The organism is Aphanizomenon sp. CS-733/32 (assembly GCF_028330045.1).
GTDB lineage: Bacteria > Cyanobacteriota > Cyanobacteriia > Cyanobacteriales > Nostocaceae > Dolichospermum > Dolichospermum gracile.
In genome coordinates this window covers 1-47,995 of sequence record NZ_JAQMSE010000223.1, presented here as the reverse complement: position 1 = coordinate 47,995, position 47,995 = coordinate 1, and the positions used below count along the sequence as shown (strand labels likewise).

General features: G+C 40.2%; 34 protein-coding genes, 1 tRNA gene and 1 other annotated feature. Of the genes, 9 read left to right on the top strand and 26 right to left on the bottom strand.

Going from position 1 to position 47,995, the window contains the following annotated elements:
- Positions 1-74 precede the first annotated feature (74 nt).
- The 23 genes from PN471_RS18895 to PN471_RS18785 form a co-directional block, all read right to left on the bottom strand.
- Entirely contained in the window at positions 75-3,467 is a 3,393-nt protein-coding gene (locus tag PN471_RS18895; RefSeq protein WP_271778147.1) for a phycobilisome rod-core linker polypeptide, read from the bottom strand.
- A 591-nt stretch (positions 3,468-4,058) separates the two neighbouring features.
- Positions 4,059-6,245 (bottom strand): GumC family protein, encoded by a 2,187-nt coding sequence (locus tag PN471_RS18890; protein ID WP_271778146.1) that lies wholly within the window; start codon positions 6,243-6,245, stop codon positions 4,059-4,061.
- Between the two features lie 28 nt (positions 6,246-6,273).
- Positions 6,274-7,407, bottom strand: coding sequence for an aminotransferase class I/II-fold pyridoxal phosphate-dependent enzyme (locus tag PN471_RS18885; RefSeq protein WP_271778145.1), 1,134 nt, complete (start codon positions 7,405-7,407; stop codon positions 6,274-6,276).
- Positions 7,408-7,409: 2 nt separating this feature from the next.
- Entirely contained in the window at positions 7,410-8,435 is a 1,026-nt protein-coding gene (locus PN471_RS18880; protein ID WP_271778144.1) for an ATP-grasp domain-containing protein, read from the bottom strand.
- 11 nt (positions 8,436-8,446) lie between these two features.
- Complete coding sequence (locus tag PN471_RS18875) at positions 8,447-9,688, bottom strand: hypothetical protein (RefSeq protein WP_271778143.1); 1,242 nt, start codon at positions 9,686-9,688, stop codon at positions 8,447-8,449.
- A 108-nt stretch (positions 9,689-9,796) separates the two neighbouring features.
- On the bottom strand, positions 9,797-14,470 hold the full coding sequence (locus PN471_RS18870) for a MupA/Atu3671 family FMN-dependent luciferase-like monooxygenase (protein WP_271778142.1): 4,674 nt from the start codon (positions 14,468-14,470) through the stop codon (positions 9,797-9,799).
- Between the two features lie 216 nt (positions 14,471-14,686).
- Complete coding sequence (locus PN471_RS18865) at positions 14,687-15,814, bottom strand: DUF362 domain-containing protein (RefSeq protein ID WP_271778141.1); 1,128 nt, start codon at positions 15,812-15,814, stop codon at positions 14,687-14,689.
- Positions 15,815-15,998: 184 nt separating this feature from the next.
- Complete coding sequence (locus PN471_RS18860) at positions 15,999-16,655, bottom strand: acetyltransferase (protein WP_193891460.1); 657 nt, start codon at positions 16,653-16,655, stop codon at positions 15,999-16,001.
- A 3-nt stretch (positions 16,656-16,658) separates the two neighbouring features.
- A complete protein-coding gene (locus PN471_RS18855) occupies positions 16,659-17,336 on the bottom strand; it encodes a sugar transferase (RefSeq protein ID WP_271778140.1) in 678 nt (225 codons plus the stop codon).
- Positions 17,337-17,593: 257 nt separating this feature from the next.
- Positions 17,594-18,751, bottom strand: a complete 1,158-nt coding sequence (locus PN471_RS18850) for a glycosyltransferase family 4 protein (RefSeq protein ID WP_271778139.1) — start codon at positions 18,749-18,751, stop codon at positions 17,594-17,596.
- A gap of 54 nt (positions 18,752-18,805) precedes the next feature.
- A complete protein-coding gene (locus PN471_RS18845) occupies positions 18,806-19,816 on the bottom strand; it encodes an NAD-dependent epimerase (RefSeq protein ID WP_271778138.1) in 1,011 nt (336 codons plus the stop codon).
- An 11-nt stretch (positions 19,817-19,827) separates the two neighbouring features.
- On the bottom strand, positions 19,828-21,105 hold the full coding sequence (locus PN471_RS18840) for a nucleotide sugar dehydrogenase (RefSeq protein WP_271778137.1): 1,278 nt from the start codon (positions 21,103-21,105) through the stop codon (positions 19,828-19,830).
- 71 nt (positions 21,106-21,176) lie between these two features.
- On the bottom strand, positions 21,177-23,126 hold the full coding sequence (gene asnB, locus PN471_RS18835; protein ID WP_271778136.1) for an asparagine synthase (glutamine-hydrolyzing): 1,950 nt from the start codon (positions 23,124-23,126) through the stop codon (positions 21,177-21,179).
- Positions 23,127-23,136: 10 nt separating this feature from the next.
- Positions 23,137-24,372, bottom strand: coding sequence for a glycosyltransferase family 4 protein (locus tag PN471_RS18830; protein ID WP_271778135.1), 1,236 nt, complete (start codon positions 24,370-24,372; stop codon positions 23,137-23,139).
- 51 nt (positions 24,373-24,423) lie between these two features.
- Positions 24,424-25,596, bottom strand: a complete 1,173-nt coding sequence (locus tag PN471_RS18825; protein ID WP_271778134.1) for a glycosyltransferase — start codon at positions 25,594-25,596, stop codon at positions 24,424-24,426.
- Between the two features lie 4 nt (positions 25,597-25,600).
- Entirely contained in the window at positions 25,601-27,055 is a 1,455-nt protein-coding gene (locus PN471_RS18820; protein WP_271778133.1) for a hypothetical protein, read from the bottom strand.
- Positions 27,056-27,060: 5 nt separating this feature from the next.
- Positions 27,061-28,284, bottom strand: coding sequence for a glycosyltransferase family 4 protein (locus PN471_RS18815; protein ID WP_271778132.1), 1,224 nt, complete (start codon positions 28,282-28,284; stop codon positions 27,061-27,063).
- A 39-nt stretch (positions 28,285-28,323) separates the two neighbouring features.
- Positions 28,324-29,682: a flippase gene (locus PN471_RS18810; protein ID WP_271778131.1), complete on the bottom strand. Its 1,359-nt coding sequence runs from the start codon at positions 29,680-29,682 to the stop codon at positions 28,324-28,326.
- Positions 29,683-29,733: 51 nt separating this feature from the next.
- Positions 29,734-30,651, bottom strand: a complete 918-nt coding sequence (locus PN471_RS18805) for a glucosamine inositolphosphorylceramide transferase family protein (RefSeq protein ID WP_271778130.1) — start codon at positions 30,649-30,651, stop codon at positions 29,734-29,736.
- A gap of 95 nt (positions 30,652-30,746) precedes the next feature.
- Positions 30,747-32,312: a hypothetical protein gene (locus PN471_RS18800; RefSeq protein WP_271778129.1), complete on the bottom strand. Its 1,566-nt coding sequence runs from the start codon at positions 32,310-32,312 to the stop codon at positions 30,747-30,749.
- 91 nt (positions 32,313-32,403) lie between these two features.
- Positions 32,404-34,446: a polysaccharide biosynthesis protein gene (locus PN471_RS18795; RefSeq protein ID WP_271778128.1), complete on the bottom strand. Its 2,043-nt coding sequence runs from the start codon at positions 34,444-34,446 to the stop codon at positions 32,404-32,406.
- Positions 34,447-35,010: 564 nt separating this feature from the next.
- Positions 35,011-35,529, bottom strand: a complete 519-nt coding sequence (gene ilvN, locus PN471_RS18790) for an acetolactate synthase small subunit (protein WP_193891496.1) — start codon at positions 35,527-35,529, stop codon at positions 35,011-35,013.
- A gap of 169 nt (positions 35,530-35,698) precedes the next feature.
- A complete protein-coding gene (locus tag PN471_RS18785) occupies positions 35,699-35,872 on the bottom strand; it encodes a hypothetical protein (RefSeq protein ID WP_271778127.1) in 174 nt (57 codons plus the stop codon).
- 32 nt (positions 35,873-35,904) lie between these two features.
- On the opposite strand from PN471_RS18785, the gene PN471_RS18780 reads away from it, so the two are divergent.
- Positions 35,905-36,243, top strand: a complete 339-nt coding sequence (locus PN471_RS18780; protein ID WP_271778150.1) for a BON domain-containing protein — start codon at positions 35,905-35,907, stop codon at positions 36,241-36,243.
- 223 nt (positions 36,244-36,466) lie between these two features.
- Here the strand turns inward: PN471_RS18780 and PN471_RS18775 are convergent, their stop codons facing one another.
- Positions 36,467-37,375, bottom strand: a complete 909-nt coding sequence (locus PN471_RS18775) for an alpha/beta fold hydrolase (RefSeq protein WP_271778126.1) — start codon at positions 37,373-37,375, stop codon at positions 36,467-36,469.
- Between the two features lie 384 nt (positions 37,376-37,759).
- Between PN471_RS18775 and infC the strand changes: the two genes are divergently transcribed.
- A complete protein-coding gene (infC, locus tag PN471_RS18770) occupies positions 37,760-38,293 on the top strand; it encodes a translation initiation factor IF-3 (RefSeq protein WP_015083285.1) in 534 nt (177 codons plus the stop codon).
- Between the two features lie 251 nt (positions 38,294-38,544).
- A complete protein-coding gene (locus PN471_RS18765) occupies positions 38,545-41,568 on the top strand; it encodes an MFS transporter (RefSeq protein WP_271778125.1) in 3,024 nt (1,007 codons plus the stop codon).
- Between the two features lie 477 nt (positions 41,569-42,045).
- On the opposite strand, the gene PN471_RS18760 is transcribed toward PN471_RS18765, so the two are convergent.
- Both PN471_RS18760 and hflX read right to left on the bottom strand, forming a co-directional pair.
- On the bottom strand, positions 42,046-42,615 hold the full coding sequence (locus PN471_RS18760; protein ID WP_271778149.1) for a Uma2 family endonuclease: 570 nt from the start codon (positions 42,613-42,615) through the stop codon (positions 42,046-42,048).
- Positions 42,616-42,764: 149 nt separating this feature from the next.
- Positions 42,765-44,501, bottom strand: coding sequence for a GTPase HflX (gene hflX, locus PN471_RS18755; protein ID WP_271778148.1), 1,737 nt, complete (start codon positions 44,499-44,501; stop codon positions 42,765-42,767).
- Positions 44,502-44,708: 207 nt separating this feature from the next.
- On the opposite strand from hflX, the gene rplS reads away from it, so the two are divergent.
- From rplS to rplA, 6 genes are all read left to right on the top strand, one after another.
- Positions 44,709-45,071 (top strand): 50S ribosomal protein L19, encoded by a 363-nt coding sequence (rplS, locus tag PN471_RS18750; protein ID WP_193891502.1) that lies wholly within the window; start codon positions 44,709-44,711, stop codon positions 45,069-45,071.
- 150 nt (positions 45,072-45,221) lie between these two features.
- Positions 45,222-45,294, top strand: a tRNA-Trp gene (locus PN471_RS18745).
- A 182-nt stretch (positions 45,295-45,476) separates the two neighbouring features.
- Positions 45,477-45,698 carry a preprotein translocase subunit SecE gene (secE, locus tag PN471_RS18740; protein ID WP_015078220.1) on the top strand — a complete coding sequence of 74 codons (222 nt, stop codon included), beginning with the start codon at positions 45,477-45,479 and terminating at the stop codon, positions 45,696-45,698.
- Positions 45,698-46,330 carry a transcription termination/antitermination protein NusG gene (gene nusG, locus PN471_RS18735; RefSeq protein WP_271778124.1) on the top strand — a complete coding sequence of 211 codons (633 nt, stop codon included), beginning with the start codon at positions 45,698-45,700 and terminating at the stop codon, positions 46,328-46,330. The genes secE and nusG overlap by 1 nt, the downstream gene beginning before the upstream one ends.
- A 6-nt stretch (positions 46,331-46,336) precedes the next feature.
- On the top strand, positions 46,337-46,762 hold the full coding sequence (gene rplK, locus PN471_RS18730) for a 50S ribosomal protein L11 (protein ID WP_027404878.1): 426 nt from the start codon (positions 46,337-46,339) through the stop codon (positions 46,760-46,762).
- A 125-nt stretch (positions 46,763-46,887) separates the two neighbouring features.
- A complete protein-coding gene (rplA, locus tag PN471_RS18725) occupies positions 46,888-47,604 on the top strand; it encodes a 50S ribosomal protein L1 (RefSeq protein WP_271778123.1) in 717 nt (238 codons plus the stop codon).
- Between the two features lie 109 nt (positions 47,605-47,713).
- Positions 47,714-47,881 (top strand) — a sequence feature (ribosomal protein L10 leader region).
- The last annotated feature ends 114 nt before the right edge of the window (positions 47,882-47,995 follow it).

Sequence of the window (47,995 nt, the reverse complement as noted above, 5' to 3'; positions counted from 1 at the left end):
TTGCCTCTTGCCTCTTGCCTCTTGCCTCTTGCCTCTTGCCTCTTGCCTTCTTCCTGTCACCTGTCACCTGTCACCTATCTATTAGGAAGACCACCTGTTAAAACAGAAGGAGATAAGCTAGACCAGGATTGTTTCACTAGGTCGGCTTCAGCTTGAACACTGCCTAAATAGTTACCTGCTGGTAAAGATGGATAACGTTTGTAGGGAACAACGTCTTCACCAAAGTAACGACCATACTCAGGACTGTTAACAATTGCCTCTACTGCTGCCCGTAAACCGCTATCAGCCAATAGTTTGTTATATTGACGGATTTCGCCTTGGGTAGCGGGTGCGCGTCCCAAGAGGTGACGGAATAGGAATTCAATTACCTTGGTGTTGGGATAGGGGGTATAGAACCGTTTGCGATAGATTTCGGAACTGGCTAGTTCGAGAACAAATTCCCGGACGGTAATTTCGCCGTTACGCAATTTGCTATCTAAGTCAGAACGGCGGAAATAAGTAGGTACTTGACCGCTAAATACGTCCATGACTTGGACATAGATAGCATTGATGACCTGATTGGTTTCTGGGGAATTTGTGCCAGTGGTAGCACGGTAAATCCGGGCTGGTTTGCGACGGCTTGTACCCACACCAACTTCTACAGATTGACCACGACCATCGTTGAAAGAACGACCCAATTCAATAAACAAGGGTTTAGTCTTGTCCATCTTCTTGGCTTGGGCTGCTAAATCGGCGATCGCCTTCGCTAGAATTGGTGTATTCTCAGTTTTAATCCGAGGCTTCACAGTCTCAAAACTAGGAACAACCAAATCATCATTTTGCTTGGTTAATTGGTTGTAAAGCTTCTCTGTATTGGGGAAATTAGCCGCAGGTAAAGTGGGGAAGCGACGGAAAGGAACGGTATCTTCACCAAACACCTGACCATATTCAGCACTTTCAACCATCGCGCTAATAAAAGCACGAATCCCTTGAGTAGCTAAAATTTGGTTGTATTTACGAATTTCCGCTTGGTCAATAGGAGCGCGACCCAAGAAATGCTTAGTACCCAACTCAATTACTTTTGTATTGGGATAAGGTGTATAGAACTCCTTCAGGTACAAGTTAGAGTAACCCAAACCTTGAATAAATTCCTTAACACTGATTTCACCGTTCACCAACTTACTTTCTAGAACCGTGAACTCGTTCTTAGAGATGTAAGCAGCAATATCTCGCTCGAAAATCTGCCGATAAGCGCCGCTAATCACAGTTTCTACCGCAACCTTGTCATTCTTAACTGCTGTCAGTTTAAAGACCTTGGTTTGTTCACGCTGCTTAGTGACACCTTGATTCATGCGGAACTCAATATCTGGTTCAGTCCGCATTTCTGTGACTGTACCCAATTCCACAAAGCGAGGAGTTTCTTGTTTTTCAACATTTGCCACATCCTCGCGGATAGTTCCCACACGCAATTGACGTAAAGACACACCCGCAGGAGTTAGATAGCGCTCGTAAGGAACAGTATCTTCATTAAATGCTTGGCTGTATTCATCACTGTCAAGAATGGCATCAACCACTGCATAGAAGCCCTTCTTCGCCGCAATGTCAAAATACTTGTTGTTCTCTTCCCGACCGTAGGTAGGACGACCTAATAAGCGACGGTGAATATATTCAATCGCTTTACAAACATAGAGAGAAGTCCAGTACATCTTGCGGAATAAATCCGACTTCGCCAACATCCGCACAAACTCGCGGACAGTGATATCGCCGTTTTCCAGCTTAATTTCTGCAACCTTCAGACGTTGACCTTCGTAAACATCACGACCGAAAACTTGCAGGTAACAAGCCTTAATTACCGCTTGGGTAGAGCTTTCGGAGAACCGAACACTGACACCAGTAGCAGCTTTTCTGCCAATAGTTCCAGGTAACTGGTCTAACTTAAATACCTTAGCACCCAAAGTACCAGGAGCAACACCACGCGCACCAGGGTTGCTGAGTTGGTTATTGATACCGGGACCTTGGTGAATCAAGATCCGACGGGTATCCTTACTAAATGGTGCAGGGCTGCTGCTAGGGTTGCGAGTTTCTTTCGGGAAAATCGCCCCAAATTGGATTTCCAAGGGGTCATTACCAGAACCGTAGGGATGTTGGTCAGGTAATGGGTGTTCGTAAGCAGCAAAAGTTGTAATAAACTGAGGAACTTTCCGAAAAGGCGCACTGTATTTAAACAGGTCTTGCTGTTGTCCCCAGTTACGACATTCTTGGGCTTCTTGACCCAGACCGCGAATGTAGGGAACTGTTTCTTCCCCAAAGTAATCGCTGTATTCGGTAGAATCTACCAAAGCATCAACTAAACCTGCCAAACCTTTGAGTGAGACAATGGCAAAGTATTTTTGCACTTCCTCACGGCTACTTGGCCCCCGTCCTAAAATGTGACGGAAAGCCAATTCAATCACCCGGCTGTTAATAAAAGGCTGATAAAACTGTTTTTGGTAAAGGGGAGATTTAGCTAAACGGCGAATAAACTCCCGCATGGAGATCTCGCAATTTTTAACTTTAGATTCTAAGTCAGAAATAGACAAGCTATAAGCCCGGGTAATATCGCGCTCAAATACTTGACGATAAGCAGCTTTGATAATTTCAGTCTTTTCGGTGGAAGACAAACCGGGCTTCATGACGTACCTGGGACGACGTTCTGCGGCAACAGCGTAAATTTGTGGCAGTTGTAGCCCTTGTTGGTCGCCGGCAGGACGTTGACGAACTTTGGTTGAAGGTGTTGGTGCTTTAAATTCTGTCAGCAACACATCCATGTACTGAGTCACAATTTCTGTAGCTGCGGCATCTTTACGGAAAAAGGATAAAGAAGCAGCTTTGATTTCTTGTAAGGCAACGATGGTTGCTTCCCCAGAACAAGCATTTTCAATAATTTCCCGCAAACCTCTGGTATTGACAGAGATGATGTTGGGGTCTCCAGCCACAATCGAGTATGTCGCATAGCGCAAGAACCAGGACAAGTCCCGTAAACTCTTAGCCATGTTGCTAGGACCATAACGAGCGACGTTAATGGGTCTAAAGCCTGGAGGTGTTGGTCCACCAGCAGAAGTATTGAAGATAGAACGGAGGTTTTCAAAGAAACCACCACTACTTTCAACGTAGGTGACTGTTCCTAGTTTCATGCCCTCTTGGAGATTAGCACCTGCGCCGACCATAGCCAATTCCCGTTCTTGGGGCTTTTCCAAAAAAGCCATTGGTGAACCACCAATGAAAATCCGGTTAGCCGCACGAGAAACGATAATCTCGGAATTGTCGGTCAAAATCTTGGCAATTTCTAACCTCTTGGCACCGGAGGCAAAATAGCTGCTAAGTTCACTTAGTTCACCTCTTCCCAGAAAGCGGTCCTGTTGTTCCGCTTGGGAAATGGTAGAGACAGGTAAGGTTTGATATAGTTGCGGACGCGCAACTGAGCTTCCACCGCTTGCCTTAACACTCATGGGTTCTTTAAGACTCCTATCATAACTGTTTATGTGTTAAGCCTGAGTTATTTATTTTAAGGCTTGACATTTGTGCGTATCTATGGGTGTTACGCTTATAAAACCCAGTAAATTAACTGGGTCAATTTTTAGATTAGAACGTTTTGCGTTTACGCTGTTGATTTATTAAGAAGTATGTCGAATCTGTAATCTAAATTTGATATTCAAGAAGATACATACTTCGATTTTCTTGGCTGAACACAGATTCTATCCCAAATTCGGCACCAATTTAATTCTTAAACTTATTTATAAAGCCAGAAATAGACGGTGGGCAAAAATGAGAATGGCTATGTTGATAACAGGTTGGTAAACCCCTACCTTATTTTTACTAACATCAGCATTAAATTGCGTAAAATTAAGATAAATAAGTAAAAATATGACTCAATATACTGAGATTATGCTCCCTAGTCAGGAGTTCAGGAGTCAGAAAGAAGCAAATTCTTTCCCTCTTGCCTCTTGCCTATTGCCTCTTGCCTATTGCCTCTTGCCTATTCCCTCTTGCCTCTTGCCTCTTACCAACTGGTAATTTACGATAACAAGTACCGAAGATCCCTAAATTTTTACAGATTCCTGAGACTGTACATTGATGGTTTGTAAATAGTCTTCTTTTTGAAAGTAGTAATAGCTATGGGGTTCATTTTTGATAATTACACCATTAACTACCTGTCCTAAGACATTTTGACCAGATTTTGCTAATAGTTCTTTAGCAAAAGTCGCATTCACAGAATCAACTACACCAGGACGGACTACCAATAAAACACCATCAGCCATTTGTCCTAAAGTAACAGCATCAGCAGCCACATTTAAAGCTGGTGTATCAACAATGACAAAATCATACTTGTCAGAAAAATTAGCCATTAAAGTTGCCATGCGTTGTGAGTCAAGAAGAGATGCTGGACTGGGAGGAACTATACCAGAAGTCAAAATATCTAAATTAGGCATGACTTTTTTAATTATCGCAGTAGTTTCTTCCTGTTTAAAAATTAAATTACTTAAACCTTGATTATTGATTACGTCCCAAATTTTATGCTGAACTGGACGGTGCAAATCTCCATCTATTAATAAAACTTGCCTGTCCATTTGTGCCATTGCTGTGGCTAAATTAGCTGCCACTGTTGATTTACCTTCTTGGGGTACAGAACTAGTGACAACAATAACTTTTAGCTCTTTATCAGCACTGATAAAATTCAGGTTTGCCCTCAACATCCGATAAGCTTCACTAATAGAAGAACGAGGAAAATCCCGAATTATAATTCTTTGACTATAGGATTCATTCGCTTGATGATTTTTAGAGGTTTTTTTCCACTTAGTAGCGGTAGGAATAACTCCTAACAAGGTTAATTCTAGTAATTCTTTGGCTTCATCAATAGTCTTGATAGATTTATCTTTCATTTCTAGGATATATATAGTCATACAAGCTGCCAATATACTCATTAATGCTGAACTTAGATAGGAAATCATGACAGAAGAAATAGGTTCATCAGGAACTTGAGCATCGGATATTCTAGTTGCATTACCTAAGTTTTGATTTTCGGCTATTCTACTTTCTTGGAGTTTCTGAAGTAATAGAGAATAGGTGGATTGTCCTGCTTGAAGTTTACGTTCTAATTGACGCTGTTGTTCTTCTAATTTAGGTAATGTATTCAATCTTTGCTTATAGATAAATTGTAATTTCAGCAAAGAATTAGCTTGATTGGCTAAACCTAGACGGTTGGATTCTAATTCTACGAGTTTACTGGAAAGTTGTTGCTGTAAAATACTCAATTGTAAATTGCCTTCTGCTTGTAGGTTGTTTCTACCTATGGACTGATCTATTCTCTTGTCAACAACCTTACTTAAGGAAGCAATTTTATCTTGTAAATCTATGATCTGTGGATGATTTTCCTGTAAAACTGTTTGTCTATTTGCTAGTTGTGATTGTAGTTGTTGGATTTCTTTAAGAATATCTTGAACTCCAGGGATTTGGCTAATAGAAGTCATTGTTAAGGCTTGTTTTGGGTTCATTCCCAATTGCCGAATAACTACTTGATACTGTGACTCAACATTAGCCAATTGAGATTGAATATCGTTGATTCTTAATTGTAAATCGCCAATAACTTGTACTGCTTTATTAGCTTCTTCTGCCAAGGAAATGATTTTGTTTTTTTCTTTAAAATCTGCTAATTTAGATTCGGCTTGACGGACTACTAATTCAGCTTTGGGTAATTGTTTTTCTATAAATTGACGGGCTGCGCTTGCTTCGGCTCGCCGTGAAGACAGATTTTGCTCTAAATAAACTTTAATTATTTCATTTACAACTTGGGAGGCAATTTGGGGATTAGTATCGTTGTAGCTAATTTGGATAACATTAGTGCCTTTAACTTCTTTGACAACAAGATTTTTGAGAAATAGCTTAGGTTTTAGGGTAAAACCTTGACTATCCTTGAGATTTAGTCGTTTAATAGTTGTTTCTATAATAGGGTAAGAAGTTATTACTTCTACTTCTGTATTGAGGGGGTTATTTTGTTCCATTAAAGGATCTAATTTGCCTATTTCTGCACCTAATCCTGTGATAGATGAAGTTGTATTGCTTCTTTGAAACCGCAATTTACCTTCTGCTAAATAAATAGGTTTTTTCAAAGATGCAGCCAATTGTGCTATGATGAAAACGGAAATAGTAATCAATAAAGTGGCAAGCCAACGACGGTTGAGAATTGTCCAATATTTTTGCGGTGATATAGAAGATTGTTGTAGTTCCATAATCAATTAAGTTTTTTATGTATGGTTTTCAAGTTGTCGAGTAAATGGCTGTAATGGCATTAATTACTCTTGCTAAATTTTCCTCAGTTAAATTAGAACCAGAAGGCAAACAAAGACCATGTAAAAATAAATTTTCTGCTACTTCACCACCAATACATTCACATTCAGAAAACACAGGTTGAAGATGCAATGGTTTCCACACAGGACGGGCTTCAATTTGTTGTTTAGCAAGTTGGATACGAATGTATTCTCGATCTGCACCAAAAGCTTCTGGGGTGATTGTTAAAGCCGTTAACCAGCGAGTAGAATGGCCAAAATTAGCTTCAGGCATAAATTCTATTCCTGGGATATTTCCCAATGCAGATTGGTAAATTTCAAAGTTGCGCCGTCTAGCTGCCACTCTGTCATTTAAAACTTGTAATTGACCTCGACCAATCCCTGCAAGAACGTTGCTAAGACGATAGTTATATCCTATTTCTGAATGTTGATAATGAGGAGCAGGATCGCGGGATTGAGTTGCTAAAAATTTGGCTTTGGCAATTAATTTATCGTCAGCAGAAACTAACATTCCTCCACCAGAAGTAGTGATAATTTTATTGCCATTAAAAGAGTAAATACCAAAGCGCCCAAAAGTACCAGGAGAAAGACATTTGTAGGTAGAACCTAAAGCTTCGGCGGCATCTTCAATTAACGGAATGTTATATTGATCGCAAAGTTCGAGAATCGGCTCAATATCTGCACTTTGACCATATAAATGAACAACTATAACTGCTTTGGGTAATTTACCAAAATAAGCACGTTTTTGTAAAGCTTCCTGCAACAAGTCTGGGTTCATATTCCAGGATATGCGATCGCTATCAATAAAAACTGGTTTCGCCCCTAAATAAACAATTGGATTAGCGGTGGCTGCAAAGGTCAAGGTGGAGCAAAAAACCTCATCGCCTGATGTGACTCCAACTAATTGCAAAGCCAAATGTAAAGCCGCAGTTCCCGAACTCACAGCAGCAGCATGACTAGCGCCCGTTATTTGACAAAATTCCTGTTCAAAAGCATCAACATGGGGACCTATAGGGGCAATCCAATTGGTAGCAAATGCTTCTTTAACGAATTCTAATTCTTGGTGGCCGATATGGGGAGTGGAAAGGAGAATTGGTTTATTCATAATTATTTATTCTTTGATAGTTTAAAAGTGATCAGGCGATCGCATTTTGCACTCGTTATATTAGTTTGAACCTGCAACCATTTGTCATTAACCATTTCCCCATTAGACCAAGCGATCAATGCGGCGGGAATATTTGCTCCAGCTACATGAGAAAATGGATATCCACCACCAAAACGCGGGTTCATTTCTAATACGTAGTTCCCCTTTTCTCCAACAATTACATCACAATCTAAGTTGCCAATATGACCTAGTTTTTGTGCAATTTTCTCACCAAGTTTTTCAAGTTCTTGACTTTCCACTGTGATAGCCCGGTCTGTTTCTCCGGCTCGTATGGTTAGTTTACGCTTCACAAAGGTGGTAATGTAGGAAGTTTCTAAATTATTAATGATATCAAGTCCATGCTCTTGTCCAATTAGCTTTTCTTGAATTAAGATACATTGATCAAAATCAGTAGAGCTTACCGTCGCTAAAAATGACTTTTGAATAGCTTTTTTGACAAAACGGTAGGCTAATTCTAATTCTTCATCATCTTCAGGATATTCAATCCCAATTGATGCACTTCCCCACCGGGGTTTAATTACTAAAGGAAAATTTATTTCTCCTCGCTGAATCGCCCCGCGTGCTTCCGCCAGAGAAAGATAAGTTTTTGGGGTAGGGATACCGATTGTTTCTAGAAATTGAAAAGTTGCCCACTTGTCAAAACAAATATTAATAATTTCTGGTGAAGAGACAACTGGGATAGTTCCTATTTTCAGAAATTGCTCACGTTGTTTTGCTAAATATGGTAGTTCTAAATCATTGAGAGGAATTAGTAACTTGACTTCTTTCTCCTGACAGATATTCAGCAGCTGATCAAAGTAATCACTATCATTTACAGATGGTAATAAAAAACTTTCATCTGCTTCCTGTAATGCTGGGGCTTCTAGACTAGCATCACCGGCAAATACCAATCCTCGATTTTCTAAAGCTGCTTGAAAGAAGTTTACCAAGTAATTTCTTCTTCCCGCACAGGTCAACATAACGTTCATATTTTTGTCCTTCATATTACATAAGTAGAAAACACATCTTGAGAAGTTTCTTGCCGTCTGACTAAAGTATAATTATTAAGGGTAGAATCATAGCTAATGATCGGAGGATTTGGGCGAATAAAAGGTGGTTTAAATACCACTGTGTATGCACCTAAATTATCAAAGACGGCATAATCACCAATGCCTATTGAACCTGAATAATCTGGATATAAACAATCATGTTCCATGCAAGTATATCCAACTAAATCAACTGAGCCATTTAGTTTTTTGTTGTCAAACTTTTGCTCACTACTATAAATTTTTAATGACAATTTCTTATCAGTTAAAGTTGGTTTAACATTATGAATACTGCCAACCACAAGAGCAATTTGGCGTGATTTTACTGTTTTAACTCCCACTACTTTACCGACAAAACTGAGAACATCTGCAACAAGAGCTACACCTGGTTCAATAATGAGTTCTGGTCCAGAATCATCAGGAAATCTACTGCTTAATTGTGGAGCAATTGCCTCTGCATATTCTTGATAACTGGGAATATAACAGTCAAATTGTCCTTTTAAATCATCATACATTCTGCCAAAAAAACCACCACCAAGATCAATAAATTGAGGTGGCTGATGCTGAAAATAATAATCGCTGAGTTCGATAATTTTCTGCGTGCGTAACTTATAGGATTCTACACTTCTTGTTGAGGTAGAAATGTGACAATGTAATCCCAACACCGAGCAATTATTTAATTCTTGGAAAATTTTAAAAACATCATCTAGTGCGCCTCCTTCCACATCAAATCCAAAGCGAGATATCGTGCCAACACCAACATCAAAATTACATCTTAAACCTACAGCAATTTTTTGTTCTGGTAATCTTCGTGCTAATGTTGCAACTATTTCTACTTCTTCCAAACAGTCCAAGTTAACAATAGAACCAGCGAAAATGGCATTTTCTAAATCCTCTGGAGACTTGAGGGGACCATTAAAAATAATTCTAGATGGGGAGACACCAATACGCAAAGCTAAATCATACTCCATTTGAGAAACAACTTCTGCATAGCCACCTAAAGAATCTACAGTTTGACACAACTTAGGAATGTAGTTAGTTTTATAAGAATAGCCTAAGTTTGTATGGGGATAAATAGAGCGAAAACCATGCAAAAACTCTTGATAATTACGTTTGAATTTATCCAAATTAAGCAGAAAGAAAGAATCACCAAATTCTTTCTCTAAATTGTGAAGTGTTGTCCAAGAAAGTTGCATTTTTAGTGATTTGATTGAGTATTGATGAAGAAAAAGTTCAAAAGCCCGCTGACATAACCGGGAAACTCTTAATCTATCTAGGGTTTCGGTTTATTTAGCAGCCCCTATTTAGCGAGATATTGCCATTAAATCAACTTGGAGATCATGGGATTTATTCGCAAAATTTGGTGCTGAAATCTGTTTGGCGAGATCAGCTATAGTGGGGGATTCAAATAAACTAATTAAGGGTAAATCCACATTAAATGCTGAGAGAACTTCCTTAATTAATCTGACTGCAACCAAGGAATTACCCCCTAGATGAAAGAAATTATCTTGAGTTCCCACTTGAGGTATCTGAAGGACTTTCTGCCAGATTTCCATGAGGGTTTGCTCAATATCATTTTTAGGTATTGTTGTATTTACACTATCTTCAGCCTGAACAACTAACAGGGGAGCAGGTAAAGCCTTGCGGTCAACTTTATGATTAGGAGTGAGGGGAAATTTCTCCAGAACAACAAAGTTAGAAGGAACCATATATTCAGGTAAGAGAGAGAGTAAATATGGTCGCATAGTTGCCGGAGATAGCTGAAGTCCCGGCTGTGGCAGTAGATAGGCGACAAGGCGCTGATCTCCGGGTATATCTTCACGAAGGATAATCACTGCTTCCCGAACTGCTTCATGACGGCTTAAAATTGTCTCAATTTCTCCCAATTCAATCCGGTGTCCCCGCACTTTTACCTGGAAATCCATCCGTCCCAAGAATTCCACATTACCATCTCTTTGGTAGCGAACTAGGTCGCCGGTCCGGTATAAACGGGCAGTGGCATCATTACTCAAGGGATTAGGTACAAACCTTTCCTGGGTTAACTTTGGTCTCTGCAAATAGCCCCGTGTCACCCCTTTACCGCCAATATATAGTTCACCAGGGACACCAACAGGCACAGGTTGCTGATTCTTGTCGAGAATGTATAACTCAGTGTTGGCAATAGGACGACCGAGGGGAACTATACCATCAACTTCAGCTAGAGTATGGGTTGTTGACCAGATGGTGGTTTCGGTCGGACCATACATATTGTGAATCTGTCCGGGAATAATTTGCTGAAGTTGATTTGCTAAGGCTTCAGTCAAGGCTTCACCACCAACCATCATTTGGCGAAGTTGCCCCATAGCCTCGTGATTCGCGGTTTCTGCCATCAATAAACCCGCCATAGAAGGGGTACATTGCAGGTGTGTGACTTGATGACGTTGGATGAGATCAGCTATAGATTCAATCTTGCCCTGTTCCCTGTTCCCTGTTCCCTGTTCCCTTTCTTGATAATTAGCCCGTGTCTTCAATTCATTCAGCAGGGGTAGTTGAGATAGCACCGTATCCGTATCTACCCCATAGTCAATCAGACAGGCAATTTCATTGACACCAATGGCTTTAATCCGATCAACCATCTGCAAACAGGTGTCCACAGTTCCAAACAGACCACTAGTTTCAAAGTACCGTTCAAAGGAGAAATCTAGGACTTCCGCCATATCTGGGTCAGATAGATGGGATACGGCAAACTGCCCTTTGTCGTTGGTGGTTTTCTGTTTAAAAGTGGGGAAAGACCAAGCTGCAAGCTTGATTAAATCGAGGGAACTAGCCAAGTATTGCCGCATGGGCTGACGGACAATTTCTTTGACAATATCATCACTTGCTCCCACAAAAGTATGTATCATCAGGCTGACAATTCCCGCGCCAGAATGTCCGTTTTCTGTATAAGCTTGCCGATAGATGGCAATTTTGGCGGCCAACTCGTCTAAACTTTGCCCCAGTAAGTGCGTCAAAATATTACAGCCTCTCGCACCTGCCATTTGGAAGGTTTCGGGGTTGCCGGCGGCTGTAATCCAGACGGGAAGGGTGGGTTGAATGGGACGAGGTAGGGTTTGCACCTCGATGATTTCGCCTTTACCGTTGGGATAGGGTAGGGTTTCTCCGCGCCAAAGTGCCTGTACCTCCTCGATTTGCTGGAACATGATTTCCTTGCGGTTCTCGAAGGTTTGGGGAGAGAGGATAAAGTCATTGGGTTGCCAACCGGCACCAAAGGATATTCCTACCCGACCGTGGGAAAAGTTATCTACTAAAGACCAATCTTCTGTGAGTCGCACGGTGTTATGGAGGGGGGAAACACAGCTACCTGCACGAATTTGGATGTTTTTGGTGGTTGTGGCGATCGCTGCACTGCTGACTACAGGATTGGGGAATAAGCCACCAAAGGCATGAAAATGACGTTCTGGTGTCCAAACTGCTTTAAAGCCGTTGGCATCGGCAAATTTAGCCCCCTCAAACAACAGCCGATACTTTTCCGCCGCATCTTGCCCTTGTTCATGGCTAGAAAAGTAAAAGATACTAAAATCGGTATGTTGTAATTGATTTACAGCTATGGGCTGTTGGGACTTAGACTGCTGCCGTTTTTGTTTGGGGTTATAGATAACTACTTTAAATCCCCTAGCCAATGTCCAGAACAGTTCCAAGACGGAAATATCAAAGGACAAACTTGTAACTGCTAACCATACTCCCGGTAGTTCATGGTCAATGACAGCATCCATACCGGTAAAGAAGTTAATGACGTTTCGATGTTCTACCATCACACCCTTGGGTTTTCCTGTAGAACCGGAGGTGTAAATTACATAACTCAGACTTTCAGGTTTAACTTCACTCTGGGGATTTGTGGTGGGTTGTTGAGTAATTTCTGCCCACAGCGTATCAATGGGGATAATCTTTAGATCTCCGACTTCTTGGAGAAGTCGGGGATCTGGAGCAAGTTTTGCCTGGGTTAAGATGACGATCGCTTGGGAATCTTCTACCATGAAAGCCAGACGATCTGCCGGGAAATCGGGATCAAGGGGAAGATATGCCCCACCGGCTTTGTGAATGGCCAATAAGCCGATCATCATTTCTAATGATCTTTCGATCTGAAGACCGACGATCACATCGGGACCAACTCCCTGTAGTTGCAGATAGTGGGCTAATTGATTGGCTTGGGTGTTTAATTCTCGGTAAGTTAATTCTCGGTCTTGAAAGACGACAGCTACAGCATCAGGAGTCCGCTCTACTTGTTTTGCAAATAAATCATGAATACATTTATCTGTGGGCAAGGGTTCGCCTGTTTCGTTCCAATCCACCAAAATTCGCTGTTGTTGGGCAATAGAAAGCAGTGGTAATTGATGCAGAGATTGTTGCGGATCTTCAAGACAAGCGGTGATTAAACTCTGAAGTTGTTGAACAATGGCTTTAGAGTCAGTGTTATTGAGTGACCCAGTATGTACTAATTCCGGTAAAGTTCCATCTTCATAGGCCACGAAAGCCATGGACGCTCCCAGGGAGTGCCAATCTAGTTGATCAGGGGACGCAACCAGAGCGATCGCTACCGGCAAAAAATTATCATCACCACCGCCATTCCCATCACCATGCAATTGTGGATAACGTCTCAACAGCGTATGTCTAAAGCTACCCAGACGAGCGGTATCATCTAGGGCTATTTCAAATCGCCGTTGAAAATCATGGAAAGACTCATTCACCTGAGTTTGCACGGGAATCGGAACTCGTTGAGCAAATATTTCGGGCGCAATACTGCGCTGGGCATCGGTTTGTAGTCCTAGATCAAATTCCGTTTCGGTTGTCAGTCGCGCACAGTAAGCGGCAAACATAGACAACAGAGATTTCGCTGTCACCTGGGCTGTTAAGGACAAAATAGAATAGCGGTGCATGGAGATATCTGGTTTTTGACCAGATGTTGCCAATGGTAAATAGGGATGCCGAAAAGCTGCAAGCTGCATCAACCGTTTTGCCCAAGCTGGTTCATGACGACATAAGACAGCATTCCGTTCAGTAATTGCCTTGCGGATCTTGGTGTTAATTATCGGTAGGATATCACTGACGCGGACACCATAATCTGCTTGCAACTGTGCTAGGGAAATATCCTTGCCGGTTAATGTGCTGAACCCACTTAACTGCACAGCCCCATCTATGGTGGCGACACACATCCCTTGGTCATCCAGCTTTAGCACTTGCCCAGGAGTACCATAGTCAGATGCAATTGAACGGGCAGATCCCACAACAATCACCCCGCCTGGTAGCCAAGTTTTGGGTAGACCCAATTCATTACGAGTTGGACCAAAATCTAATGCTTTGACCAGATTACAGATATCCTTGCTACTAACATCGTAGGAGATCACAGAGGCGGCTTCTGGGCGATCGCTAGGGCTAAAATAACTTCGTTGCGATAGGTCTTGAGGATAGGGTTTGGCAACATCAATTACTAGTTCTTCTACCAGTTCTCCGAAGGAATTAACTGCTGCATCAAAGCATCGCAGATTAAGATTAAATACTGTATCATCCGCCAAAATCGGCACGGATGTTTGTTTAAATATCCGCCCAGCATCAATTTCAGCCGAGACTTCATGCCAAGTAACAGCATATTCAGTTTCACCGTTCAGCAAAGCCCAAGTAGTGGCATACAAGCCAGCATATTTGGGTAAGGGCGCATCGTGGTAGTTAATAGTGGCTTTTTTTGCTCCTGCGATCACGTCCTCTGGAATGATCCATTGAATATTATTAATACTGAAAAGATAATCGTACCCAAAACCCAGGAGTGTTTTGTGAAAAATGGTTCGAGAAGCAGTGTGGGTAATCTTATGTTCCTCGGACCACTTTTGTAATGAATTATCTGTGGAATACACTCCCAACACTTGGCAATTTTTCCGCAACAGGATTTCCAAGCAGTTCAATGTCAAAACACCATTGCCCACAACAAAACAGGAAAAGCTGGACATAATTCATTTATCCTCGTGAATTTGCACAAATTTTCTGGGTATGAATTAGGGATTGAGGATATATCAGAAATCACCTGAGTTCGGTGTTAGGAGTTCGGAGACGCTACGCGAACGGAGTTATGATTTTTTCAAGGAGAGAATAAGGGTTTGAGACTCATACTTGGGGCAGTTTTCCAAGAATTCTCTGATGTCGAACTCAGGTGAAATCATACATTCTCATCCCAGGATGTATGGACGAATCTGATCCGCAATTTTTTGACTGGTACGATCAGCAGTAACTAATTCAATTTGTTCTGGACTAGATGCCCCCAAACCCAATGCCACCGCTGTGCGAATCTGTTCTAATTGCCAAATAGATCCTTGCGTCACCTCATTTGTTGTTCCCAGCGATCGCAACATTGCCAAACCAATGACATCAATAGCTATGGGATCTGTACTTGCCAGCATGACGTTTGCCGCCACTTTCTTGCCAGCATCTGGTCCCCCTGACACAAAGGCTTCCACACCATCTATTAACACCAAACTAGGCCGATAAACTGCATTAATTTCTGCGATCATTTGCTGCATATACGGTGAACTATGCAGGTCACCCATATAGTTAAATGGATCACCCGGAACATACTTAGCTACCATACCCACAGTATTTTTCAATGACAGTGTATAGCGCGCTCCTTGATGAGTTTTCAGACAACAGGTATTAATCACTGCACCTGCTTGGAGAATTGGTCGCGCAAAAGCGAAACCTTGTTGCCAGTGAGTTCCCGATGGGGAAAAGTATTGCCATTGTTCAGTAGACATTTCATCAAAAACAATTACTTCCACCCCATAGCGATCTGCAAGTTGAAATACTCCCTTTAGCTGCATAGCGGCGCGGGTTTGAGCCATTCCTGAGCGATCGCCTATGGTAATTTGCCCTACTCCAGCTTTTTGCAGTTTTTCCACCAAAGTTGCTAACAATTTTGTATCTGTTGATGCTGGAGATGGATCGGCAGTATTATAGTTAGGCTTCAGAAAAATGGTTTTTCCCTCCATCCCCCCCGGCTGCAACAAATCAAGTATTCGTTGAGTTCCCGATACCCGATCTTCAGTGTGAACCAATGCAACTTTGCTGATCCCAGTAGGTTTGGGTAATGGTAATACGTTCATTGCCTGAAGGTTCTTGGCATTAGCAGCATCCAGAATATATCTAGATGTTCTCAGGGTATGAAGAAGGGATGCGGGGGAAACACCCAGGGTTTTAAGACTGTGAAGAATAGGAGGAACAATTGCTGCTCCCGCAAAAAGTCCAGCTACTCGGAGAATATTTCGCCTTGTGTGCTTGGGGTGAGAAGATTTAGTCCGCATAACACAACTTAATTAAGGGAATGTGTTTATATAGGGTTTGCTGAATAAGTTGCCTGTGAAGGCAGGGAACTCTTAACTGGGAACAGGAAGAGAGTTTTGGGCGATTTTACTTTTCTTCACATACCTTTAAATTTTTCGGTTCACCTACTTATATAAGAGTTGATAACAGAAATATCAATCTTTTTCAAATACGTACTAAGTCGCTGGGTACTGCAAATTTTGGGGTTTCTCCTGGGGAATAAACAGCCCTGTCTTCTGTATCACTGAGAATAATTGATCCTGCCCCAATGATATTTTCTTTGCCAATGTTGATGTAATTTCTGATCGTAGTATTCAAACCAAGGAAAGTATATTCTCCTATATTTGATCCACCACCAAGAGCAACATTAGAAGTCAGGAAACAATGATCATTAATTACACAGTGGTGCGCGATAGAATTTACGCCCAAAAGTAGACAGTTGTTACCAATAGAAGCAAAAGGTTGAATAACATTATTTTCCATGATAAAGCAGTTTTCTCCCACTGATTTACCATAATAAAATGCCCCAGAACTAATATAGGAGATAAAGCTATATCCTCTGTTTTTGGCATTTAAATATTTTTCTGCCCGTAATTTATTCACTTGTTGGTAACTAATGGCAATAAATAATTTATATTCATCAGGTGAATAATAATTTTCTAGTCTTTCATAAGGGACAACTGGTAAATTATAAAAACTCTCTGTTTCTAGATGGGCTTGATCAACAGTAAAGCCAACCACCTCATGTTCAGAATCACAATTGAGATAAAAGTGAGCTATTTCTGCAATTTCACTGGTTCCGAAAATAACCACTTTAGCCATAATTTATTCCCCAATCATATCTTGTTTTTGCCGATAGTTATAGATGCTTGAATCTCCCATAAATTCTTCCATTGTTGCATGATTATCTTGACTGATTCCTTGTTTTTTAATGACTGTACCAACAGTGAGGAAAATTATTTGTAAGTCTAGCAATAAACTCCAATTGTTGATATAGAAAATATCTAGGTTAAATTTTTCTTCCCAACTCAGAGAATTTCGACCGCGAACTTGAGCTAAACCTGTAATCCCTGGTTTGACTTCTTGCCGTCTGGCTTGTTCTGGGGTATAACGGTCAAGATATTTAACTAACAATGGACGTGGACCGACAAAACTCATCTCTCCTGTAGCAATATTCCACAGTTGGGGAAGTTCATCCAAACTAGTTTTTCGGAGAAATTGACCGAAAGATGTCAGACGTTTTTCATCAGGTAATAAGTTACCTTTTTCATCTTTCTCATTAGTCATAGTGCGGAATTTATAAAAGTTGAAAATTCGCGCATCTTTACCCGGACGAGGTTGGATAAATAAAATTGGCTGCCCCATCCGTAAATAAATAGCGATCGCAATTACTAGCATTAAGGGAGAAAGAATAATTAAGGCGATAATTGCCATAATTTTATCTAATCCAGACTTAATTAATCTGCTAATTAGATGATGTCTCTGAAAGTTTTCAGTCATCATGAATAAACCTTTGATTTAAAGTAATTAAAATCGCTCAAAACCTAAACCTAATTCATGAGAACTTTTCAGGCAAATTCAATCCAGAGATGTTACTTAATCTCGGCATATCGGTTCTATAGCTTGCTAATTATTAGCAATGATAAACAGATTTATTGAAGTAATCTAGTCAGGTTGGCACTGCTTCTTGGCCAGTAATATCAGTCTTGAACTAAAAACTGAATTATCAACAAAATCCCCGGTTATCATTAGTTCGACAATCAGTTAATGCCTAATTCTTGATAGTATTTCGTCAGTCTTTCAAATACAAAATCTTCATTATATTCGGTTGTTACTCTTCTCCGTCCTTGATTACCATAGGCTTGCCGCAATTCGGGATTAGATAACATAATTGCCAATGCCTCGGCTAATCTATCACTATCTTGAGAAGGCACAATTAAACCTGTTTTTTCCTGTAATACTGCTTCTCGACATCCCCGAATATCTGTAGTCACAACTGGTAAACCCATTGCCATCGCTTCTAAAATAGATCGGGGTAATCCTTCATGAGTAAAAGTAGGTAAAGTAAAGACATCTAAAAGACCTAAAACTTCTGGTATATCTTGGCGGTCACCTGTGAGTGTAACGTGGTTCTCAATTCCCAGATTGCTAATTTTTGCCATTAGTTCTGTTTGGAAAGGTTCAGGATCGGAACTAAGTTGACCACCAATTATCAGAATATGTAAATTAGGAAATTTATCCACTAATTTAGCGGTAGCTTCTATCAGATATCCACTACCTTTTTTGCGAGTTAAACGCCCAATTGTGCCAACAATTAAATTGGCGGTTTCTGGAATACCTAAAGATTGCCGTAATTCACTCTGATGAATGGGATTGAGTCGCCCACGGTGGAAACGATCAATATCTACACCGTTACCTAAATAAGCCAGTTTTTTAGGTGGACAAAGACCGAGTTTTTTAGCAGTGCTAATATCTTCATAATTTTGGCTAAGAATTAAATCAGTGATTAAAGCAGTCAGCTTTTCAACTAGAAAGTAAAAGTAATACTGGGTAGGAGTTGATAAATCATGAAAGGGCAGCCCATGGCAAGTGTAAACAATGCGTTTAACCCCGGCAATTCTAGCGGCGACTCGTCCTAAAACAGCAGCAATTGGTGTATGGACATGGACGAGATCATATTGATTTTGCTGAATGATTTTTGTCAAGTGATAAATACTTTTTAAGCTGGAAAATAACGATATCTTGCGATCAATATTTACGGGATGTATTTGGTATCCATTTGCTTGTAACTCTTCTACTTCCTTTCCTGGAGAACAGGCTATGCCAACCTCAAATTTTTGTGACAACAAATATTTTATCTGAGGTAGTAAAAGTATCTTTGCTGTACCACCAATTGCACAAATATGCAAGATCTTCATATTTTTATCTGTGGTCTTTGCTATTCTTAGAATTAAGAGAACAGGGGGATTTTTTTAAACTTGGTAATATGAGCGATACCATTTCACAAATCGCTCGGTTCCCACCTCAATTGAGGTATTCGGTTTAAAACCCACATCTGTTACTAAGGCATCAACATCGGCATAGGTTACTGGCACATCACCAGCTTGCATGGGAAGCAAATTTTTCTCTGCTTTCATTCCCAAACAATTTTCTAAGGTTTCGATAAAGTGGATTAATTCAATCGGCTGATTATTACCGATATTGTAATTTTTGTACGGGGCATAACTTGTGGCGGGATCTGGGGCATTTCCTGACCAATGAGGATTTGATTGAGCTACATTATCAAGAACACGAATTACGCCTTCTACAATGTCATCAATATAAGTAAAATCCCGCTTCATTTTCCCGTAATTAAAAACATCAATTGGTTGTCCTGCTAAAATTGCTTTGGTGAATAGAAACAATGCCATATCAGGACGACCCCAAGGACCATAAACTGTAAAGAATCGCAATCCTGAAGCTGGTAAGCCATACAAACTACTGTAGGTATGTGCCATTAATTCGTTAGCTTTTTTGGTAGCTGCGTACAAACTCACGGGATGATCTACATTGTCGTGAAGGGAGAAGGGAATCTTTGTATTTGCACCGTAAACTGAACTGGAAGAAGCAAATACTAAATGTTGGACGTTGGTATGGCGGCAACCTTCGAGAATATTCACAAATCCCACTAAATTACTATCTACATAGGCATGGGGATTTTTTAAGGAATAACGGACTCCGGCTTGGGCTGCTAAATTGACGACTTTATCAAAACTAGATTGAGCAAATAATTTGGGGATGCCTTCTCTATCTGCTAAATCTAATAAATGAAAGCTAAAATTGGGGTTTGGTAAAAGTTGCTCTAATCTGTCTTTTTTTAAGGTAACATCGTAGTAATCGTTAAGGTTATCTAAACCTACAACTTGATCACCTCTTTCTAGTAAGCGTTGACTGAGGTGAAAACCAATAAAACCAGCCGCACCTGTAACTAAAATTTTTGCCATAATTTCACCTTTTATAAACTCCAATAATTAATATTTGTCGGTATATCCCCAGGTTCAAATATGGATTTGATATCCATGAAGATTCCCCCTGGACGAATATGAGCAAATAGTCTCTCTGCTGACATTTCTAAATATTCCTGATGGGGAACTGCTAAAATTAGGGCATCAAGATATGTAAGTTCTTTCCAGTCAGATAATTGAATCCCATATTCATGGACTGCATGACTATTTTCGGCTAAAGAGTCATGGACTAGGGGGTCAATCCCAAATTGTCGCAATTCATGAATGATATCGGGAATGCGACTATTTCTTAAATCTGGGACATTTTCTTTAAAGGTAAGTCCCAAAATCCCCACTCGCGCCTTTTTGATTGTCACATTGGCTTCTACCAACAGTTTCACCAACCGACTCCCCAAGAATTGACCCATGTTATCATTAATCCGTCTACCGGCGAGAATCACCTGGGGATAATAGCCAACTTGTTGGGCTTTGGCTGTGAGATAGTAAGGGTCTACACCGATACAGTGACCGCCCACAAGTCCCGGTGTAAATGGTAAAAAGTTCCACTTTGTCCCCGCAGCAGCTAAGACATCACGGGTGCGAATATTCAGGCGATCGCAAATTATTGCTAGTTCATTCATCAAAGCAATGTTAAGATCCCGTTGGGTATTTTCAATCACTTTGGCGGCTTCAGCTACTTTAATTGATTGAGCGCGGTAAACACCAGCATCAACAACAGCACCGTAAACATTAGCAATTTGTTCCAATGTTTCCGGGTCTTCACCTGCGACTACTTTAACAATTTTTTCCAAAGTATGAGTTTTATCACCTGGGTTAATTCGTTCGGGTGAATAACCTAGTTTGAAATCAACGGCCTGTTGTAAATCAGATACCCGCGCTAGAACAGCACCACACACTTCTTCTGTGACTCCTGGATAAACAGTAGATTCATAAACGACGACATCACCTTTTTTGAGGACTTTACCGATGGTTTCTGAGGCTTTAATTAATGGAGTCAAATCAGGAACACGGTTATTGTCAATTGGCGTAGGGACGGCGACAATAAAGAAGTTGCAATCAGCTAAATCAATTAGCTCACAAGTAATTTTTAAAGATGTATTTTTGAGTTCTTCACTGGTAACTTCACCTGTGAAATCTAGTCCTTGATTTAAGGCGGCAATTTTTTCTTGATTAATATCAAACCCAACTGTATTGGGAAATTTTTTGGCCATTGCTAAAGCCACAGGTAAACCAACGTAGCCAAGACCAATGACTGCGATCTGATTCATGTTTCTATTTCCTTCAGGGAATTTGAAAAATTTTTGCTTGTTTAATAGGTGTAAATATTGATGATTTATTCCTAATTTCCGGCTGAGTTTTCAGCTAACCAAGCTTGGAACATGAGTATAACCCAGAGATGATGTTGCCAATTGCGATCGCCATTTTGGTGTTCATCCCACTTTTGCCGAATTGGTTGAGGATGAAAATACCCTTCTCTTCGCAATCGAGACTCATCCAGTAAATCTTCTGCATAATCTCGTAGGGGTCCACGCAACCATGCACCAATCGGAATACCAAAACCCATTTTTGGCCGCTCAATTAATTCCTTGGGTACGTACTTATATAAAACCTGTCGTAACAACCATTTACCTTGATTACCACGTATTTTCATGGATAGGGGGATTTGCCAAGCAAATTCCACAACCCGATGATCTAAAAAAGGTATGCGACCTTCAAGACTCACACCCATAGTGGCACGATCTACTTTGACTAAGATATCACCTGGCAAGTAGCTAATTAAATCCAAGTACATCATGCGTTCTGTGAAATTCGGTAAACTTGCCCACAAATTGCCATCACTAAAAACTGTGCTGAGTTGGGAACTATCAATCACAACTTTCTCTGGTTCTTGCAAATGGGATACCAAATCCGCATACATAATATCGGGATGGGAAACCGCTAAAATGCTGGCTAACTTATGTAATTTATCGCCAAAGTTCAATTTTGCTGGCAATATGGTATTTATCGGCTCAAAACCTCGATTCCAAGTCTGGGCAGAAACACCCTCTAAAGCTTTGGCTGTAGAATGACGAACTGTTTGCGGTATCCAGCCGATCTTCTGCCAGATACTACTTGCCAAAAAATAGCGCTTATATCCAGCAAATAATTCATCACCCCCATCACCAGAAAGACTGACGGTAACATGATTTCTGGCCAGTTGAGATATTAAGAATGTGGGAACTTGGGAAGGATCGGAAAATGGCTCGTCATATAAACTTGGTAGTTTGGGAATTACTGCCATAGCTTCATCTGAGGTGACATAAAGTGACCTATGGTCTGTACCTAAATGCTGTGCCACAGACTTAGCATATTCAGCTTCGTTATAGTCTTGTTCGTGAAAACCGATGCTGAAAGTTTTCACAGGTTGCTGACTTTGAGACTGCATCAAAGCCACAATTGTCGAAGAGTCTATCCCACCGGATAGAAAAGCACCTAAAGGAACATCTGCCAGCATTCGCATTCTTATGGCATCCTTTAGTAGCTCCTCTAAATGTACTATAGCTTCATTTTCTGACCCTGTGAAGGGATAAGCAACACCTGATTCTGCGGCAATTTTGGCAGACCAATAGGGTACTGGCTGGGGGTGAATTGTTGTTCCATTCCAACTTAGAAGAGTTGCGGGTGGTAATTTATAGATGCCTTGATAGATGGAATAAGGTGCAGGAATATAAGAAAACCGGAGGAGTAAAGCCAAGGCATCACGGTTGATTTCAGGTTGAAAATCAGGATGGACTTTAAAAGCTTTTAATTCTGAGGCAAATATAAAAGTATGACCGCACCAACCATAATATAGTGGCTTTTCACCGATGCGATCGCGTCCCAAATGTAAAACCCGTTCTTGAGAATCCCATACAGCAAAAGCAAACATTCCATTAAAACGCTTGGTTGCTTCTAAAACTCCCCATTCACAGATGGCTGATAACATTACCTCTGTGTCGGAATGACCGCAAAAGCTATATCCAAGACTTTGTAACTGCTTTCTTAATTCGGGAAAATTATAAACTTCACCATTGAAAACAATTACATACCGACCATTGCTAGATATCATCGGTTGATGTCCTTGCGGTGAAAGGTCTACTATAGATAGTCGCCGATGTCCTAAAGCAATACCGACCTCTCCATCAACCCAACTGCCACCATCATCTGGACCACGATGAATTAATGACTTTGACATTTGCTGCACAATTACTGGTAGATAATCTGTGCTAATTTGTCGAGATATATCCCAAAAACCAGTGATTCCACACATAAATATTGTTTTAGTTAATGCTTTTTACTTCTTTTTGTGCATTCAGCCAATCTTGCGTACTTTTTCGTACATAATTGTAGAAAGCAATTTGCCTTTCCCGAAGTATTTCATTTGTGTATTCTTTGGCTTTCTCTAGGTTACGGGCTGACATTCGAGCCATGCGTTCTGGGTTAGTCACAACTTCCCGAATTTTGGCGGACAAAGCAGCAACATCACCAGGTGGCACTATATCCTCTGGTGCTAGTAGTTCAGGAATGCCCGCTACTGTAGAACCAATACATGGTAATGCCCGTGCCATTGCCTCGATCATTGCTCTGGGTAAACCTTCTTGATAAGATGCGAGGATAAACAAATCCGCCTGATCCAATTCATCCCGCACAGCTTTTCCTGCGGATAACTGACCCCGAAAATCTACATAATCTCCTACATTTAATTTCACTGCTCGCATTGCCAATTCTTCTCGATGCTTACCATCTCCAACAACAACTAATTTCAGTTTCAGTCCCTGCTGTACACAATTGGCGACAGCATCAATTAAGACATCTGGTGCTTTATAAAGTTGTGCTAATGTCCCGACAAAGATGATAGTGAAAATCTGACTTTCCTGTTTAGGTAAGCGGGGAACGGATACAAAAGCCTCATGAGATAACTCTATACTTGAGTAATGCGTGGAAAAAGCATCTTTTCCTGGTGGATACCGCTTTTGGAGAGCAAACTCGGTGACATAGGCTGCACCACAAGCCCTAGCACATTGTCGCCGCAATATCTGAGGACATCGCCAGCGGAAATACGGACGCAAAGGGTGTTTAATAGAACCGGGCGCAAAGACATCATAGGGATCACCAACCACTTCTAGACCGTAGGGATGATTCGTAGCCCGTAGTTTAGGTTCAATACAGGAAGCAATGGTCGAACTTACCCTCAAAATTACCGCATCTTCTATATTTACAGCTTGTTGGGCGGCACGTTTTACCATGATCGATCGCCATAAATACTGCATCGGTCCAATGTAATAGGGAATAGCAGCAAAAGAAATGCGATTCCTACGGAGCGCTTCGCTATCGCCATTGGCCTCTTTCCAATCAGACGGTACTGACGGGACATCCTGAACACGGGCAACCACCCGCACATGATCAAAAACCTCTAGATACCTCTGCCAAAATGAATGTGGAAACTGAGTATGTGTCCAGACAATCCCATCTGGTGTCCGATTAAAACGATGTTCAAGTGCAACGACAACTTTCATAAGAATATGTGGTAAGTAGAAAAGCACAAAGCGAGCTAGAAGTGTCAATTCTTAATTCATACAAGAATTACGTAAAAACATTTTCTCGTAAATCGCCGCAATCACCTGAGCATGAAACTGTTGAGAGCGGCTTTTTCCGTTTTCAGAGAATTTCAGCTTTAATTCCGAATCTGTTATTAGCAGTCTAATAACAGCTTCTGCTATAGCTTCCACATTGGCCGGAGGTACAAGAATACCATTGACACCATTTTCAATAATTTCCCCTGGACCATAGGGACAATCTGTCGCAATCACGGGAGTGCCACAGGCCATAGCTTCTACAATCACATTTCCAAAACCTTCATAGAGAGATGACAGCACAAAAATATCTGCCGCTGCCATATATTTATATGGGTTACTTTGAAAGCCTAGTAATCGGACACAATCATTTAATCCTAGTTGCTGAATTTGTTTTTCTAGCATCCCGCGCTGTTTCCCTTCCCCAATAATCCACAAATGTACTGGGATGACTTGCCGCACCTGTGCTAAAGCATCAATCAAATAGGGAAAACCTTTTTGATCAGTCAGTCGTCCACAGGCGACAATTAGCGGCACATTTGCGGGTAACTCCTCCTGATGGATAGACTCTTTTGCACCACTCAAGACCCTACTATCCCAGCCAGCGTTATAAATTACATCTAATTGATTGCTAATATGAGGACACAGGGTCATTAAATCCTCTGCTACACCTTGAGAAAGGGCAATTATCTGATCAGCTTGTGGATAAAGTCTGGGAATTAGTGATAACGTCAGCAAGTTAGTGATATGCCAATAGGGTTGATGCTCAACAGTGGGAGGATTCTGAACACAGAGAATAACTTTTGGACGAGTCGGCAGATCACTAGCAGCTAAAAGGGCGACGACATTGGCGTGATCCATAATTGAGCAGAGAATATTAGGCTTTTCAGCTTGGATAAGTTGGCGAAGTGGAGCTATTGAGCGAATGTTGCGGATGACGCTGGAGTTAGTTTTTCCTGTATTTAAAAAATGCAATTTAACATACTTAGGTAAGTCAGATTCATAAGAACCACCAGACCGGGATAAAGCTAGAGAAAAACGAAACTTTTGAGAATCAAGGTGATTGATGATTCGTAATAAATGCATCTCTGCACCACCACCACCAAGGGTGGGAACAAAGAATAGTATATGTATTCGATGATCAAATTTACTTTGTGATTGGTTCATGTTTTTATCTACTTTCTGCTCGAAATGACAACAGTCCAAATGCACGGAGAAGTATTACAGATGAAGTGAGGGAAATCATCCCACGGATTATTCCCGGACCCGATGGTTCGATTAGATAGAGGGTGATTACATAGGGAACTATCATTGAAGTTTGAGTGGCATAATTGCGGAAAGTCCAAACTAGCCATTTATGGAAAAGGCCAAATGCAAAGAAAACTATAAATACACCAGGAACACCAAAATTCCAATAGGCTTCAAGAGTAGGTTCAATGGGAATACCTATATCTAAATCAAAAAATGTATTGCCAACAACACCATCTACCAATCCAGGCTTGCCTGGCCAAAGTCCCCGGGGAATCAGGATTGTTAGGGCGGCTAAATAAGAGCTACCATAGAGAAAATCAACCTGATTAGGTACTAAAGCTAAAATGGGAATTTCACCGCTGCCATCTCCACTTCGTGATCCTAATTCATCTGTTGCCAAGCCGAAAATCGCCTCTGTTGAAGAGGGTTGATTTAATTTATCCCAGTTGATTTCTCCACTCCAGGTACTGTTTCTGAAATCTCCTAATATACCTAGTAGAAACAATCCGATTACAGCAAAAGTTAGGACTTGAGTGAAGGCAACTTTGCGATCGCGGATCATCGCCACCATCAACCCAAAAATGATGAAATAAATAATACTTGAACGAGAGCCTCCACTTAAAAAATTAATCACAAGTGAACTGACTGAATATATCCAGAATAGTCCTTGCAGATGAGCTTGAGGATCTTTTGCTAACCATATCAAGCAGGCAATAGCACCAAATTGAATCAAGAGTTGCCAGTAGAATTGACCCGCTAGTGTTGCCCGTCGTCCTTGTCCCCAAGAGAGGATGTGTGCAGCAATTCCACCTTGAATTTGCATATAAGCTGCACAGGCTACGATAGAGAAAATTACTACACACAAAACTTTCAGTTTTAGATGACGAGGTGGCAAAAAGGTTAATTGTAAATTACCAAATCTCAGAGAGAAGAAGAAACCACAATAGTAACTAACTAGACCAACTATACTAAGAAATATGTTATCAGCGAATAAGAAAGTTAAACTTTCGCTATTCCAATTCGGTAGAGCTATATGTGCTTCAAGTCCATTTATATAAATAGGAGTCTTACGTATTTCATGGATCAGAGTTAGAACAATATTGAATATTAAAGGATGAAACCATCCATAGGAAGGTTGATAAAAAATAATAGGTATGAGTAGAAGTAAAAAATTTACTACCAATCCTAAATTGACCCATTGTAAGGCAACTGTAGACTTTGGATTCAAATATACTTGAATAACTACAAAGAGTAAATAAATAACAATGATGGCAATTACTAAAATTCGGTGAGTCCAGTGCATAGGAACAAAGGGTGATTCATTATTGTATCTATGACTGTCAGGTTTTAATTTTGTTAGTTGGGAATTATTCATTTTTCTCACTCATTTATTTTCTGCTCAGGACAAAGCTGTTTGTAAGTTTCAATGAGTTTATCTACACCCATATCCCAATCAAATGCCTTTGCTCCTGTCCTAGCTGCAATTGCCATAGCATGGCGCTCTTCCTCATTGACAACCAGAAAACGTATTGCCATTGCCAGACTGAGTGCATCTCCAGCAGGTACGAGTTTACCAGAAACTTCATTTTCCACAACGGTTGGGATTCCACCCACATTAGAAGCAATGATAGGAAGACCAGCAGCCATTGCTTCTATAAGAACAGTAGCAAAAGCTTCGTAATAACTGGCTAAGATAAATATATCTGCACTCTGGTATTCTCCAGGAATATGAGTGGGTGATACTGCACCGGCAAACTCAACCCGGTTACTAACACCAAGCCGTTCTGCCATATCTCGTAAAAACAACTCATAATCAGGAGATCCACTACCAATAATGCGAAGACTAACTGGAAGATCGAGCAGATGGGAAATTGCCTCAAGGCAAATTTCAATTCCTTTCAAGGGAATTAAACGAGCAATTGTGAGTAAGGTAATTGGTTTTAGGTGAGAGATAGATTCAATGACTCCTTGTTGACAATTCGCAGATTTACGGGCTGCGGCAATTGCTTCAAAAGGTTGCAATTTAGTAAAATTTGCCAGGAGTAATATCTTATTATTAGAAACGGAAAAATGCTGCCCAAGGCGTTTTTGATAAAGTGGTGTAGTCGCCCAAATGCAATCATAAACTGAGAATAAAAACCTTTGGAGTAACTCCAGTACAAAGGTATATAACTGTTGAGGTAGATTATTCGCAGAAATGTTAATCATTCTATCTTGATTAATTATATCCCAAACCAAGTCTGAACTATACTTTACAATTGATGGAATTCGATGAAACCGAGCAATAATACCAGCCATTATCGTTAAATTGAAACTCATAGTTTGCATATGTAAAACAGTTGGCTTAAACTCGCCAATAATACGATTTATCTCATAATAAATTCGGGCATTACGCACTATTTTATCTAGCCAACTCCGACGTGAAGTTTCATCAATAAAGCTTATGGGTATTCCATCAATTATTCCACTAGAATTTGGATCACCATAAGTAATAATATGTACATCAATATTTCTAGATATCAAGTTACGTGCAATATGTTGGGTTTGCGCTGATGGACCGCCTATTTTAGGGGGATATACACCAGAAACTAATAATATCTTCATTTTCATCATGCCTCCTAATTTATCTTGTTTATAAATTCTTTAGTTACGTTTGAGTAAAGTTAGCAATCTCAGCGGTAGGAATAAAGCCTTAGTTGTCAGTATCGCGTTTTCTCTAGTTTTTTTCCAAAAAAGAAAGCAGAAATAGTTAGCAAGCGAAGCAGATACCAGAGTTGCAATTGCTGCTCCAATTCCTTGGTAAAGAGGTATAAGTAATAGATTGAGCATAATATTTACCGCTAATCCTATTAGTTTTGCGTATAAATTCAAATGTTGCAGTCCCTCTGTCACTATCCAATTGCTCATCACTTCTCCTTGAAATGTAAATAGAGAAGTAAATATATAAATAGAAAGAATAGGACTAGCTAGTTGATAATTATCTCCATACAGTAGCTTTATTAAAAAGCCTGACAAGGGAACTATTAAAATTATAATAGCATAGGCGAGAAGACTAGTGAAATCATAAATTTTCTGTAGCTTCTTTCTGTATGTAGATTTGCTAAGGCTTTGAGCCTTAATCATACTTGGATATAATGAAGAACTAATTATAAGGGGTAAAAAAGACAAAGATTCGCAGAGAATCACTGCGCTAGAATAAATTCCAATTGAACTATGACCAACCATACTTCCTAACATCACCTGATCAAGTGAGGCATAAATTAAAATAGCAGTGGTTGATAGAAATTGAGGATATGCCTCTCGGATCAAATCTTTTATTGATTGAAAATCAGTTCTCCAATTTCTAATATTTTGATGATCTAGTTGATAATAAAATATTAATCCAGTCGCATAAATCATTGTTTCTAAACTAATAATACTAGCGAATAGGAACAGAGGTGCTTTAAATACAATAAGGAAGATTTTCATGATCGTTATGATCACAAAAGCTAAATTACTAGCTAACACTTGAAATCTGGATTTAACTTGAGATTCAAACCAGTTTTCAATTGGCTGGAAGGAATTAAATATAAATTTAATAGCTACAATTGCAACTAGTAGATGGATATAAGAAGACTGGGGATATATTATCTTAATAAACGTTATTGACAATGTGGCTGCCAGGATTCCACCAATAATTTGAACAAGAAAAGCTGTGCCTAATATCTTATCCTTAGACACTGGTTTTTGGACTAAATCTCTGGTTACAATTTTGCCCATTTGTGAAGTGGATAGTGGCAAAAAGAAACTGGAAAAAGCCAAAGCATATTGAAGTGTACCAAACTTGTCAGGTCCGAGATAACGTGCTACTAATGTTCCCATGCAAAGACTTATAAATAATCTGAAAACTTTTCCCACGAAAAGCCAACCTGTATTACCGATAATTTGACGATTTTCTGGATGAAAATCTTTGACAATTTTTCTGAATGTGAGCAAGTAATTCCACACTAATATTTTTTTCATTTTCATTATCTGCTTTACTCATTTTTGATAATTTTTTATAAATTATGTGATTCACAAAGAATTATGCTTGCGACTACGAAAGTTCCAAGATGTTTGATAACCATCTACACAGGCTATCCATTTATTTTCATCAATTTTATGAGGATCTATATTATGCATTCCTATTTTATTCCATCCCCTGCCGCTTCCTTTAATAATTGAATCTTTGCTAATTTGTTTCTCTTCGTAATTTTTAGTTGTTAGATCGGTTATTTCAAATGCTCGAACTTGATTACCATATAAATGTTCATCATCTTGAGTATATCTAACGATTTTGCCATCTGATACTATGACTCTACCTCCTGGTCTGGCAATATTTTTGTTGCCCTTGATGACCGGACTTTTAGGATGTTCAATCCAAGTTTCTAAAAGATCATTTGCATAGTATAAATATAAAACATCGCTACTTTTTACTGAAGTCAAAAGCCACCAATAATCCTCAAAGTAAAAAACAGAAGCATCAGAATATTTATCACCAGACATTAAATCTTTAACAAAAGTCCATTTCGTAGGAAAATCCACTGCTTTATAGAGGCGAATAGAATTGACTTCATTGCTTTCTGGAATCAGATAATACTCATGGTTCCACTTAAAAACGTATGGATAAGATAAGTGAAAATATTCATCAATTACAATTTGTTGATAGGTCCAATTAAAACCATTAATGCTAGTTGCCAGGGCGATATCACCCTTGTGATCATCAGCATTCATAACTTCAAAAAACATATACCAAATCCCATTTTCATTAATCATAAATGGGTCTGCGACGAATTCGGCTGGAACATCTTTTACATCTTGAGCAGTCAAAACTGGGTTTTTTATATTTTCAGGAGCAACAAAATTTACAAGAGATGTGCCTACATAAATTCCAATTGACCAATTTTCTTGCTTTTTGACAAATTGTTTGATAAGTTTTTTGGCAAAATTCATATCTACTAATCTCCGAATATTTAATGCAGTTTCTAATTCTAAGAAGTTGTTTCAGGAGGTAGGGTCGCACTGCGCCCATTCAGGAGTATGGCTAACTACTTAGATAAATCACAGGAAACCATCGAAAATTTCTCATTGTTGTTACCACTCAAGGGAATATTCTTTTTCCGACTGCATCCATCCTTGCCAACTTCCAAGTTGTACACACCTTCTGGTAGATAAACTACTGCCACCTCTGCGGGAACAATCACCTCTAGAACCCTATTTCCGTTCTGCGTCACCTTCATTGGCGTACCAGCTTTACCTACTGCTACCTGCAAGCGGCTGATTTTTTGCCGTGCTAATGCCAGGCGCAAAAATGCTTGTCCTGCTTGACCCCCTTCCATCCGCATGACGTTTTTGCCCCGTTGTAATATCCGATTCCCCAAGTTTTCTGCTGCTTCTAGAATTTCCTTATCCCCACTGGCTTCATAGGCTGCCACAAGGATGTCGAGAAAGATAGTCTGCTGTTGATCTAAGCCATACCTATTGACCATCTTTCCTTGCTCAATATATTCCGGCACAAATCCATCCTTTCCCATATTCAGCAAGTTATCCCACGCTTGCCTGAACCGTTGAATGTACTTAGGGTCTTTGGTGGTACGATAGGCTTGAACCAGGATGTAGAGAGTATTGTATTTACCGTCACCATAAAGCTGATTGACAGCGGGCTTCCCATCGGGATTAAGTTTGCGGATAAAGTGACCCCACTGCTTGACCCACGCCTTGTCATACCATAGATTCGTTACTGCCATGGCCCTATCTAGATATTTCTTTTCCCCCGTCAGTTGGTGGAGATCGAACAGTTGCCGTACGTAGTATAGGGTGTCCGTATCGCTAGACCTTTCCTCTGAACGCAAGAAGGCTTGAGTAGGGGTGAATTGTTCTTCTAGTAAAGCTAGATGCTGGTTCATTCGGTTCTGCCAGACAAACTCTAACTTCTGATTTGCCCATTTTATAAACTTAGGATTGCCAGTTTTTTGGGACAAATAGGCTAACCCATTAGCTACCGCACCGTAATCCTGTGTCAGCGTCAATTTACTCTTGGGCTGACCATCTTTCACCTCTACCCAGCCCCACATTCCAGGGTTATTTCCGTCAAAGTGCTTGATGGTTGCCTCAGCTAATGCTACACACTTTTTCAGTAGATTCAAGTCGTCAGGAAACCACTGGCAAATTTCGACTCCTTTGCTGATCAAAGCCACAGGTTGCTTATTCCCCGTACTCATGTTCGAGAACGGATCTAGGGAGTCATAGGAGAAGGGAATTAGCCCTGTATGAGGATTGCGAGTAGAAAAGAAAGACTCAGCAAATGAACCCATCATGGCATCGGCAGGCTGATAATCTAGTGACTTAAGTGCGATCGGTAAGTAATTGTCTAAGTGACCTCGCAGAAGATGCTTACCTGTTTTAGCAATCTCACTCCAGTATCTATCCATGATGTCAAAGCCAGCTATGAGAAACTTGTCCCCGGCAATATAGTAAGCCTCTTCTTTGCTGCCTGCAAGTTTGATATGAGTTAGGTCTAGATCATATCCTTCTAAACTTTTTGGGTAATACCACAACATCATCACAGTAGCTAACAATAAAGTCACAATAAATTTTTGGGAACTTTGCTTCATCTTCAATTGCCCTGGATAGGTATAATTCTTTCTGGTCTTTGACTATATCCTTGAACTTTGTGGTGTTTATATCTGAATTATTTATTATTAATTACACCCCTTGCGGCTCAGTGTTCGCCAAAATATTGCTATTGGCAATTGGGATGAAAACACTATTTCTTTCAGGATCTCCTGAGCCATTTTTTTCTAAATATTTAGGCTTGTAACCCGCTACTAATTGTGACAGCAATAGCATAATCGAAGCAGCATCATTTTTAGCAGATGCTCCCACTAAAGTTTCTATCGTCATATCCAAATAACTAGGGATGATTTGACTGGCATTTTTCACGACTAACAGTTTTTCATGCTCAGTTTTTTCATACTCTTCTCCCTCAACAAATAACTCTTCAAACAGCTTTTCTCCTGGTCTTAAACCCGTAAATACTATATCAATATCTTTGTTAACCTCATATCCCGAAAGATGAATTAGTTCTTTTGCTAAGTCCACAATTTTTACAGGTTCACCCATATTTAACATTAAAACTTCACCACTACGACCCAGGACAGATGCTTGTAAAACCAGTTGTACAGCCTCCGGTATAGTCATAAAGTAACGACAAATATCGGGATGAGTAACTGTAATTGGTCCCCCTGCTAAAATCTGTTTTTGGAAAGTGGGAACTACACTACCTCGACTCCCTAAAACATTCCCAAAACGCACAGCTACATAAGATTTACCACTTCGTTTTGCTGCTTGTAGAACTAGCATTTCAGCTACTCTCTTACTCGCACCCATAACATTAGTAGGATTAACTGCTTTATCTGTGGAAATCATCACAAAATGTTCGACATTATATTGCAATGCTACCTGTAATAAGTTCCTCGTGCCAATCACATTATTAGTAATTGCTTCGGCCGGGTTTAATTCCATTAGAGGGACGTGTTTATGGGCAGCAGCATGGAAAATTACATCCGGTTTAAATCTCTCAAAAGCGTGTTCTAACCTCGACTGCACCCGAATATCGGCAATAAATGTATAAATCTGCGGAATATTGATAGCTAATTTACCATTATTGATAATTTGGATCAGCTGTTCTAGTTCTTGTTGGATATTAAAAACAGAATTTTCTCCATGTCCAATTAGAATTATTTTGGCAGGTTGACAACGGAGAATTTGCCGACATAGTTCACTCCCAATTGATCCTCCTGAACCCGTAATTAAAACAGTTTTATGTTTAATAAATTTAGACACCCTTTTAATGTCTATATGAATGGGTTCGCGTCTGAGTAAGTCCTCAATTTTGATATCTCTAATACTATCTACCCGGACACGACCATTGAGAATTTCATGTATCCCTGGTAAAGTGCTAGGTTGGACTCCATTAGCTTGACAAATATCAACAATTTCCCGAATAGTTTGTCCAGAAACTGTAGGCATAGCAATAATAATTTTCTGGATTTTTAATGTTTTGATAACCTCAGAAATTTTATAGCGATCGCCCAATACCGGAATTCCCCGTAAATGTATATGCTGTTTTTTGATATCGTCATCAATAAAGCCTACAGGATAAACCCCAAACTGGGGATTTCTTTGCATATCTTCCACCAGAGAAACCCCCGCATTACCCGCACCAATAATCAGCACTCTCTCCCTATGCTTAGATATTTTCTGTCTATGATTTACTCTTTCTACAACCCGCACACTAAATCGTAACGCAATCACACAAATACCAGACAGTATTCCCTCCAAAATTGGCAGTGATTGCGGAAGATTACTTAATAGCACATTGAATGTTTTATCCAATATATTAAATAGCGTTGTTTGGATGACTATCACACCCATCATTAACATGACTATATAGATGATTTCCTCAATACTTGCATATCGCCAATAGCGTTTATAAAAACCACATCCCCAAAAAACAATTAGTTTAACTACTAAAAACAAAATTGTAGCAACCTTTAACTGTGAAATATATTCTTGCAAATTCAGATCACCATCTAAACGCAAGGATAATGCTAAGAATGGTGTCATCGCAAAAATAGTAATATCAAAAATAAACCAATGTCTATTCCTAACTTTACTTAATTGATTAGATAAGGTTTTAATTGTTTTCTCAACAGTAAAATGAGAGACTAAAAATAGGATATTCACATCAACATCTCCAGGAAAATATATGAAATCTTTTCACTAGATAAACACCTGAGATTTTAATTGATAATCTCAAAGACATGATATATTCAAATCACCGTCTTACAGCAGAATTCAGGATTCAGCAGTAAAACTGGCTTACCGTCCGGCTTTAAATTTAGATTCTGTACCTCATTAATCTGCAATCTGCTGTGTTCAAATCACCCTCTTAAATAATTAATAATGTGGTGACTTACAAAAATAAATTTTCACCAATTAAATGAAAATGCCATAGGGTTGATAAATATCAACTAAACATAAACATTAATGTATGGGTTATTATTTTTTATCTTGAACTTATAGAGGTTTTATCAAATTTCCACTGCTTAAGTCATGCCAGTTTGACACAAATTCCCTATTAAATAAAAATAATAGCAGCAAGTATAGTGGTTACACCATATCTGCTGCTTGATGAGTTCAAAAACTTCGATTGTTAACTTTTAATCCAACTATTAAAAACCCATAAACAGCCTGTTGAATTTGCTGTGTGAATTTTTAATTACTAATTTTTAATTCTGTTTTGCGGTACTAGGCTTTTGCTTGTAACGACTTCAGTAATTCAGTATTCACACCCGATTCACGAGTCAGAGAAATTTTACCCGTGCGAGCGATTTCTCTCAATCCAAATTTTTGTAGCACTTGCACGATCGCCACCATTTTACCAGGATCACCCACAACTTCCAAAGTCAAAGAATCTTCAGCCACATCCACAATTCGCGCTCGGAAAATCTGAGATAATTCAATAATCTCCGAACGATTGCTGCTAGTAGCATTTACTTTCAAAAGCATCAACTCTCTTTCTACACAAGGAATTTCTGTAATATCCTGCACCTTGAGAACATTAACTAACTTATACAGTTGTTTAGTCAATTGCTCAATAATGCGATCATCACCAGGGACAACCATCGTAATTCGGGATACTCCATCCTGTTCCGCAGGTCCCACAGCCAGGCTTTCAATATTAAAACCCCGACGCGCAAATAAACTAGCAATGCGGGATAGAACCCCCGCTTCATCTTCCACAATAACTGACAGCGTATGTTTCATCGGCGACTAAAGGAGCATGACATGAACGCAGACCGGCACTCATGACTGCAAAGCGAGTTTCGACTACGCTGCATTGTCGGTCTGAATTTTTATTTTATACTTAATAATTGCCATCATTCCGTTCCTGTGGAAAAGTTATCGCAGGAGTCAGGAGTCACCGAGTCAGGAGTCAGGAGTAAAAACCTGTTGTGGACGGAGTTTCATGAATACCTACGGTACGTTGACAAATTATATTAAAGTAGAGCGATCGCAATTCCTCATAGGTTGGATTGTGGAACGAAACCCAACAATATCTATTTTCAAAGGTAGATGCAGCCTTTAAATCAAAGCCATATATTGTCATCAGCAGTGAAAATTGACAGGAACAAAGTGTTTATGGGTTGGTTACAAAGAATGTTTGGCTTAGAAAAATCCGAAAGCGCCCAAGTTAATCCAACTTCTAGCGATGATGCTAATACACAAACCATCGAGCCAGAACGCATAGGATTAAATGGAGAATACGACCAAAGTGGTTTAGCCAAGCGCGTAGCATTAGCATTTGATCAATATCCTGACCTTAATGATATTGATACACTCTGGGTTGCCCAAACGGGTAGCACTGTGGTACTAAAAGGTAAAGTTCCCACCCAGGATATTCTTAATCAACTAGTTGCCGTAGCTCACACCGTTGATGGCACTACAGATGTTGATACTACACAAGTTAATATTAATTAGATTAATTAGAGTTTGCTAAATAAGTTGTCTGTGATAGCGCAGCGTGACGTAAGTCATAGGCTAGGAGTCAGGAGTCAGGAGTCAGGAGTCATAATTAGAAGAAGAGAAGAATAGTATTAAATCTGGTCAAGTGATAATTCAGCAGCCCCTAATTAGAGTTTGCTAAATAAGTTGTTGGTGAGGACAGGAAGTAGGTAGATGTTTACCAATTACCAATTACCAATTACCCATTACCATTACCAATCCAATCTAAAATCGCCTGGTTAACCTGTTCTGGTGATTCGTCCTGGGGACAATGACCGACATCTTCCAAATATAGCAATTGCAATCTCTCATTGTAGCCCACAAATTGATTTGCTAGTTTTGGCGGCACAAATCGGTCTTTTGTTCCCCAAATTAACAGCATGGGAATTGTTAAGTTTGGTAAAATTTTCTTGACACTAGGACTAAAATTCATCCCTGTTGTGGCTTTAAACAAAGCTCTAAAGGCACGGGCAGATCCCCGATCCTGGGGTGGTCCTGCTAAAATATCTATAAGTTCATCAGTAATGGCTTCAGGATTTGCATAAGCTAAACTAGCCCAAGGACGCAGCACACCAGGACGACGGACAAAATAAAATATCGGTTTCAATATTAATCTAGAAGTAAATATACTTTTAATCCCGCTGACAAGAGGTTGCAAAGCCGTCGGAATCATTTCCTGTTCCAAATTAGGATCAGGTAAACTCATCATCACTATCCCCTTTACCATATCAGGATGGTTAGCGGCTGCGACTAGAGAAATCAGTGAACCGATGGAATTACCCACCAAAACCACTGGTTGACGGATAAAAGTTTGCCAAAAATCGTAAACCTGCTCTACCCAAAGTTCCACATTGTAGTTAGTTGCAGCTTTTTCCGAAGCCCCAAAGCCAATCATGTCCAAAGCGTAAACCGTGTGAGACTTACCCAAAACCTCTAAATTATGTCGCCAATGACCAATGGAAGCGCCGAAACCATGAAGTAAAATTAAGGGTGTTGTTCTTGCATAATCATGGGGAGGACGAATATAAGTATAACGGGTTTGCCAACCACGCCACACCCAATCCCTTTGATTACCAACTCTTTGCTGCCAATGTCTTGCGGTAGTCACAGTTATCTCTTGCTGATTAGTTGGAAACTATATATATATGTTACACTATATTTAATTAGCTTCAATGTATACCTAATTTTGCTATCATGGAAACATCTTCTAGATATCATACCTCTATGTATGTTAGAAGAAAATTGTAACAATAGTTATTAGTGTCAAGTATCATGTAATTTACATTAAATAATGCAGTGGAATCAACTCAGAGTCAGACTATACAGTCAACGACTTGATCGAACTTCTCTTATAAATTTGCTACACTAGAGAGGGATGTTCATTTTCCAATTCTGAGTTACTGTTGTATTTTGCCTTCAATGGCATATCAGACTAACCTAACTAAATCAAGACCAGTCCAAAATCTTAACTAAAGAGCTGCCACTAATCATAATGCCTGTGATTGAGAAAAAAAGAACTCGCGATCTGCCCCAAATTAACGAACGGATTCGCTTCCCGAAAATTCGGGTGATTGACACTGATGGCGCACAACTGGGAATTATAACTCCGCAGGAAGCGATACAATTAGCAGAGGAAAAGGAATTAGACCTGGTGCTAATTAGTGACAAGGCTGATCCGCCAGTATGTCGAATAATGGACTATGGGAAATATAAGTTTGAGCAGGAGAAAAAGGCGCGGGAAGCCCGGAAGAAGCAGCACACGGCTGATGTGAAAGAAGTGAAGATGCGCTACAAGATAGAAGAACATGACTATAATGTGCGCGTTAAACAAGCCGAACGCTTCCTCAAAGACGGCGATAAAGTTAAGGCTACTGTGATGTTCCGGGGTCGGGAAATTCAACACAGTGACTTGGCAGAAACGTTGCTTAAGCGAATGGCTACGGACTTAGAACCTTTTGGTGAACTTCAGCAAGCACCGAAGAAAGAAGGGCGAAATATGATGATGCTGATTTCACCAAAAAAATAATTTTGTCAACAACCTAGTCATGAATGCTGTATAAATTAGTTAGTAATAGGATCTAAAATTGACACCGGGGAGATTTGTCCCATTCCCTCAGCATTCATCCATAATTAGATTTATGTCAATTTATTCTGAAATGATAGTCCTGACGGCTGAGTGGGAAAAATAATACTCAGTTGTTCAGGACTTTTGCTATGGTTTTAGAGAGGACTCCTGACTCCTGACTCCTACTTTAGCTACCCAGACAATAAAACTGTATGGAATTGAAAAATCACGGCTTTTCTAGCAATCGAGGTCTTTTGGCGCGAATGCTTCAGTGGGTGAATCTCCGTCCTGAAGAAGTTGAGCGCACTTGGATGATGTTCGCTTTCTACACAACGGTAGCTGTAGGATTAAGATGGGCAGAGGATAGCACTGTTGCCCTATTTTTAGATCAATATGGAGCAGGACAACTACCTTGGGTTTATATTGCTAGTGCTGTGCTTGGTGCGGGACTGGTAGGTTTATTTTCTTGGTTGCAAAGGATTTTCCCTTTACGTTGGGTGATTGTGGCGATTGTCCCTTGTATGATCGTGCCTTTATTTTTATTAGTATTATGGCGTTGGGGAATAAATATTCCAGCGATCGCAATGGTGATTATTTTTATCCTCCGATTGTGGGTAGATGCTTGTTATGTAGTCAATGATTTGAATACTTCAATTGTTGCTAATCAATTATTTAATATTCGGGAAATTAAACGGACTTATCCACTGGTAAGTAGTGGTTTATTGGTAGCAGATGTCATCAGTGGGTTTAGTTTGCCTGCATTGGTAAAAGTGATGACACTCAATCAGGTGATTATTCTCGCCTGTTTGGTGGTTCTTTGTGGTTCGGGAATTTTATTTCTTTTAACTTATAAATATCGTGGCGCATTTCCGAGTACACCCCAAAGGGATATTTCTGAAGAACAGGGTTCTCGTCATCGTCGCTTGCAAACTCCTTTGAAGCGTTATGTATGGTACTTGTTTATTTTTGTAGCCCTGTTGCAAGTCATGGGTTTGTTAATAGATTTTCAATATCTCAGAGAACTGAATGCTAACTTTGGTAATCAGGATTTGGCGAGTTTTTTGGGGTTATTTGGTGGGATTGTAGGGGTGTGTGAGTTATTTACTCAATGGTTTGTTTCGAGTCGGTTAATTGAGAAAATTGGGGTGTTTTCGACGGCGGCACTGTTACCAATCACTGTAGGATTTTTATTACCATCGGCGATCGCTCTGCTGAGTTTCTTTCCTGCCATTCAAGAGAAAACTGTATTTTGGGGTTTAGTCAGTCTCAAATTCTGTGATGAACTACTCCGCTATACCTTTGTTATCAGTAGCGGGCCTGTTTTATATCAACCGATTCCCGAAGAAATTCGCAGTTGGATACAAACACTATCCGGTGGTACAGCCGAAGCCATATCCAGTGGTTTAACCGGGGTAGTAATTTTCAGCACTTTATGGTTCGTTGAACAATATTTGCCTACATCCCTACAAAAATGGGTGTTTGTGGGAGAAACGGTGATTATTGCGGCTACTTGTTTAAAAGTAATTTGGAATTTGCGATCGCGCTATGTTGATTTATTAGTTTTAAGTGCCGAAAGAGGAGAAGTCAGCGCCGCCACCGTCGGTTTACGAGTATTCCAACAGGGGGTAGTCAAAGCCCTCGTAGAAACAGGCAACACAGCCGATAAAAGTGCTTGTGTCGAACTTTTAGCCCAAATTGATCTCCAGGGAGCAGCCCAGGTTTTAGCCCCCTTACTCCCACAACTAGCACCGGATTTACAAGCTAAAAGTCTGGAAGTAATGCTATTAGCCGGTGCAAATCCAGCCTACTTGCGTGCAGTTAGTCCCCTATTAGAACAGTCTCCAGCTACATTTAATCCAGAGGTATTCGCTCTAGCTTTACGTTACGTTTCCTTAGCTGATGTCAATGCTGATTTAAGCCTTTTAGAAAGGTATCTCCACCCCCAACACCATTCACTCATTCGGGCTACTGCTGCGGCTTTACTCCTGCGTCAGGGAACAACAATCCAAATAGCAGCAGCCACAAATACCATGCAGCAAATGTTAACTCATTCCCAGGAACGAGAACGAATTAACGCCGTGAAAGCCTTCAGAGAATCCCTAGATTTACAAGAATTACGAGTATATATTCCCAGTTTATTAACAGATAAATCTTTGCAGGTACGTTGTGCTGTCTTGGAAATGATTGCCGCAACCAGGTTAGAACAATACTATTCAATCCTCTTAGCAGCCCTATCTTATAAGTCTACCCGCACTACTGCTATCCTTTCTTTAGTGCGGTTAGAGAACAATGCACTCCCTCTCTTATTACAACTAGCGACAAATATTTATAAACCCGAAGTAGTGCGAATGCACGCTTGGCGGACTATTGCTCTCATTGGTACTATCGAAGCACAGGAAAGTTTATGGGTAAATCTAGAAACATCTTGGGGTAGCACCAGAGAATATATTCTGCGGAGTTTAATTAAAATCGGACAACAGTCAGAAAATCAGAATGTTGTGCTGATGTTAGATGAAAGTAGAATAGAAGCTTTAATTAAGGAAGAATTACAATTTTTAGGAGAAATCTATGCTGGTTATGTAGACTTAGAATTAATTAATTCCTTAGATAATCATCACACCAATGAGAGATTAATTTCTATTGGTGAATTATTACAAACCGCACTATTAGAAGTAGAAATTGATGTTAAAGATAGATTGCTATTACTGCTAAAATTACTTTATTCTCCAGCTAAAATTCAAGCCGCAACCTTAGACATTCAATCTGAATCGGTACTAAGTTTAGCTAGAGGTTTAGAAATATTAGACCATACAGTAAAATTAGCATCTAAATCCGTATTACTGCATATCTTAGATCGTCGTCCACCACAGGAAAAACTCCAGCGGCTTATAGAACATGGCATTCTTGAACAGGAAACAATGGCTGGAAATAATAAACAAGAATTAACCATCATAGCTAATCGTCTGCGTAAGTTAATTAGCATTGGTAACTTACTCTCTGATTGGTGTTTGGCTTGTTGTTTTCATTTTGCCCAAGCTGCCCATATCCGTGTTAGTTCTGATCAAATTTTAGTAACTTTGCGTCATCCTACAGGCTTTGTGCGGGAAGCTACTATATCATATTTGAGCGTGGTTTCTGGGCGGGTTATCCAAGAAATTCTCCCTTACTTAAAAACAGATCCACATCCTCTAGTCGCGGCTCAAGTTCAGGAATTAATGAAGAAATCCGTAAGGTAAAAACAGAGAAATAAATTAAGAAGTATTTATCAATTTTCCAGTTTATTTCTCCACCAACAAACCCACCTAAACCACCTGAGTTCGGTGTTAGGAGTTTCTCCTTCGGAGACGCTACGCGAACAGAGTTATGATTTTTTCAACGAGATCATCAGGGTTTGAGACTTATATTTGGGGCAGTTTTGCAAAAATTATCTTATGTCGAACTCAGGTTAAACCAGCATCAAATACTAACTCAACTATCAATATTTATATTATAATTGACTTAACGTAAAATCGTTCCCGAATAGGTTGAGCTTACAGCGATTTCCAATCATATAAGGTACATCTTAGCCCCCTCATCGCTTGCGGGGAGGGGGTTGGGGGTGGGGTTCTTGTTCCGGGTTTGATGACAATTTGCTGTAAGTTGACACCAATGAGCATTGCGCTCAACCCCTACAAAGAATGTGGTTTTTTGTGAATGTGTAACGCTCCTTAACCTTACCCAAAAACAACACCGCGATAAATTTCGGATATCGGTAAATCAACCCCAACAGACTCCAAAAAAATGGATTTTTCTAAATCTTTAAAATCACTCAATAACCAACCTTGAGACTGTTTACTATATTTTTCTATAAAAATTTCATCTTGTTCAACTAATAAATATTCACAAAAACTGCTAATTGAACGATACATCCGAAACTTGCTTTGTCGGTCATAATCTGCGGTTGAAGGTGATAATACTTCTAGAATTAAAATGGGATTTAAAACTTCATCATTGCGGTTGTCATTTAGTTGCGGTTCATCTGCAAAAACCATTACATCTGGATATACTCCGCGTTTATATTCAGGAATCCATAACCTCAAATCACTATTAATTGGCTCACATTTACTATTACGCAGCATAAACTTGAGAAATGCAAAAATATTGCCACCTATACGGCTATGGTTGAGTGATCCTCCCGACATGGGAACAATTTCTCCATCACGATATTCACTGCGTTCTTCAGCTTTTTCTTCAATGGCGCGATATTCATCTAAACTATAACGACGCTCAACAGTAGTAATCATCATCTTGCAACCAATTAGATTGAAGTAATCATGATTCTAGCAAAACTGGATATATTGTTGAATCATTGACATGATTATCAATTATGATTTTTACCAATTGTGAAGCTGAGATCCTCGACTTCTCTAGGAAGTCGGGGATCTGAAAATCATCAACCACCATCAACAGCGAACTGAATCAATAGAGATAGACGCTGACGCAGGGTTTCCAGTCCTAAACGCTGATTAGCAGAAATAAACACGGCTAAAGGAAACTCTTCCCTCGCTAATGCTAGTGTTTCACTACTAACCTGATCAATTTTATTAAAAGCCACTAGCGCCGGTCCTGGTGTAATTGGCATTTGCGCCAGTATATCCCGAACTGAGCGAATATGACTCAACCAAGCAGGATGAGATAAATCTACCAAATGCAATAAAGCATCCGCTTCCGTTACCTCTTCCAATGTTGCCCGAAAAGCATCCATTAAAGATGCGGGTAACTCATGGATAAACCCTACCGTATCCGTCATCAAAGTTTCCTGGGGTGCGCCGGTTTCCGCATGAGGAAGCATTAACCGCCGTGTTGTCGGGTCAAGGGTAGCAAACAATTGGTCAGCCGTGTATACTTCTGCGTTAGTGAGGGCGTTGAGTAAAGTAGATTTACCAGCGTTGGTATAACCCACCAAAGCCACCGAAGGAACTTCTCGATGTTGTCGGCGTTGCCTTAATCTACAACGATGCGCTTGTAATTGATTAACTTCTTGTTGGAGTCGAGAAATGCGTTTTTGAATAGCTCGGCGTTCTGTTTCTAGTTTGGTTTCACCAGGTCCTCTTGTGCCAATACCACCTCCTAATCTGGACATGGATTGACCTCTCCCAGCGAGTCGTGGCATCATATACTCTAACTGTGCCAGTTCTACCTGTAATTTACCTGCACCAGATTGAGCGCGTTGGGCAAAAATATCTAAAATTACTTCGGTGCGGTCAACTACCCTAACACCAATTTGCGCTTCTAAATTGCGAACTTGGGAGGGTGAAAGATCACGATCAAATACTACCAAGTTAGCGCCCAGAGTTTGGGCTGTGAGAGCAGCTTCTTGGACTTTACCTTCGCCAATCACTGTTTGGGGATGAATGCGCGATCGCTTTTGTTGTAATATCTGTAATACAGTACCACCAGCCGTATCCACTAAACGGGTCAATTCCACAATGATGTCCTGGAATTGTTGTGGATGAGTATTTTCCGTTAATACCCCAACAATTAGCACTCGATCATGATCAGCATCTACTTCTTGACCAACAAACTCCCGACTAAATTCCTCTTCTAAACCTTCCACTAAGTTGAGAAAATCCTGGTCGGCTAAAGCATCTAAACTCAGAGGCGGTGATACATGAGAATACATCACAGCATCGGAAATACTCATATCAGAAGATTGAGTCGTAACTAACTGTCTACTATTGGCTACCAGATGCGCTAAATAAGCTTCTTTCACATACCCAGTTGAACCACCACCCCGCTTTGTAAATCCTCCTCCAGTAATATTTAAAACTACTAAAGCATCCAATCTTTGTAAAGCCATTGCCGTTAAGGCGGCTTCATTTGGCGGTTCTGACTTCAGATTAGTGGATAAACAACGAATACCGCTGAGACGTTCTGCTCCGTAACGGGGCAGTTCTAGGGGCGGAATTTGAGTTTGACGCGGAGTACCGACACCAACCCGAATTACCTGTCCGCGACGATTAATGTAAGCACAAACAGGTTGATTTATTTCTGTACTAACTGCTGCCAAACGTTGAGCAAAATCAGTTGTAGTAATGCAATCACCTGATATCCGCTGGTGGTACAGTCGCTGGAGTTGTTTTAGCTGACTGGACTTCAAACCTTGAACATTGCCAAAGATAGTCTCTATAGGCGTTTATGACCAGTTACCTGGTTCCCCCTGAATCCTTACACTGTCTATTTTACAACAGTAATTAGTCAGTTGTCAGTTGTCAGTTGTCAGTTGTCATTGGGAAGAATTTATTCCCCCTGCTCCCTGCTTCCTGCTCCCTTGCTTCTTAGGCGACTATAGATTTATAATTAACGATTGTGAGTTTTTCAAAAAACATAAAAAGTAATGAACGCGCAAGAGATTATTCGCTCAATTGAAGCGGAACAGATGAAATCTGATTTACCCGATATCTATGTCGGTGACACAATCAAGGTCGGAGTCAAAATTCAGGAAGGCACTAAATTCCGTGTGCAACCCTACGAAGGTGTAGTCATAGCTAGACGCAATGGCGGCATCAACGAAACTATCACAGTCCGTAAAGTTTTCCAAGGTGTGGGTGTAGAACGAGTATTTTTGCTTCATTCTCCCCTGGTTGAAAGCATTAAAGTATTGCGTCGTGGTAAAGTTAGACGCGCTAAATTATACTATCTCCGCAATCTAGTCGGCAAGGCAACCCGCATTAAACAAAGATTCGATCGCCCTTTGTGATTCTCAATGGTGAATTAATAGACAGAACCCAGTCTGCAAGCGGCATCCGCCGCTAACTTGCCAAAAGAAAAAAAATAAGTTACAATTAGGATCGAAATTGCGTTAGACTAGAAAAAGTTCAGCGCAATGACTGTAACAGGAAAAGCTTGTGCGCTCTTAGTTCAGTTGGTAGAACGCAGGTCTCCAAAACCTGATGTCGGGGGTTCAAGTCCTCCAGGGCGCGCTCAAAAAGAAAAATATTGCCCGAAGCAATAACGTCACTGCCAAAACAGCAGAAAACGTCAATTATTTCGGGTATAATTTTTTTAAAATATAGCTTTCTTATTACTAAAATCATTGAGACCGAAGCTGTAAACCTTAAAAATCACAAGGTTAGGCTATTTAAGAAACGGGGGTATAACGACTGTGGCCAAAAAAAATGAAGCAGAAATGCCAGAAACCGAAAATGGGTTTAACTTAAACAATTTTTTCCAGGGTACAAAGGAAGAACTTGAGAAAGTGATTTGGCCCAGTCGGAAACAGTTGGTAAGTGAATCTGCCGCTGTACTATTAATGGTTACACTCTCCGCATCTTTGATATATCTGGTCGATGGATTGTTCGCTTGGGCAGCAAAACAGGTGTTCTGATGACTTCTGCAACAGACGAACCACGCAACTCCGAGTTGCAGCTAGAAGAAACACTCTTAACAGCGATGAAAGAAGCACGCTGGTATGCAGTGCAAGTAGCCTCTGGCTGTGAGAAACGGGTAAAGACAAATTTAGAGCAACGTATCCAAACTTTTGATGTCGCTGACAAAATCATCCAAGTGGAAATTCCCCACACCCCAACGGTGAAAATCCGTAAGGATGGTAAACGGCTACCTTCAGAAGAAAAAGTTTTCCCTGGTTATGTGCTAGTCCGAATGGTAATGAGTGATGATACATGGCAAGTGGTAAGAAACACATCTCATGTCATTAACTTTGTGGGTGCAGAGCAAAAGCGTGGTAGCGGTAGAGGTCGTGGTCACGTTAAGCCAGTTCCCCTGAATCCTGCGGAAGTTGAACGCATATTCAAACAAGCCTTGGAACAAGAGCCAGTAGTCAAAATTGATATGGCTTCAGGTGATAAGATAGTTGTGCTTTCGGGTCCATTTAAGGATTTTGAAGGTGAGGTGATTGAAGTTTCCCCAGAACGGAGTAAACTAAAAGCTCTACTCTCGATCTTTGGAAGAGATACACCGGTAGAATTGGAATTTAATCAGGTTAAAAAACAGAGCTAAATACAAATGGCGAAGAAAGTAGTAGCGGTCATTAAGTTGGCCCTGAATGCTGGGAAAGCCAACCCAGCACCGCCAGTTGGTCCCGCGTTGGGTCAACATGGTGTTAACATCATGATGTTCTGCAAAGAGTACAATGCCAAAACAGCAGACCAAGCTGGGATGGTTATACCTGTAGAAATTTCTGTTTATGAAGATAGAAGTTTTACATTTGTCCTCAAAACTCCACCAGCATCAGTATTGATTCGCAAGGCAGCGAAGATTGAAAGAGGCTCAAATGAACCCAACAAAAAGAAAGTTGGTAGCATTAGCAGAACGCAATTACGGGAAATTGCTCAAACTAAACTTCCTGACCTCAACGCCAATGATATTGATGCAGCCATGAATATCGTGGAAGGAACTGCTAAAAACATGGGCGTAACAGTCACAGATTAGGTGACAGGGAACAGGTGACAGGTGACAGTAAATAAAAAAATAACCACTGACAACTGACAACTGAACTAATAACAAAATCATATCGGGGGAGAAGCACGACTTCGAGATGACCCCAGGAGAAAAAAATGGCAAAAAAAGTATCACGCCGCTTACAGGCGTTGCTAGAAAAGGTAGAAGATAAGGATTATACACCCTTAGAAGCATTGGCTTTGTTAAAAGAAACGGCAACTGCTAAGTTTCCTGAAGCTGCTGAAGCTCATATCCGTTTAGGAATTGATCCTAAATATACAGACCAACAGTTGCGGACAACGGTGGCACTACCCAAGGGTACAGGACAGATTATCCGGGTAGCAGTTATCGCCAGAGGTGAAAAAGTCACAGAAGCAACTAACGCTGGTGCTGATATTGCTGGTTCTGAAGAACTGATTGAAGATATTCAGAAGGGCATGATGGACTTTGATAAGCTGATTGCTACGCCGGATGTGATGCCACAGGTAGCAAAGCTGGGTAAATTATTAGGTCCACGGGGTTTGATGCCTTCACCCAAGGGGGGAACAGTAACATTTGATGTTGCTAGTGCGATCGCTGAATTCAAAGCTGGTAAATTAGAATATCGGGCTGATCGGACTGGGATTGTCCATGTTATGTTTGGTAAGGCTGCTTTTTCACCTGAAGATTTATTGATCAACTTGAAGGCATTACAAGAGTCAATTGACCGTAACCGTCCTTCAGGCGCTAAAGGTCGTTATTGGCGGTCAGTGTATATATCCTCAACAATGGGTCCGTCAATTGCTATTGACATCGCAGCCTTACGAGAGTTAAAAATAACTGACGCTGCATAATTCTAGATTTTAGATTTTAGATTTTAGATTTTATAGTTGCTAGATAGATAATTGAATTTTTTGTTTCGTTATCAAGCTTTAATTTCAAATCCAAAATCCAAAATCCAAAATCCAAAATTTAATAAAGCCGGAGACAGCAGGTGCTAACAGCTTAATACCCTGCCGAGGTTGTAATTTTAAATACCGAAAGTTTAAGCCGTAAAAGCGGAATAACAACGGGATTAAAAATACCACTTTGAAACCCTGGCTAAGTTAGCTGGGGTTAATTGTTTTCGGTAAGTCAGCATTACAGGTGACAGGTTACAGGTGACAGGTTACAGGTGACAGGTAACAGGTGACAGGTGACAGGTGACAGGTGACAGGTGACAGGTGACAGGTAACAGGTAACAGG

What these genes read in the sequence shown, in the direction of transcription:
- PN471_RS18895 (WP_271778147.1), bottom strand. Translation starts at nt 3,467, where the DNA reads ATGAGTGTTAAGGCAAGCGGTGGAAGCTCAGTTGCGCGTCCGCAACTA.
- PN471_RS18890 (WP_271778146.1), bottom strand. Translation starts at nt 6,245, where the DNA reads ATGGAACTACAACAATCTTCTATATCACCGCAAAAATATTGGACAATT.
- PN471_RS18885 (WP_271778145.1), bottom strand. Translation starts at nt 7,407, where the DNA reads ATGAATAAACCAATTCTCCTTTCCACTCCCCATATCGGCCACCAAGAA.
- PN471_RS18880 (WP_271778144.1), bottom strand. Translation starts at nt 8,435, where the DNA reads ATGAACGTTATGTTGACCTGTGCGGGAAGAAGAAATTACTTGGTAAAC.
- PN471_RS18875 (WP_271778143.1), bottom strand. Translation starts at nt 9,688, where the DNA reads ATGCAACTTTCTTGGACAACACTTCACAATTTAGAGAAAGAATTTGGT.
- PN471_RS18870 (WP_271778142.1), bottom strand. Translation starts at nt 14,470, where the DNA reads ATGTCCAGCTTTTCCTGTTTTGTTGTGGGCAATGGTGTTTTGACATTG.
- PN471_RS18865 (WP_271778141.1), bottom strand. Translation starts at nt 15,814, where the DNA reads ATGCGGACTAAATCTTCTCACCCCAAGCACACAAGGCGAAATATTCTC.
- PN471_RS18860 (WP_193891460.1), bottom strand. Translation starts at nt 16,655, where the DNA reads ATGGCTAAAGTGGTTATTTTCGGAACCAGTGAAATTGCAGAAATAGCT.
- PN471_RS18855 (WP_271778140.1), bottom strand. Translation starts at nt 17,336, where the DNA reads ATGATGACTGAAAACTTTCAGAGACATCATCTAATTAGCAGATTAATT.
- PN471_RS18850 (WP_271778139.1), bottom strand. Translation starts at nt 18,751, where the DNA reads ATGAAGATCTTGCATATTTGTGCAATTGGTGGTACAGCAAAGATACTT.
- PN471_RS18845 (WP_271778138.1), bottom strand. Translation starts at nt 19,816, where the DNA reads ATGGCAAAAATTTTAGTTACAGGTGCGGCTGGTTTTATTGGTTTTCAC.
- PN471_RS18840 (WP_271778137.1), bottom strand. Translation starts at nt 21,105, where the DNA reads ATGAATCAGATCGCAGTCATTGGTCTTGGCTACGTTGGTTTACCTGTG.
- asnB (WP_271778136.1), bottom strand. Translation starts at nt 23,126, where the DNA reads ATGTGTGGAATCACTGGTTTTTGGGATATATCTCGACAAATTAGCACA.
- PN471_RS18830 (WP_271778135.1), bottom strand. Translation starts at nt 24,372, where the DNA reads ATGAAAGTTGTCGTTGCACTTGAACATCGTTTTAATCGGACACCAGAT.
- PN471_RS18825 (WP_271778134.1), bottom strand. Translation starts at nt 25,596, where the DNA reads ATGAACCAATCACAAAGTAAATTTGATCATCGAATACATATACTATTC.
- PN471_RS18820 (WP_271778133.1), bottom strand. Translation starts at nt 27,055, where the DNA reads ATGAATAATTCCCAACTAACAAAATTAAAACCTGACAGTCATAGATAC.
- PN471_RS18815 (WP_271778132.1), bottom strand. Translation starts at nt 28,284, where the DNA reads ATGAAGATATTATTAGTTTCTGGTGTATATCCCCCTAAAATAGGCGGT.
- PN471_RS18810 (WP_271778131.1), bottom strand. Translation starts at nt 29,682, where the DNA reads ATGAAAAAAATATTAGTGTGGAATTACTTGCTCACATTCAGAAAAATT.
- PN471_RS18805 (WP_271778130.1), bottom strand. Translation starts at nt 30,651, where the DNA reads ATGAATTTTGCCAAAAAACTTATCAAACAATTTGTCAAAAAGCAAGAA.
- PN471_RS18800 (WP_271778129.1), bottom strand. Translation starts at nt 32,312, where the DNA reads ATGAAGCAAAGTTCCCAAAAATTTATTGTGACTTTATTGTTAGCTACT.
- ilvN (WP_193891496.1), bottom strand. Translation starts at nt 35,529, where the DNA reads ATGAAACATACGCTGTCAGTTATTGTGGAAGATGAAGCGGGGGTTCTA.
- PN471_RS18785 (WP_271778127.1), bottom strand. Translation starts at nt 35,872, where the DNA reads ATGACAATATATGGCTTTGATTTAAAGGCTGCATCTACCTTTGAAAAT.
- PN471_RS18780 (WP_271778150.1), top strand. Translation starts at nt 35,905, where the DNA reads ATGGGTTGGTTACAAAGAATGTTTGGCTTAGAAAAATCCGAAAGCGCC.
- infC (WP_015083285.1), top strand. Translation starts at nt 37,760, where the DNA reads ATGCCTGTGATTGAGAAAAAAAGAACTCGCGATCTGCCCCAAATTAAC.
- PN471_RS18765 (WP_271778125.1), top strand. Translation starts at nt 38,545, where the DNA reads ATGGAATTGAAAAATCACGGCTTTTCTAGCAATCGAGGTCTTTTGGCG.
- PN471_RS18760 (WP_271778149.1), bottom strand. Translation starts at nt 42,615, where the DNA reads ATGATTACTACTGTTGAGCGTCGTTATAGTTTAGATGAATATCGCGCC.
- rplS (WP_193891502.1), top strand. Translation starts at nt 44,709, where the DNA reads ATGAACGCGCAAGAGATTATTCGCTCAATTGAAGCGGAACAGATGAAA.
- nusG (WP_271778124.1), top strand. Translation starts at nt 45,698, where the DNA reads ATGACTTCTGCAACAGACGAACCACGCAACTCCGAGTTGCAGCTAGAA.
- rplK (WP_027404878.1), top strand. Translation starts at nt 46,337, where the DNA reads ATGGCGAAGAAAGTAGTAGCGGTCATTAAGTTGGCCCTGAATGCTGGG.
- rplA (WP_271778123.1), top strand. Translation starts at nt 46,888, where the DNA reads ATGGCAAAAAAAGTATCACGCCGCTTACAGGCGTTGCTAGAAAAGGTA.